Source organism: Sphingomonas sanguinis NBRC 13937 (genome assembly GCF_001591005.1).
In the GTDB taxonomy this organism is placed as follows: domain Bacteria; phylum Pseudomonadota; class Alphaproteobacteria; order Sphingomonadales; family Sphingomonadaceae; genus Sphingomonas; species Sphingomonas sanguinis.
In genome coordinates this window covers 1-45,596 of record NZ_BCTY01000030.1, presented here as the reverse complement: position 1 = coordinate 45,596, position 45,596 = coordinate 1, and the positions used below count along the sequence as shown (strand labels likewise).

General features: G+C 66.9%; 33 protein-coding genes. 14 read left to right on the top strand and 19 right to left on the bottom strand.

Annotated elements, in window-relative coordinates; genetic code table 11:
- Nucleotides 1-121 precede the first annotated feature (121 nt).
- The 3 genes from SSA01S_RS12690 (at nucleotide 122) to SSA01S_RS12680 (ending at nucleotide 2,543) form a co-directional block, all read left to right on the top strand.
- Nucleotides 122-577 (top strand): hypothetical protein, encoded by a 456-nt coding sequence (locus SSA01S_RS12690; RefSeq protein WP_061780622.1) that lies wholly within the window; start codon nucleotides 122-124, stop codon nucleotides 575-577.
- A gap of 73 nt (nucleotides 578-650) precedes the next feature.
- Complete coding sequence (locus SSA01S_RS12685) at nucleotides 651-1,715, top strand: LacI family DNA-binding transcriptional regulator (protein ID WP_061780616.1); 1,065 nt, start codon at nucleotides 651-653, stop codon at nucleotides 1,713-1,715.
- A gap of 129 nt (nucleotides 1,716-1,844) precedes the next feature.
- Nucleotides 1,845-2,543: an OmpW/AlkL family protein gene (locus SSA01S_RS12680; RefSeq protein WP_272867558.1), complete on the top strand. Its 699-nt coding sequence runs from the start codon at nucleotides 1,845-1,847 to the stop codon at nucleotides 2,541-2,543.
- An 85-nt stretch (nucleotides 2,544-2,628) separates the two neighbouring features.
- On the opposite strand, the gene SSA01S_RS12675 is transcribed toward SSA01S_RS12680, so the two are convergent.
- The 3 genes from SSA01S_RS12675 to SSA01S_RS12665 all read right to left on the bottom strand — a co-directional run bounded on the left by SSA01S_RS12675 (nucleotide 2,629) and on the right by SSA01S_RS12665 (nucleotide 5,607).
- Nucleotides 2,629-3,744 carry a glycoside hydrolase family 68 protein gene (locus SSA01S_RS12675; RefSeq protein WP_061780614.1) on the bottom strand — a complete coding sequence of 372 codons (1,116 nt, stop codon included), beginning with the start codon at nucleotides 3,742-3,744 and terminating at the stop codon, nucleotides 2,629-2,631.
- A 32-nt stretch (nucleotides 3,745-3,776) separates the two neighbouring features.
- Nucleotides 3,777-5,144 carry an MFS transporter gene (locus SSA01S_RS12670; protein ID WP_061780613.1) on the bottom strand — a complete coding sequence of 456 codons (1,368 nt, stop codon included), beginning with the start codon at nucleotides 5,142-5,144 and terminating at the stop codon, nucleotides 3,777-3,779.
- 145 nt (nucleotides 5,145-5,289) lie between these two features.
- On the bottom strand, nucleotides 5,290-5,607 hold the full coding sequence (locus SSA01S_RS12665; protein ID WP_061780612.1) for a metalloregulator ArsR/SmtB family transcription factor: 318 nt from the start codon (nucleotides 5,605-5,607) through the stop codon (nucleotides 5,290-5,292).
- An 84-nt stretch (nucleotides 5,608-5,691) separates the two neighbouring features.
- Here SSA01S_RS12665 and SSA01S_RS12660 point away from each other — a divergent pair, with 84 nt between their 5' ends.
- Nucleotides 5,692-6,612 carry an acyl-CoA desaturase gene (locus SSA01S_RS12660; RefSeq protein WP_061780611.1) on the top strand — a complete coding sequence of 307 codons (921 nt, stop codon included), beginning with the start codon at nucleotides 5,692-5,694 and terminating at the stop codon, nucleotides 6,610-6,612.
- Between the two features lie 55 nt (nucleotides 6,613-6,667).
- A complete protein-coding gene (locus SSA01S_RS12655) occupies nucleotides 6,668-7,108 on the top strand; it encodes a hypothetical protein (protein ID WP_061780610.1) in 441 nt (146 codons plus the stop codon).
- A 7-nt stretch (nucleotides 7,109-7,115) separates the two neighbouring features.
- Here SSA01S_RS12655 and SSA01S_RS12650 read toward each other — a convergent pair whose 3' ends face one another.
- Nucleotides 7,116-9,392, bottom strand: coding sequence for a S9 family peptidase (locus SSA01S_RS12650; protein WP_244885682.1), 2,277 nt, complete (start codon nucleotides 9,390-9,392; stop codon nucleotides 7,116-7,118).
- A 166-nt stretch (nucleotides 9,393-9,558) separates the two neighbouring features.
- Here SSA01S_RS12650 and SSA01S_RS12645 point away from each other — a divergent pair, with 166 nt between their 5' ends.
- The gene (locus tag SSA01S_RS12645) at nucleotides 9,559-10,920 is read left to right on the top strand and encodes an FAD/NAD(P)-binding protein (RefSeq protein ID WP_061780621.1); all 1,362 of its coding nucleotides are present in this window, start codon (nucleotides 9,559-9,561) and stop codon (nucleotides 10,918-10,920) included.
- 126 nt (nucleotides 10,921-11,046) lie between these two features.
- On the opposite strand, the gene SSA01S_RS12640 is transcribed toward SSA01S_RS12645, so the two are convergent.
- Nucleotides 11,047-12,561, bottom strand: a complete 1,515-nt coding sequence (locus SSA01S_RS12640; RefSeq protein ID WP_061780608.1) for a tryptophan halogenase family protein — start codon at nucleotides 12,559-12,561, stop codon at nucleotides 11,047-11,049.
- A gap of 194 nt (nucleotides 12,562-12,755) precedes the next feature.
- On the opposite strand from SSA01S_RS12640, the gene SSA01S_RS12635 reads away from it, so the two are divergent.
- On the top strand, nucleotides 12,756-15,281 hold the full coding sequence (locus SSA01S_RS12635) for a TonB-dependent receptor domain-containing protein (protein ID WP_061780620.1): 2,526 nt from the start codon (nucleotides 12,756-12,758) through the stop codon (nucleotides 15,279-15,281).
- 64 nt (nucleotides 15,282-15,345) lie between these two features.
- Complete coding sequence (locus SSA01S_RS12630) at nucleotides 15,346-16,368, top strand: LacI family DNA-binding transcriptional regulator (RefSeq protein ID WP_061780607.1); 1,023 nt, start codon at nucleotides 15,346-15,348, stop codon at nucleotides 16,366-16,368.
- Between the two features lie 68 nt (nucleotides 16,369-16,436).
- Here the strand turns inward: SSA01S_RS12630 and SSA01S_RS12625 are convergent, their stop codons facing one another.
- Complete coding sequence (locus tag SSA01S_RS12625) at nucleotides 16,437-16,862, bottom strand: organic hydroperoxide resistance protein (protein WP_061780619.1); 426 nt, start codon at nucleotides 16,860-16,862, stop codon at nucleotides 16,437-16,439.
- 109 nt (nucleotides 16,863-16,971) lie between these two features.
- Here SSA01S_RS12625 and SSA01S_RS12620 point away from each other — a divergent pair, with 109 nt between their 5' ends.
- Complete coding sequence (locus tag SSA01S_RS12620) at nucleotides 16,972-17,445, top strand: MarR family winged helix-turn-helix transcriptional regulator (protein WP_061780606.1); 474 nt, start codon at nucleotides 16,972-16,974, stop codon at nucleotides 17,443-17,445.
- A 30-nt stretch (nucleotides 17,446-17,475) separates the two neighbouring features.
- On the opposite strand, the gene SSA01S_RS12615 is transcribed toward SSA01S_RS12620, so the two are convergent.
- The 3 genes from SSA01S_RS12615 to SSA01S_RS12605 form a co-directional block, all read right to left on the bottom strand.
- Nucleotides 17,476-19,869 (bottom strand): hypothetical protein, encoded by a 2,394-nt coding sequence (locus tag SSA01S_RS12615; RefSeq protein ID WP_061780605.1) that lies wholly within the window; start codon nucleotides 19,867-19,869, stop codon nucleotides 17,476-17,478.
- Between the two features lie 101 nt (nucleotides 19,870-19,970).
- Nucleotides 19,971-20,831: a glutathione-dependent disulfide-bond oxidoreductase gene (gene yghU, locus SSA01S_RS12610; RefSeq protein ID WP_061780604.1), complete on the bottom strand. Its 861-nt coding sequence runs from the start codon at nucleotides 20,829-20,831 to the stop codon at nucleotides 19,971-19,973.
- 73 nt (nucleotides 20,832-20,904) lie between these two features.
- The gene (locus SSA01S_RS12605; RefSeq protein ID WP_061780603.1) at nucleotides 20,905-22,347 is read right to left on the bottom strand and encodes a glycosyltransferase family protein; all 1,443 of its coding nucleotides are present in this window, start codon (nucleotides 22,345-22,347) and stop codon (nucleotides 20,905-20,907) included.
- A 280-nt stretch (nucleotides 22,348-22,627) separates the two neighbouring features.
- Between SSA01S_RS12605 and SSA01S_RS12600 the strand changes: the two genes are divergently transcribed.
- The 5 genes from SSA01S_RS12600 to SSA01S_RS12580 are packed head-to-tail and all read left to right on the top strand — an operon-like array spanning nucleotide 22,628 to nucleotide 28,154.
- Complete coding sequence (locus SSA01S_RS12600; RefSeq protein WP_082795070.1) at nucleotides 22,628-23,527, top strand: glycosyltransferase family 2 protein; 900 nt, start codon at nucleotides 22,628-22,630, stop codon at nucleotides 23,525-23,527.
- Nucleotides 23,502-24,302 carry a ChbG/HpnK family deacetylase gene (locus SSA01S_RS12595; protein WP_061780602.1) on the top strand — a complete coding sequence of 267 codons (801 nt, stop codon included), beginning with the start codon at nucleotides 23,502-23,504 and terminating at the stop codon, nucleotides 24,300-24,302. The genes SSA01S_RS12600 and SSA01S_RS12595 overlap by 26 nt, the downstream gene beginning before the upstream one ends.
- 15 nt (nucleotides 24,303-24,317) lie before the next feature.
- Nucleotides 24,318-24,869 carry an RNA polymerase sigma factor gene (locus tag SSA01S_RS12590; RefSeq protein WP_240954546.1) on the top strand — a complete coding sequence of 184 codons (552 nt, stop codon included), beginning with the start codon at nucleotides 24,318-24,320 and terminating at the stop codon, nucleotides 24,867-24,869.
- A complete protein-coding gene (locus SSA01S_RS12585) occupies nucleotides 24,866-25,795 on the top strand; it encodes a FecR family protein (protein WP_061780600.1) in 930 nt (309 codons plus the stop codon). The genes SSA01S_RS12590 and SSA01S_RS12585 overlap by 4 nt, the downstream gene beginning before the upstream one ends.
- A 10-nt stretch (nucleotides 25,796-25,805) precedes the next feature.
- Nucleotides 25,806-28,154 carry a TonB-dependent receptor gene (locus tag SSA01S_RS12580; RefSeq protein WP_061780599.1) on the top strand — a complete coding sequence of 783 codons (2,349 nt, stop codon included), beginning with the start codon at nucleotides 25,806-25,808 and terminating at the stop codon, nucleotides 28,152-28,154.
- Here the strand turns inward: SSA01S_RS12580 and SSA01S_RS12575 are convergent.
- The 10 genes from SSA01S_RS12575 to SSA01S_RS12530 all read right to left on the bottom strand — a co-directional run bounded on the left by SSA01S_RS12575 (nucleotide 28,138) and on the right by SSA01S_RS12530 (nucleotide 45,494).
- A complete protein-coding gene (locus tag SSA01S_RS12575; RefSeq protein WP_061780598.1) occupies nucleotides 28,138-29,214 on the bottom strand; it encodes a patatin-like phospholipase family protein in 1,077 nt (358 codons plus the stop codon). The two genes, SSA01S_RS12580 and SSA01S_RS12575, sit on opposite strands and share 17 nt — an antisense overlap.
- Nucleotides 29,215-29,459: 245 nt before the next feature.
- Nucleotides 29,460-31,370 carry an alpha-L-fucosidase gene (locus tag SSA01S_RS12570; RefSeq protein WP_061780597.1) on the bottom strand — a complete coding sequence of 637 codons (1,911 nt, stop codon included), beginning with the start codon at nucleotides 31,368-31,370 and terminating at the stop codon, nucleotides 29,460-29,462.
- A gap of 23 nt (nucleotides 31,371-31,393) precedes the next feature.
- On the bottom strand, nucleotides 31,394-33,706 hold the full coding sequence (locus tag SSA01S_RS12565; protein ID WP_061780596.1) for a GH92 family glycosyl hydrolase: 2,313 nt from the start codon (nucleotides 33,704-33,706) through the stop codon (nucleotides 31,394-31,396).
- Nucleotides 33,703-35,127, bottom strand: coding sequence for a glycoside hydrolase family 125 protein (locus SSA01S_RS12560; protein WP_061780595.1), 1,425 nt, complete (start codon nucleotides 35,125-35,127; stop codon nucleotides 33,703-33,705). Before SSA01S_RS12560 ends, SSA01S_RS12565 begins: the two co-directional genes overlap by 4 nt.
- On the bottom strand, nucleotides 35,124-37,640 hold the full coding sequence (locus SSA01S_RS12555; RefSeq protein WP_061780594.1) for a glycoside hydrolase family 3 N-terminal domain-containing protein: 2,517 nt from the start codon (nucleotides 37,638-37,640) through the stop codon (nucleotides 35,124-35,126). The genes SSA01S_RS12560 and SSA01S_RS12555 overlap by 4 nt, the downstream gene beginning before the upstream one ends.
- Nucleotides 37,637-40,222: a beta-mannosidase gene (locus SSA01S_RS12550; protein ID WP_061780593.1), complete on the bottom strand. Its 2,586-nt coding sequence runs from the start codon at nucleotides 40,220-40,222 to the stop codon at nucleotides 37,637-37,639. Before SSA01S_RS12550 ends, SSA01S_RS12555 begins: the two co-directional genes overlap by 4 nt.
- Nucleotides 40,223-40,516: 294 nt before the next feature.
- Nucleotides 40,517-41,512 (bottom strand): DUF3667 domain-containing protein, encoded by a 996-nt coding sequence (locus tag SSA01S_RS12545; protein WP_061780592.1) that lies wholly within the window; start codon nucleotides 41,510-41,512, stop codon nucleotides 40,517-40,519.
- An 83-nt stretch (nucleotides 41,513-41,595) separates the two neighbouring features.
- Nucleotides 41,596-43,227 carry a Na+/H+ antiporter gene (locus SSA01S_RS12540; protein WP_061780591.1) on the bottom strand — a complete coding sequence of 544 codons (1,632 nt, stop codon included), beginning with the start codon at nucleotides 43,225-43,227 and terminating at the stop codon, nucleotides 41,596-41,598.
- 316 nt (nucleotides 43,228-43,543) lie between these two features.
- Nucleotides 43,544-44,572 carry a glycosyltransferase family 4 protein gene (locus SSA01S_RS12535; RefSeq protein ID WP_061780590.1) on the bottom strand — a complete coding sequence of 343 codons (1,029 nt, stop codon included), beginning with the start codon at nucleotides 44,570-44,572 and terminating at the stop codon, nucleotides 43,544-43,546.
- A gap of 22 nt (nucleotides 44,573-44,594) precedes the next feature.
- Nucleotides 44,595-45,494, bottom strand: a complete 900-nt coding sequence (locus tag SSA01S_RS12530; protein WP_156477775.1) for a UDP-2,3-diacylglucosamine diphosphatase — start codon at nucleotides 45,492-45,494, stop codon at nucleotides 44,595-44,597.
- Nucleotides 45,495-45,596 lie beyond the last annotated feature (102 nt).

The window sequence follows — 45,596 nt, the reverse complement described above, 5'->3', positions numbered from 1 at the left end:
GGAGAAAGTCTGATCGGCGTCGCCCCCGGCGGAGACCCGGGGGCGGCACTCAATTCACGAATTGATTTAAATCAGGATTAACTTCTGCGAGCCTATGACGACAGGCTTCGAGGAGTGTCCGATGAAACCCGCCGAACCGCTCGCGCTGAATCATAGCTGGCCCCTATTCGAAAGTGGTCAGCGTTTCGATCTAGGCCGCCTCGATGCGCCGGATGTGAACTATGCCGAGGCGGATGACGAATGGCTGGCCGCGCGGGGTATCGGACGCTGGCATTGCGATTTGTCGACGCAGCGACTGAGCTGGTCGACCGGCGTGTTTAATCTCTTCGACTGGCACCGGGATCAAATGCCCGAGCGTTTGGCTGTTCTGCCTCTCTACCAGAGCGAGTCGCTTTCGGCCGTCGAGCGGCTGAGATTCTATGCGATCCGCCACCGGCGCGGGTTTACGATCGACGCTGGTCTGCGCATGGCGGGTGACCAGCGCTGGATGCGCGTGATCGGCGTACCCGTCTGCGAAAACAAGCGGGTGGTCGCGTTGCAGGGTTGGAAGATCGACGTCACCGCCGAATATCGTTGATCCATGTAAGGAAAGGGCCGGATTTTCCGTTGGCTGCTTGTCCGGCGGCAAAAGGTCCGGTTAGCACTCGCTCATGACAGACAATATCACGGGCGGCGGTGATCGTCGCGTGCGAACGATCGCGGATCTGGCGCAGATGGCGGGCGTGTCGCCCGGCACGGTGTCGCGCGCGCTGGCGGGCAAGGCGCTGGTCAATCCCGAAACGCGGGCGCGGATTCAGGCGCTGGCGGATGAACATGGCTTTCGCCCGAACCAGATGGCCAGCCGATTGCGGACCCGTCGTACCGGGGTGATCGGCATCGTCGTGCCGCTGGGCCATGACCGGCGTCAGCATTTGTCCGACCCATTCTTCATGACCATGCTCGGCCACCTCGCCGACGCGCTGACCGAGAATGGGTACGACGTGATGCTGTCGCGCGTGATTCCCGAGGCCGCCGATTGGCTGGACCGGGTGGTCGATAGCGGCATGGTTGACGGCGTGCTGCTGATCGGCCAGTCCGACCAATATGACGCAATCGAGCGCGTCGCGCGCCGCTATCGCCCGCTGGTCGCCTGGGGCGTGACGCTGCCCGATCAGGTTCATGCGGCGGTCGGCACCGACAATGCGCTGGGCGGCTATCTGGCGGGTCGGCGGCTGATGGAGCGGGGGTGCCGCCGGATCGCCTTTCTAGGCGATATCGGCGCGCCCGAAATCCGCCAGCGGCATGACGGCGTGGCGCGGGCCATGGCGGAGGCCGGGCTGGAGGGCAGCCCCGTCCAGCTTCCGACCCATCTCGCCTCCGATGTGATGGAGCAGGAGATCGGCGCGCATATCGACGCCTTGCTCGAAGAGGGGGGGCTGGAGGACGGAAGCGGCCGCCTGTCGATCGACGGCATGGTCGCGGCGTCCGACATGATCGCGATGACGGCGGTGCGGGTGCTGGCGGACCGGTCTATCGCGGTGCCCGACATGCTGCCTGTCATCGGCTATGACGACCTGCCGCTCGCCGCGCAGGCGGTGCCGCGCATCACCACCATCCGCCAGGATATCGCCGCGGGTGCCCAGGCTATGGTCGAGGCGCTGTTCGCGCGCATCGCCGGGCGCGAGGCGGGGTCCGTGGTGCTCGACCCGGAACTGATCCCGCGCGAAACCGCCTGAGCAGTACTGGCAGGGGCCGTATCCGAACGGTTTTGACCACGGTCAAATCGGCGCTTGTCCTTCGTCAAAGGCCGCTCCCCGCCATCGACCTAGCCTGTCTCCATCCCATTCGGACAAGGAGACTGAGCGATGAACACCCCCATGAAGGCCGCGATGGTGCTGGCCGTGCTGGCGGGGCTTGCGATGGCCACGCCCGCCTTGGCGCAGAGCGCCGATGCGGCACGGGTCGGCATTCGGGCTGGCGACGTGTTGCTGCGCGTCCGAGCCATCACCGTCGTGCCCAATGAGGATTCGGGGGGCATCACGCCCGCCTTTCCGAACGAGCGTCTGGCGGTCGGCAACGCCGTGATGCCGGAAGTCGATGCCACTTATATGGCCACGGACCATCTCGGCTTCGAGCTGATCGCCTCCACGACCAGGCATAGCGCCAAGGGCACCAGCGGGACCACCGGCGGTATCGGTACGCTGGCGACGACCTGGGTGCTGCCGCCGACGCTGACCGCCCAATATCATTTCACCCCGACCGCCCATGTCCGCCCCTATCTCGGCGCGGGGATCAACTACACGGTCTTCTGGAACGAAAAGGCCTCGGACGGGCTGCAGGCGGCCGTCGGGCGGACCCATGTCGGGATGAAGGACAGCATCGGATGGGCGGCGCAGGCCGGGGTGGATGTCGACATCACGCCCAAGCTGTTCCTGAACCTGGACGTCAAATATATCGATATGGGCACCATTGTCCGCCTGGATACGGCGGCAGCGGGCACGCAGCAGGTGAAGCTGGACCTCAATCCCCTGGTCTTCGGGGTCGGTATGGGCCTGCGGCTCTGAAGCAGCGGCGGCAGGGCTGGAAGTGTCCGGTCCAGCCCCGCAGCCTGAGGCGGGGTGTCGCCATTCTAACGGCGTGGATCGGAGTTTACGCGATCGTCACACGGTCGCCGTCGAAGTTCAGGCGGAACCAAGGCGCGGCGGTGCCGCCGAAGCGTTCGCGGCGCAGCGGCACGTCGTCGCTCGCGTCGCGGCCGTTCATGCCCCAATAGTCGACGAAGCTAATCACATCGCCTTCGCCCGTCACCCACCAGCAATAGGCCTGGGTGGGCTCGGCGACCGGATTGCCCGCGACCAGGCCGGTGCCATTGACCGGTCGCCACGGCCCGGCAAAGCGGTCGGCGACCATGGCGTAAAGCCCGGTCGGCGCACCCAGGCCGGGGGCGAAGCGTTTTCCTTGCGTCGACCAGAAGCAATAATAGCGGCCGTCCTGCATGACGATATGCGGGCGCTCCAGCTCGCTGTTGACGCCCAGCGCCTCGATCAGCGGCGGCTGGACGGCCCAGCCACTCTCTTCGCGCTTGGCTACGCCGACGACGCCGTCGATATCCTGGTTGACCCAGCCGGCCGAGCCGACGAACAGCAGATACTCCGCGCCGTCCGACGGATCGCGGAAATAGCCCGGATCGCGAAAGCCCTTGATGCCGCCATTTTCCGGCTCGGCCTGGTTGGCGACGATATAATGATGGCCGTCCGCCATGACGCTTTCGACCGGTTCGCTCCAGCCTTCGGTACGCGCCTCGTCGGGCAGGAAGCGGCCGACCGTCTCGAACAGACGCTGCTCGAAAGTGCGGGGCTGTCCGCGCCGCCCCGAGGCGGTGAAATACATGGTCAGGGTCGTATCGTCCTCGCCCAACACCGCCGAGCCCGACCATTCGCGGCTGCCCGGCGTGAAGCCGTCGGCAAAGGTCTCCCCATGATCGCGCCAGCCGTCCGCGCCGTGGCTGGTCAGGCGGATGCGTGCGGCGTCGTGCCGCAACTCGGGATCGTCGAAGCGCGGCGTCGCCAGGAAGAACCACCAGCTCCGCCCGCCGAAAAAGGCGGTGCGGCCATCGGCATAGGCGATCTGCCACATGTCCCATAGATCGTGGGTCGGCAGGATCGGCACTACGTCAGCGGGGCCGAAGACGGGCAGGCGGGCGTCGTCCTGCGCGGCGATCCCGGCCAGCGCGTCGGCCGACCAATGGGCGGGAGTGATCGTCATGAAACCTCGGGAAAACAGGATGGGAAAGGGGATCAGGCTTGCGGCGCGGCGCCGAGCGGCAGCCCTTGCGCATTGCGGGCACGCACCGAATAGACGGAGACCGCGGCCAGCAGCATCAGCACGCCGCACAGCGTCAGCACGTTGCGCGGATCGCCGCCCAGCCAACTCTGGTAGAAGAGCGGCAGCGTCACGCCGAAGATCAGCATCGGGATGACGATCATCATGTTGAAGATGCCCATATAGACGCCGGTCCGCTCGGGCGGGATCGAGCCTGCCAGGATGACATAGGGGTTGCCCATCATGCTGGCCCAGCCCAGGCCGATGCCGATCGCGGGCAGGAACAGCATCGCCTTGCTGGTCATGTGCGGCATCACCATCATGCCGATACCGGTAATGACCAGGCACAACGCGTGGAGCGGCGCGGCACCGATCCGCTTGGCCAGCGGCACCATCGCAAAGGCTGCGACAAAGGCGACGCCGTTATAAAAGGCCGCGACCTCGCCATTGGTCAGCACCGCGGCATGGAAGCCCGAGGAGGTCGCGTCGGCGGTACCATAGACCGACCGTCCGATCGCGTAGATGACGTAGTTCCAATAGGCCATCATCGCATACCACTGGAACAGGCTCATGAGCGCCAGCTTGCGCATGGGCAGCGGCATGTCGCGGATCGCGCCGCCGATCTCCTTCAGCGTCGCGCCGATGCCCTTGGGCGCAGCGGCGATGCGCGCGCGCTCCTCGGGCGGCAGCGGCAGTTCAGGCACCCGCTTGATCGACCAGACGATGGTGACGAAGGACAGGACCGCGCCGATCATGAAGACCACGCGCGCCGTATAGGGGATGTTGTGCCCGTCCACCCAGTCCGGGTTCATCCCCACCCAGACTAGGATCGAGGGCGTGAGGAAGGCGAGCATCTGCGCCAACCCGGTAAAGGCGCTCTGCGTCAGGAAGCCGACATTATGCTGCGCCCCGTCCAGCCGGTCGGAGACATAGGCGCGGTACGGCTCCATGGTGATGTTGTTGCCCGCGTCGAGAATCCAGAGCAGCGACACCGCCATCAGCAGCGACGAACTGAGCGGCATAAAGAACAGGCCCAGCGCACACAGCACCGCGCCGATCAGGAAATAGGGTGTGCGGCGTCCCCAGCGGCTGTCCGTCCGGTCGCTCATCGCGCCGATCAGCGGCTGGATCAGCAGCCCCGTCATCGGCCCGGCCAGCTGAAGCAGCGGAATCTGCGACTCCGACGCACCCAGGTAGCTGTAGATCGGGGCCATGTTGCCCTGTTGCAGCCCGAAGCTGAACTGCAGGCCGAGAAAGCCCAGATTCATTTCCAGGATGCGGACCAGCGACAGGCGCGGCTTGAACGGAGCGGCGTGTCCGGCGGCGGGGGTGGACGGGGTCATGCGGGTCCTCTCGCACGCGGGGGTGGGCCATGGTCTGTCGCTGGCTTGCCGCGTCGAGGGGTATCATGCCGTGATGGATCGAGGATTGCAACAAACGATTGCAATAGTGCAGATGAACCTGAGTATGGAGCGTCATGCATAGGGTTCAGGGCTGTTTGCCGTCCTTCTGCGCCAAGGCGGCGCTCTCGCGCTTGAGCGGACGCGCGACCGGGCAGACCTCTTGCACGAAACCATGCAGTGTATTGGTCAGGCTTTCCGGAACCAGCCGGTAGAAGACGTACTGGCCACGTTTTTCACTGGTGACGAGCCCGGCCGACTCCAGGATCGACAGATGCTGGGAGATGGATGGTTTGGCCATGTCAAAGCGCGAGGCGATCTCGCCCGCGCTCAACTCGGCATGGGACAGATAGGCCAGGATGCGGCGGCGGGCCGGATTGGCGAGAGCCTCGAACACACGTTGCATGGATAGACATTTAGGCATTTCGCTAACCGTTGACAAATGAGGTTCGGCATTTAGGAATATACCTAACTATATAAGGAGCGCTGCATGACCTGCCGTTCGACGACCCGGATGATCGCCTTGCCCGACAGCGATGCGCGAAAGGGAAGGGTGCGATGGGCACCGACGCGGTCGCTCTGGATGATCGGCATGACCGGATCGGCGCTGCTGCTGGCCCCATTGTTCGTTACGCCTGGCGCGGTGCTGCTATGGCTTTTGACCTCGGCTGTGACGCTGTGCCTGGGCCATTCGATCGGCCTGCACCGGCTGCTGATCCATCGCAGCTTTGCGGCACCGCTCTGGTTCGAGCGGGTGCTGGTCTATCTGGGCACATTGGTCGGGATGGCGGGGCCGCTGGGCATGGTGCGGCTGCACGACATGCGCGACTGGGCGCAGCGGCAGGTGGAATGTCACGATCTGCACGCCCATCGGGCACCTTTGCTGCATGATGCTTGGTGGCAGATGCACTGTCGGCTCGATCTCGCCCATCCACCGCGTTTCGAGCCTGAGGCGCGGTTGCGCGACGACCGTTTCCTGATCTGGCTGGAGCGGAGCTGGATGGCGCAGCAACTGCCCTGGGCCGTGTTATTTCTGTGGATGGGGGGCTTGCCCTGGCTGGTCTGGGGCTTGCCGGTACGGGTGGCGGTCGGCGTCACAGGGCATTGGCTGGTCGGTCACATCACCCACAGGCGCGGCCCGCAGGGCTGGAGCGTCGATGATGTCGCGGTACAGGGCCATGATCTTCCCGCCGCCGCGCTCATCACCTTTGGCGAGGCATGGCATGGAAACCACCATGCCTGGCCGGATTCCGCGCGGCTTGGGATAGAACCTGGCCAGCCTGATCCGGGCTGGTGGGTGCTGCTGGGGTTACGCCGCATCGGGCTGGTCCGCGATCTGAAGGAGCCTTCGATGCTGGCCCCGCGTGAGGGGCTGCGTCGGGTGGCAAGGAGTAAAGCGGCGACGGCTTAGCGTCGTTGTGCCGGGCGGCGGTTCGAGCCAAGATCGGGGAAGGGGGGGATTGCCGATGTTGATGGTCATGATGGGCGCGCTGATGATGCGGATCGACGCGCCACTGGCACCGCCGAGCGACGCCTGCGAGATCGGTCGCTTGGCTGTCGCGGACCTACGCCCCGCCGCCTCCGGTGAGACTTATCTGGAGGTCGACCCCGCGCACAGCGAACTGATGAAATTATGTCCGGCGCTCGGCCAGCAACTCCCCGAGGGTATCGCGGCCGCAAATGCCCGTGCGCGTTCCAACGCGACGGGCAAAGGACCATGGCGGGGTGCGCGCGCCACGGTCTACACGATCGAAATACCTCGGCTGGTCGCGGATCGCGATCATGCGGCTGCGGAGGTGTGGCTTCGATGCGGCGGACTGTGCGGACGCGGCCATGTCAGCTTCTATGTCTGCACGACCAAGGGGTGGCGTCGGAATGGAAAGCCGACGCCGCCTTGGGTGTCTTAAGTTCCGCTCACCGCCCGCCGGGCGGCAGGTTGGTCTCTAGATACCGCGTCATTAGGGAATAGAGGTGGATGCTGGTATTTTCGCCCTCATAGATGCCGTGGCTGCGGTCGGGGTACGCCATCATCGTGAACGGCTTGTTGAAGTGGATCAGGCGATCCACCAACTGGTCTTGGTTCTGGTAATGGACATTGTCGTCCAGCGTGCCGTGGATCAGCAGGAGGTTGCCCTTCAGCCGGTCGGCGAAGGTGATCGGCGAGCCGTTCTTATACCCTTCCACATTGTCCTGCGGCAGGCCCATGTAGCGCTCCTGATAGATGGTATCATAGAGCTTCATGTCAGTCGGCCCCGCCACCGCGATGCCGGTCTTGTAGAGGTCCGGGTAGCGGAACAGCGCGTTCTGGGTCATCGCGCCGCCGCCGCTCCAGCCCCAGATGCCGATCCGGGCAGGGTCGATATAGGGCCGTGTCGCCAGCATCTTCTGCACGCCCGCCGCATAATCGGCGGAAGCCAGGATGCCGACCTGGCGATAGATGCTCTTGCGCCAGTCATGCCCTCGCGGCGTGGCGGTGCCGCGCGGATCGAGGCTGGCGACCAGATAGCCCTTTTGCGCCAGCATCCGGTGCCACAGCCCCTGCGACCCGGCCCAGCGGTCTGCGACCGTCTGGCCCCAGGGTTCGCCATAGACGAAATAGAGGATCGGATAGCGCTTGGCCGGATCGAAGCCCGGCGGCTTGATCAGCCAGCCGTCGAGCTGCGTGCCGCCGCCGATATCGACACGGAAGAACTCGGTCGCGGGCAGGCCGGTGGCTTTCACCACCTGCGTCAAGGGCGCGTTCGCGGCCAGCGTGCGCAGCGGCTGCTGGCGGGTCATGTCGAGCATGTCCGTCACCGGCGGCGCGTCGAAACGCGACACGGTGTGCAGCGCCCAATGCTCGCCCGGCGCGATGTCGTAGCTGTGCGTGCCCGGCTGGTTCGCAGGCGTCAGCCGCTCGACCTTCGGCGTGCCCGACAGGGTGGTGCGGTAGAGGTAACGCTGGGTCGGATTGTCGGGCGAGGCGATGAACCAGGCATAGCCCGCCTTTTCGTCGACGTTCAGCAACTCGACCACATCGAACTTGCCCGGCGTACGGAGCGTCGCGTGGCCGCTCGCGCGGTCGATGGTATAGAGGTGACGCCAGCCGTCGCGCTCGGACAGCCAGGTGAAGCTGCGCCCGCCGTTCAGCCATTCGGGGGCGACATTGGCCTCGACCCAGGCGGCGTCCTTTTCGACCATGATCGGCTTGACCGCGCCGGTCGCGGGATCGCCGAGCAGGACGTTGTAGGCGTTTTGCAGCCGGTTGGACTGTTGGATGAACAGCGCGTCCGACCCGCCCGCCCAGCTTATCTGCGGCACGTAATTCTGGCGGGGGTCGCCCGTCAGCTTGAACCAGCGGGTCGCGCCGTCGGCCACATCGATCACGCCGGTCGTGACGGCCGAGTTGGTCGTCCCCGCCTTGGGATATTGCAGCGGGATCACCTGCGAATATTGCCCGCCGGTGTTCTTGATCATGTCGAAGGTGCCGACACCCTTCGTGTCGAAGCGCAAGAAGGCGATGCGCTGGGAATCCGGGCTCCACTCGAACGCGCGGTGGACCGAGAACTCCTCCTCATACACCCAGTCGGCCAGGCCGTTGACGACATAATCGTCACCGTCCCTGGTCAGCGCAACGGGGGCACCGCCCGCGATCGGCTCGACATAAATGTTGTTGGCCCGAACATAGGCGATGCGGCTGCTGTCGGGCGAGACGGTGGCGTAGAGCAGGGTTGAAGGCGCGGCGTCCGGCCCGACCTTGTGCAAGCGGCGGCTGGCGACGTCGTACAGCCAGTAATCGGACAGCGCGTTGGTGCGGCGGAAGCGCTGGCCATTGGTCTGGATCAGCAGCCACTTGTCGTCGGGCGACCATTCATAGCTGTCGATAGTGATCGGCGCGCTGGCCCCCGGTGGGACCAGATCGGCGGCGGCGATCACCACCTGGCGCTGGCCGTCGGCGATGCGATAGCGGACGATATCCTGCCCGCCCTTGGGCCCGTTTTCGAGGGCGAGATAGCTTTCGCCGTCCTTGGTCCAACGGCTGGAGCGCACCGATTCCGTGCGCACGGCGCCCCGGCCGAAAATCCCCTCGACCGACAAAGCGCCGGAGGGCTGGACGGAGGAACCGGCCGATGCGGGGTCGGACGGCGGTGTCGGCACGGGGGTCTGCGCCATCAGCGGCGTCGCCAGCGCGATCGAGGAAAGGGAAACCAAAAACCCGGAAATTCGCCAGCACGACCGCATCGACCCACCCACGCGTGAATTGCAAAGCAGCAGCGTAACGACGCACTCCAAAATCGTATACTGAAATCTTCGTGGCGATCGTTTCCGATGCGACTAAAGGATGGCGGACCGGCGATCAGGAAAGGACGACTGGCAGATGACGGCAGGGATCGAGCATGTCGCGATCATCGGCGGCGGCTTTGCGGGCACGTTGCTGGCCATTAATCTGGTTCGCCATGGCGGCCCGCGCGCGACGCTGATCGAACGGCGGGCCAACCAGCTGGCGCGCGGCGTCGCCTATAGCGCGGCGCATGCCGAGCATCTGCTGAACGTGCGCGCGGGCAATATGAGCGCGCTGCGCGACGATCCCGATCATTTCGTTCGCTGGCTGGTGGCGCGTGGGGCGGGGGATGCCAAGACCTTCGTGCCGCGCCGGGTCTATGGCGACTATCTGCGCGACCTGTTGATGGAGACGATCGCGGCGGACCCGGCACGGCTGACCCTGGCGAGCGGCGAGGTCGTGGCGCTGGAGCGGGAGGGTGCCGGATATCGCCTTCAGATGGCGGAAGGTGAGGGGTTGGCCGCCGATGCGGTGGTGCTGGCGCTGGGCAACCTGCCGCCGCACACGCCGCCGGGGATCGATCCGACGCTTCTGGCGGACGGGTGCTATCGCGAGGACCCGTGGGCGGGCGATATCGCTGAGGGACTGGGCGAGGATGACCGGGTGTTGCTGGTCGGCAGCGGGCTGACCGCGATCGATGCGGCGTTGTTGTTGGACACAAGCGGCTTTGGCGGGCGGACCATCGCCATGTCGCGCCGGGGGCTTGCACCCCGCCGTCATGCCGAGACGCCGCCGGTCACGCCGCTGCGTGAACGCCCCGCCGCCAGCCTGTCGGCGCTGGTCCGGCATTTCCGCTGTGCAGCCCAGGAGCAGGGTTGGCGCGGCGCGGTCGATGCGCTTCGCCCGGTGACGCAGATGATGTGGGGTGCGGCGGATGGTGCGACGCGGGCACGGTTCCTGCGGCATGTGCGGCCCTATTGGGATGTGCATCGCCACCGCCTCGCACCCTCGGTCGCGGACCGGGTGGACGGGCTGGTCGAGGCCGGGCGGCTGTCGATCGCGGGCGGCAAGCTGGTCCGGGTCGAGCCGGACGGGCACGGGGCGCTCGTCCACTGGCGACCGCGCGGGGGCGATGGCGTCGAGACGTTGCGGGTCGCGCGGATCGTCAACTGCAGCGGGCCGCAGGGCGACCTGCTCCGCTCGCAAGAGCCGCTGATCCGGCAGTTGATCGGTGAGAGGATGATCCGCCCGGATGCGCTCCGCATCGGGCTGGAGGTCGATGCGCAGAGCCATGTCGTGGCGGCGGATGGCGGGGTGAACGACCGGCTTTATTGCATCGGCCCGATGACGCGCGGCGGCTTGTGGGAGGTCGTAGCGGTGCCGGACTTGCGGCAGCAGAATTGGGAATTGGCCAGGCGGCTGGCGCATGCGCAATGGGTCGGGGGCGAGGGGTTGTAAAATCCTCCCCGGAACGGGGAGGGGGACCAGCGAAGCTGGTGGAGGGGGCGTGCCTCAACGGATGTCCTTCGGGGAAGCCCCCCTCCGTCAGAGCTCCGCGCTGCCACCTCCCCGTACCGGGGAGGATCAGGCGGTCGCCCCAATCTTCTTGAGCCAATCGGCATGGCTCGGCATGGACTCCGCCATCTGCCCGATCGCGCTGGCCAGTTTCGCCACGAACACTCGGCTCTGGGCCGGATCACCATAAGCCAGCAGCGGGTCCAGCCCCTCGGGCATGTTGAACTGCCCAATATGCACCGCGGCCCAGCTCGCGGGGCCGAACAGGTCCATGTCGCGCGCGACCAGCCGTCCGGCGGAGCGGAAATGGTCGATCTTCATCGCCAGCGTGTCGGGAACGTCCATCGCCGCACACTCTTGCCACAAAGCCGAATCCGTCCGCTCGGTCAGCTTATAGTGCAGGATCAGGAAATCGCGGATGCGCTCATATTCGGTGATCGCGACGCGGTTATATTCCGCGATCCCGGCAGGCTCGAACGCTTGCGTGGGGAAATAGGCGAGCAGCTTGGCGATGCCCGCCTGGATCAGGTGGATGCTGGTCGACTCGAGCGGCTCCATGAACCCGCTCGACAGGCCGATGGCGACGACGTTGCGGTTCCACATCAGCTTACGCCGCCCGGTCGTGAAGCGCAGGAAGCGCGGATCGCCCAGCGCTTGGCCGTCGAGGTTCGCGATCAGCGTCGCGGCGGCCTGATCGTCCGAGATATGGCGGCTGCAATAGACATAGCCATTGCCGGTGCGATGCTGGAGCGGGATGCGCCATTGCCATCCGGCCTCACGCGCGGTCGAGCGGGTATAGGGCGTCAGCCCGTCGCCGCCGGTTTCGCACGGCACCGCCACCGCGCGGTCGCAGGGCAGCCAGTGCGCCCAGTCCTCATAGCCGGTGCCCAGCGCCTCTTCGATCAGCAGGCCCCGGAACCCCGAACAGTCGACGAACAGATCGCCCGCCAGCACCCGACCATCGTCCAGCGTGACCGAGGCGACATGGCCGCGCGTATCGTCCAGCGCATGTCCGGCGATCTTCCCCTCGACCCGCATCACGCCGCGCGCCTCGGCATAGCGGCGCAGGAACCGCGCATAGAGCCCGGCGTCGAAGTGATAGGCATAGTCGAAGGTCGAGGCGACGCTGCGCGGATCGGCCATGGGTTGGGCGAACCGTCCGCGCTTTCCTGCGCCCCAGGCCATGGACAGATCGTCGAACGCGATGCCGCTGTCGGGGCCGCCCGCCGCCAGCCAATGCTGATGCACCGCCACCAGATCGAAGGATTTGCCGTGCGTGCCGAAGGGGTGGAAATAGCGATGGCCCGCGCGTCCCCAGCCGACGAATTCGATGCCCAGCTTGAAGCTGCCCCTGGTCTCTCGCAGGAACTCGGCTTCGTCGATGCCCAGCGTCTGGTTGAACAGGCGGATCGGCGGAATGGTCGCCTCGCCGACGCCGACCGTGCCGATGGCGTCCGACTCGACCAGCGTGATCGACAGGCCGCGGGGCATTGCATGGGCCAGAGCTGCGGCCGTCATCCAGCCCGCCGTGCCGCCGCCGACGATCACCACCGACCGGATCGCATCGGGGGAAGGGGTCGTCATCGCCATCTCTCCTTCGGGCACTTGCGGCCCCTCGCACTCTTAGCCGGTGGGGGGCACGCGCGCCGCTGTGCTTTCTCGATCACAGATAGGTAAATTTCTTTGCAATGGTTTGCAATGATCCGTTGCAAACGATTGCGCGTGTGATATCCAGGATGCACGACATCCCGGACACCGGGGCGAATCAGGAGAGGGTTATGACGACGAACGTTCTGCGTTCCTGCGGATCGATGGCGGCCTTGGCGATGGCGCTGGTGAGTGCACCGGCCCTTGCGCAGACGGCCCAGGCTCCGACCCCGGCGACCCAGGAAGGGGCCACCCCCGATGCCGGCGCATCCAGCGAAGACATCGTCGTCACCGCGACCAGCGGCGAGCGGTCGCGTTTCCGCAGCTCGATCTCGGTGTCGCAGGTCAGCCAGGAGGCGATCCAGAACTTCACCCCTCGCTCGACCGCCGAAATTCTGCGCAACATCCCCGGTCTCCAGCCCAGCGATACGGCGGGTCCGGGCGGCAATGCCAATATCGGCGTGCGCGGCATTCCGGTGTCGACCGGCGGTTCGGAATATGTCTCGCTGCAGGAAGACGGCCTGCCCGACGTCCTGTTCGGCGACATCAACTTCGGCAACAACGACTATTGGCTGCGCTTCGACCAGAACATCAAGACGGTCGAGGCGGTGCGCGGCGGTTCGGCCTCGACCTTCGCCAGCCAGGCGCCGGGCGCGGTCATCAACTTCATCAGCAAGACCGGTGACGTAAAGGGCGGCCAAATCGCCTATTCCAACGGCCTGGGCTTCCGCGAGCACCGTGTCGATTTCGACTATGGCGGGCCGATCGACGACACCACGCGCTTCCACATCGGCGGCTATGCGCGCGACGGCGGCGGCTATACCAACGAGAATTTCAACATCCTGCGCGGCTATCAGGTCAAGGCCAACATCACCAAGGATCTACCCGACAATCGCGGCTTCATCCGCCTGTACTTCAAGCGGCTGGACGAGCAGGCGCCCACCAACACCACCACGCCGACGCTGGCCACGCTGGACGGCAACAAGGTGACCGGCTTCACGCCCTTGCCCAATTTCGACGGGCGGTCGGGTTCGGCCTATACGATCTACAACCGCAACTTCCAGTATCTGGACTATGACAATGGCGGCGTGAAGACGGCCGAGGTGCAGGGCATCCACCCGCGCGTCACCGGCATCAGCGGCCAGATCCATTATGATTTCAACGACAACATCTCGCTCGACGATACGATGCGCTATCAGTGGATCAGCGGGAATTTCACCACCCAGTTCATCAACGTCCAGACGCTGACCGGGACGGGCGGGTTGATCGGCTCGACCGTCAACGGCCAGACAGTGGGTTCGGTCCGCTATGCGGCGGGGCCGAAGCTGGGGCAGCTGTTCACCGGTCCCTATGTGAACAACAACCCGAACATCAACGTGTTCATGAAGAACATGGACAATTTCGCGAACAACCTGACGCTGAACGGCAAGTTCGATGTCGGGCCGGGCAAGGCGCGACTGACCGCCGGTCTGTTCGTGATGCGGCAGAACATCGTGCAGGACTGGCACGTGAACCGCCAGTATAGCGAGCTGAACGGCAATAATGCCGCGCCGCTCGACCTGTTCTCGACCACCGGCACGCAGCTGACCGCGGCGGGCCAGGCCGGGTTCAACGACAATTGGGGCAGCTGCTGCGCGCGTCGTGTCGACCTGACCTATACCGATGTCGCGCCCTTCCTGCAGGCCGGTTATGAGGTCGGCGGGCTGAACCTCGACGCCTCGATCCGCTATGACAGCGTGCATGGCGAGGGCACCGCGCAGGGCGGCGTCGCAGGTCCGACGACCCGCGTGGCGGACGCACTGGGCTCGGCGCTGATCCCGTCGCTGGTGCTCAGCCCGAACGTGGAGAAGATCAACTACACCGATGGCTATGTCAGCTGGTCGGTGGGCGCGCTCTATGCCTTTGACAGCAAGACCAGCGTCTTTGCCCGCGCCAGCCGTGGCGGCCGCTTCAATGCCGACCGTCGTGTCCTGTCGGGCAATTTCAACGCGGACGGCTCGCTGAACGCACAGGGGCAGGCGACCTCGGTCAACTATCTCAACCAGCAGGAAATCGGCGTGAAGCAGCGGGGCGGCCTGGGCGGCGCGTCCTACTCGGTCGAAATCACCGGTTTCCACTCGACCCTGACCGAGAACAATTACGACTTCACCCGGATCAACAATCCGGCGCCGAACAACAATCCGAACATCTCGAACGGCTACCGCTCCTATGGTATCGAGTTCACCAGCCGCGTGACCTATGGCGACTTCCACTTGGCGGTCGACGCGACCTATGCGAACTCGAAGATCACCAGCAGCGCGACGCCCGGTCTGGTCGGCAAGAAGCCTGGTGGCCTGCCCGACCTCCTGTTCGTGGTGTCGCCGTCCTATGACGCCGGTCCGGTCGCGTTCGGCGTCAGCATGAACGGCCAGACGAGCACCAAGTCGGACGACTTCAACCTCTACACAATCAAGGGGTCGACCTTCTTCAACGGCTTCATCACCTTGCGGCCGATGGACAAGCTGGAGCTGGGCCTGAACGCCAACAACATCTTCGACAAGCTCGGCTTCCGTGGCGGCGGTGGCATCTTCCCGGTGCTGTCCTCGACGCAAGGCGTGTTCAACAATACCGCGCTGTACGGGCGCACGGTGACGGCCTCAATCCGCTACCGCTTCTGATCGACTCCCCCTTGGGGCGGGTGCCACTTGGCATCCGCCTCATTTTCGTTTCAGGAGGCTGGCCATGACCGACGCGTCCCAACCCGCCCGCACCCTGAAGGACATTGCCCGGCTGGCGGGTGTATCGCCCGGCACCGTCAGCCGCGCGCTGGCGGGCAAGAGCGTCGTCAATGCCGAGACGCGGGCGCGGATCGAGGCGCTGGCCGCCGAGCATAATTTCCAGATCAACCAGATGGCCCGCCGCCTGCGCGCGCAGCGGACCGGCGTGATCGGCGTCGCAATCCCACTCGGCCATGAGCGGCGGCAGCGTCTGTCCGATCCCTTCTTCATGGCGCTGCTCGGCCATCTCGCCGACGAGCTGGCGGCGCGCGACCATGACGTGATGCTGTCGCGCATCATCCCCGACGACGACGACTGGCTGTCGCGGATCACCCGGTCGGGCATGGTCGACGGCGTGTTGCTGATCGGTCAGTCGGACCAGCTGGCGGTGATCGACGCGGTGGCCGAGACTTATCTGCCGCTGGTCGTCTGGGGCAGCACGTTGCCCGGCCAGCATCACTGCGCGGTGGGCGTCGACAACCGGCTGGGCGGGCGTATGGCGGGCGAGCATCTGATCGCGACCGGGCGGCGGCGCATCGCCTTCATGGGCGAAATCCGCACGCTGGAACTGGCGCAGCGCCATGCGGGGCTGTGCGACGCGATGGCCGATGCCGGACTGAAGCCGCCGCAGCAACTCGACGTGGCGCTCGCGCCCGAACTGATGCCCGATCAGATCGCTGCCAATCTGGCGCGCTTGCAGGGGGAGGGGCAGGCAATCGACGGCATCGTCGCGGCCTCTGACATGATCGCGCTGGCCACGATGGCGGAGCTGTCCGCCAGCGGCCGGTCGGTGCCGGGCGATGTCGCGGTGACGGGCTTCGACGACCTGCCATTGGCCGAGCGGGCCATCCCCCGGCTGACGACCATCCGCCAGGATCTGGAGGCGGGGGCCAAGGCGATGGTCGCCGCGCTGTTCGAGCGGATCGAAGGGCGAGCCGCACCCGGGCTGGAGATGCCGCCGGGCCTGATCCTGCGCGATTCCGCCTGATACAAAAACGGCGCGGTCTTCAGGGAGATCAGACCGCGCCGGGAAGGCTCAGGGAGTACGTAGGGAGGTCAGGCCAGCGTCAGGCCGACATCCACATTGCCGCGCGTCGCGTTCGAGTAGGGGCAGATCTGATGCGCCGCCTCGACCAGCTTTTCGGCCTCGGCGCGGTCGATGCCCGGCAGTTCGACGGTCAGGTCGGTGGTGATGCCGAAGCCGCCCGCCGCGCGCGGACCGATGCCGACCTTGGCCGACACGGCGACGTCATCGGGAATCTTCACCTTCAGCTGCTGGCCCGCGACCTTCAGCGCGCCGATGAAGCAGGCCGAGTAACCCGCCGCGAAGAGCTGTTCCGGGTTGGTGCCGTCACCGCCTGCGCCGCCGAGCTCTTTCGGGGTCGACAAGGTGACGTTCAGCGTCCCGTCCGCCGTGCGCGCATGGCCGTCGCGACCACCGGTGGCGCGCGCCTGGGTCTCGTATTTCACATCGATCGTCACATCGCTTCTCCGATAACGTTTATCGCGATACATATATGCGAAGGCCGATCGCTCTTGTCCAGCGCTTCTTTTATCGCGATATGTTTTTCTCTGTAACGGGAGATAGCGGATGTCGGCCCCTTGGCCGCTCGATGAGCAGCTGTGCTTTGCGCTTTATGCGGCGAACATGGCGATGCAGCGCACCTACAAGCCCATGCTGGACGAGCTGGGCCTGACCTATCCGCAATATCTGGCGATGCTGGTGCTGTGGGAGGAGGATGGCCGGACGATCGGTGCCATCGCCCAGCGTCTGGGGCTGGAGTCCAGCACGGTGACACCGCTGGTCAAGCGGCTGGAGGCCAGCGGCATGGTCGCGCGCGAGCGCGATCCGCAGGACGAGCGCCAGGTCCGGGTCAGGCTGACACCGGGGGGATTGGCGCTGCGCGACCAGTGCGGCTGCCTGGGTGAGGAGATCACCGCGCGGTCGGGCATGAGTGTCGAGCGGTTGATCGGTTTCCGCGAGGATATGCGGGCCCTGCGCCGCGAACTGGAGCGGAGCGAGGAGCATGGCGGGCGCGCCACGATCGCGGGTTCGGCCGATTGAGGTGCTTTTCCTGTCCGTGATGAGGAAGGCCTACCGCTTCTCCGCCATGGTGAACACCACCCCCGGCGCATCGCGCAGCGCCAGATAGAGCATCCCGTCCTTCAGCTCCGGCACAGTCAGCCGTGCGGCGGTGAAGCCCGCCGGGACGCTGACCGCGCCCGCCATATCGGCCGTCGCGGCCACGCGGTCGATCAGGAACAGGTCGCGTCCCTCGATCCAGCATCCGCCCGCCTCGCATCCGCTGCCGTCGATCCGGGGCAGGCGGACCAGCGTCGCAAGCGGGCTCCAGTCGCCCTTGATGCTCCCGCGCACGATCCGGTAGCGCAATCCGCCCGCCGCCGCCGGGCCAAGCCTGGCGGGATCGAGCGTCGCCACCGCGATTTCGGGCGAGGACAACCGGACATCGCGCCCGCCCTCCAGCGTGACGGTGGCGCTGCCGTCGGCGGTCGCGACCTCGATCGCGTCGGTCGGGGCCAGCCGCGTGCCATCGGCCGCGCGGACCGAGAAGGTCAGGCGGGCATTGTCGGGCAGCACCGTCTCGTCCCGCGTCGCCAACGCCACGGCGGCGGCACCGCTTTTGGGCGACAGGCTGCGCGCGATCAGCGTGGCGGACGGGCGCGGCGGGGCGGTGGTGATCGGCACCGACAGGCTGCGTCCATCGGTCAGCCTGATCCGGGCGCTCGTCCCGTCCGGCACACGATTGTCGGCGGCGGTCGCAACCAGCCGGTCGGTATCGCCATCGCGGGTCAGGTCACCGGGGGAGAGGCGGACATCGCCGATCTCGACACCGGCAATCTCGTCCAGCCGCTGCCCGGTCAGCGTGACGAAGCGGTCGCCCTTGGCCAGCGTCACCGTGTCGATCCGGCTGGCGGGTGAATAGGCGCGCAGGGTCGTGGTGCGGGGGGCGGTATCGCCGACCTGTTGGATTTCCAGCGTAATCTCGCCCGCCCGCGCACCCTTCAGCGGCAGGGTGGCGGTGATGCCGTCCGCGCCTCGCAGGATGAAGGGAACCGGCTGCGGCGCACCGCCGCCCATCCGCATCGTGACGCCGGTGACACAGGCCGCCGCCGGGCCGTTCAGCGCGACGCTGTTGTCGCGCCCGACCACCATGCTCTGCCCCGCATCGACCGCGCGCCAGTCGCCGCCGCCGGGGAATTGCAGCGTGAAGCTCGGCCCCACGAAGCTGTCGAAGCCCCATTGGCCATGCAGCTTGGCCGAGACCTTGCCCGACAGCACGCCTGCGGGCAGCGGCTCGGTCAGGACATAGCCGCCGCGATCGGCGCGCGCGCGGACGGGCAGGTCGATGGTCTTGCCGTCCGCTCCAGTAATCGACACCATCATGTTGCGCGCGAACCCGGTCGAATAGATCAGCGGCGCGCCCTCGACGGGCAGGACCAGCCCCGGCCGGGCCCCGCACAGCGGCGCATCGGCGGTCACGCGCAGGCGCGGCGGGCTGGGCGCGTCGATCGCGGGCATGGCGGCGACCAGCACCGATTTGGGCTTGGCGAAGGACGGCGCGGCGTTGAGCAGCAACGACAGCTTTTCGCCATCGCGCGTGGCCAGCGTCGGCAGATAGCCGAATTGCGGATTGCCAAACGCGCCGAACACGCGGGCGATGTCGCGGATGACACCGATATAGGGGCTGTAATAGCCCAGCCCCGCTTCTCGCGTATAGCTGAGCTGGAGCGCCAGGTCGGTCGGTGCGCCGACCAGCGTATCGGTCATCGAACTGCTGTGAATATCCGCCAGCACCAGCGAGTCGCGATTTTCGAGCAGACAGGCCGCCTGCAACTCGATCACCCGCGCCAGGCAATCGGGGTTCAACTTGATCGCCAGGCTGTTCGACAAAGCGGGGGCCAGGGTGCGCAGGAATTCGGGATGGCTGTTCTCCTGCGCGCGGATCGCCGCGACGAAGGCGTTCAGTCGCGAGCGGTCGAGCGAGGCCTGGTTCAGGTCCTGCACCGCACGGACGAACTCGCCCGGCCGGTCGCGCACCGCATCGACGATGGTACCCGACGCGCCGCCGGTTTCGGGCACCAGGAACAGTGCCATCTGCCGTGCGCCCTTCGGCACGGTCAGGGTCAGGCGCCGATCCTTGTCCTTGGGCTTCCAGGTCTCGGCCGACTGCACCCAGTTCTTGGGCGGCGGATTGGTCGCGCCGCTGAGGAAGGCCGAGAACAGGATGTAGCGCGCGCGCTGGTCGTTGGGCAGGTCCGCCTCGATGACCAGCTTGTCGCCGGTCGCGAGATTGGGAACCTCGGCGATAGGTAGCGTCCGGTCGCCGCGCGTCACCGCAATGCGCAGCGAAGGCCCCGGCAGGTCGAACGGGGCGGGGTCGGCGGCGCAAAGCGGGCTTTCGACCAGGGCGGCGGCGGCCAGCGCGAGCGCCAGGACCGGGCGGGACAGGAGGAAGCGGGGGAGCATGGTGGCAACTAAGGCCCAGACCGCGGCGGGGATCAACCCTCTCGCGGCAGATGACATCCGGGCGTCATCAAATCCTCCCCGGTCCGGGGAGGATCGATGGATCAGAGCTTGTCGGCCGTACGCAGCGCGAAGTCGCTGGCATCGTGCCGTTCGGGCAACTGTTCGGCAGGCTCGCCGAAGGTCCGGTTGACCATCCGTCCGCGCTTCACCGCCGGACGCTCTTCCAGTTCGCGCGCCCAGCGCAGGACATGGGTGTAGTCCTGCACCTGCAGGAACTCGGCGGCATTATACAGGCGGCCCAGCACCAGCTGCCCATACCAGGGCCAGATCGCCATGTCGGCGATGCTGTATTCCTCGCCCGCGACATAGGCCTTCTCGGCCAGCTGGCGATCGAGCACGTCGAGCTGGCGCTTGGCCTCCATGGCATAGCGGTTGATGGCGTATTCGATCTTCACCGGAGCATAATTGTAGAAGTGGCCGAAGCCGCCGCCCAGGAAGGGCGCGCTGCCCATCTGCCAGAACAACCACGCCATCACCCGTGCGCGGGCGGCGGTCTCGGTCGGCAGGAACGCGCCGAAGCTCTCGGCGAGATGGGTCATGATCGCACCGGACTCGAAGATGGCGAGCGGTTCGCTGCCCCGGTAGTCGACCAGCGCCGGGATCTTCGAGTTGGGATTGATCGCAACGAAGCCGCTGCCGAACTGATCGCCTTCCGAAATGCGGATCAGCCAGGCGTCATATTCGGCGTCCTTGTGCCCTGCCGCCAGCAGCTCTTCGAGCAGGATGGTGACCTTCACGCCATTGGGCGTGCCCATCGAATAGAGCTGGAGCGGATGCTCGCCGACCGGCAGGTCCTTGTCATGGGTCGGCCCCGCGATCGGCCGGTTGATGGAGGCGAACTGGCCGCCATTGTCCTTGTCCCAAGTCCAGATGGCGGGGGGAGTATAGGCGTCGTCACTCATGGCTTGTCGCTCCATCACGGTTCGGCGGCGCAGATGGGGCGCAGAGGACGCTAAAACAACCGCGACCGTGCTTTTATTTCACAGGCGGAACGGCCAGATCGCGCCGGACATAGAGCAGCTCATGCCGCCCCTCGCGCGGGACCGACAGGACCAAGCGATAGTCGCTGGCCAGCGCCCGACGCATCTGTCCCTGCGTCGCCTCGTTCCAGGGCGAGAAGGGATCGTCCAGCGTGACGATCGCGGGCGGTCGGCGCGCGAGGATGCGGGCGACCTCGGCATTTTCATCGATGCCGATCGCCCCGCGCTCCGCCTCATAGGCGAGCGAGGAGGGGAAGGCGTACGGGGTCGGCACGCACCCGCCCGACAAATGATAGAGGCTGGAATCGCCCGCAAAGACATAGGGGCATTCGCGCCCGTCGACGGCCGCCATCACCTTCGCCATGCGGCGGATGCCGTCGCCCTCGCTCGGGTCGTTGGTGGCTGCGTGAAAGACGAACAGCCCCGCGCCGATCGCGAAGACCGCGACCACCGCCCGGCGGCGCATCGCAAAGGCGGGGGCGGCGGCGAGCGCCAGTGGGGCGACCAGCGGCAAAGCGTAATGGTCGAAAAAGGCCCCGATCATGGCAAAGGCGACCAGGGCGAAGGCCAGCCAGATGCGGGTCAGCGTCAACCCCTCGCGCTTCGGTCCCTTGGCCCAGGCGTAGACCGCGCAGGCGATCAGCGGCAGCAACTGCCCGCCGATCCCCGCCAGCCGTCCGATGATCTTGGCCGCCGGATAACCGCGCCGCAGCGTGATCGAGGTGAAATTGGCGAACCAGAAGGCATCGAACGCCGCCGGTGCGCTCATCCAGAAATAGCCGATGACGAGCAGCGTCGGCAGCAGCCCCATCGCCATCCAGGCGAGCGCCGCCAGCAGGATCGCAACGATCCGCGCGCGCGCGCGCCAGAGATACCAGAGATGCGCCAGGCCGAAGAAAGCGCCCTCGACCAGCGGCGTATATTTGATCTGGATGGCGATGCCCGCCAGCAGGCATGCCGCTGTGCCGCTCAGGATGATCGCCCCCACCGCGCGCCGCTCGGCCCAGCGGGGCAGCTCCAGCGTCAGGACGGCGGCGGCCATCATCGCCAGATTGTAGAAGACGGGCGACTGGCCGCTTCCCCCGCTGAGTAGCGGCAGCCAGAGGATATAGGCCGCGCCCGCCGCCAGCCCGGCGGGTGGGGCGAGCGTCATGCGCTTTGCCGCGAACCAGATCAGCCAGCCTGTGGCGGCGGTGCAGGCGGTGCCGACCAGCTGATAGGCGAGGAAGCCATCACCCGGCAGCAGGCGGAAGCCGGCGAACAGCAGGAACAGCCCCGGCGGCTTGCGATCCCATAAGTCGATATAGAGGCGCGCGCCGTGCAGCAGGCGGTCGCCGACCAGCAGATAATATTGCTCGTCGACATGCGCGACCGGATTGCCGAAGTCGCGCATCCGGGTCAGCACCGCAAAGGCGAGCAGCATCAGGGCGACGGCCATCGGCCGGTCCGGGATCGGCCATGACCATCGACGAAACGGCGGGGCGGGGCGGGCGGGTGTAATGTCCGTCACGCGGGCCCCGTGCCATCGACCGATCCCCTTCCGCAAAGGAAATCGGCACGGTTCCAGGCCTCGTTAAAAAATTTTTACCGTGATGTCCGGTTGGGTGCGGGCGGCGGCGTCCTAGCCATGGAACCTTCGGGATCGGGCGATTTGGCACCGCCATCCCGGGGGCTTCGGCAACGGGGGTTGTGGAGAGTCCAGTGGGCGGGAAACGGTAATGCTGCTCGATGCGGAAGGTGCGGCCTGGCGCAATGCCAAAGCCTGTGCCGAGGCGGGGAAGACCGATCCGGCGAGCGCCTATGTCGCGCCGTGCTGGACCGTGATCGTGCCCTTCTTCAACGAAGAAACGCATCTGGCCGCGACGCTGGCGGGGCTGGCGGCACAGACGGTGCGGTTCCGGTTGGTGCTGGTCGACAACGGCTCGCTGGACGCCAGCGTGCGCATCGCGACCGAGGCCTGCGAGCGGCTGGGCCTCGACCATATCCTGTTGCATCAGGGCTTGCCGGGCAAGATCAACGCACTGCGCCTGGGGCTCGATCACGTCCACACCCGGTTCGTCGCGACCTGCGACGCCGACACCTATTATCCGGCCGAGTATCTGGCGCAGGCGCAAGCCCTGCTGGAAAAGCCCGGCTGCGTCGTGGCGGGGGCCTATTTCATCGCTCCGGGGGACGGCGAGGACGCGCGTCGCCGGGAGTCCGCCGCCATCCGACTGGCCTCACGGTTCCTGCCGCGCCAGTGCCATGCGGGCGGCGCGGGCCAGGCATTCCGGACCGAAGCGCTGAAGGCGGCGGGCGGCTTCGACCCGCGTCACTGGAATTATGTGCTGGAGGATCATGAGGTCATCCACCGCGTGATGCGCCATGGCAGCATGGCTTATGCCGATGGTTTCTGGTGCGTGCCCTCGGACCGCGAGCGCGACCGCGAGTCGATCCGCTGGACGCTGACCGAGCGGCTGGTCTACAGCGTGGCGGCGCCGTTCGCGGGGGACTGGTTCTTCTACGATTTTCTGGCGCGGCGGCTGAAGGCCCGGCGTCTGACGACCGAGCGGATGCGCGAGACGGCCTATCAGCATCTGGCGGGAGTCGTGGGTGAACCAGCTTATTCTCTGCGCTGACGATTTCGCCTTTTCCACCGAAGACAGTCTGGTCATCGCCGAGCTGCTCCGCTCGGGAAAACTGAACGCGACAAGCTGCATGACCCTGCGTCCGAACTGGATGGAGGACAGTGTGATGCTGCGCGACGTGCCCGATACGGCGCAGATCGGCCTGCATCTGACGCTGACCGAGGAAGCGCCGATCCATGCCAATGGCTTTACGCAAGACGGCGTGATGCCCGGCATCGACCCGCTGACCCGCATGGCGGCGCGCGGGCAACTCGACGCGGGCGAAATCCGGCGCGAGGTGGAGGCGCAGTTCGAACGGTTCGAGGATGCGATGGGCCGCCCGCCCGCGTTCGTCGACGGACATCAGCATTCCCATGCGCTACCCGGTATCCGCCCCATCGTGCTGGAGATCACCCGCCGCCGCGCGCCGGGGGCGTGGCTGCGCACCTGCGAGGATCGGGTGAGCGCGCTGCTCGGCCGACCGTGGCGCGGCAAGGCGATCGGCAGCGCTTATCATTCGCGCGGCCTGACCCGCGCGGCGGAGGCGGCGGGCCTGCGCTGCAACCAGGGTTTTGCCGGGCATTACGGCTTTGACGGCCGCTTTGCCGAGGCTCTGCCGCGCTTCTTCGACAAGGCCGGGCCCCATCATCTGGTGATGTGCCATCCGGGAGCGGGACGGCGTGCGGGCGATGCGATCGCGGCGGCGCGGCGGGACGAGGCGGATGTCTTGCGCGCGGTTTCGGTGTCTGACATGGCGGCGCAAAACGGGCTGGCCTTCGCCGCCTGACGCGAGGGCGAGTGATTGGGTAGCGAGGGTCTGGAGGGCCGGTTCATGGAGGCGCGGCCGCTGCTGCGTCGCCTGCTGGCCGCCCGGCTCGGCTCGGTCGAGGATGCCGAGGATGCGCTGCAGGACCTGTGGTTGCGCGTGGGTGATCTGGACGCGAGCCAGATCGATCAGCCCATTCCCTTTCTCTGCCGCATGGCGACCAATCTGGCGACCGATCGCCGCATCGCCGCCGCCCGGCGGGGCGCGCGTGATGGCGCCTGGGAAGAGGTGCAGCCGCAATCGGGCGAATATGCCGATCCCGAGCGGGTGGCGCTGGGCCGCAGCGAACTGGCCCGCGCGCACCGCCTGATCGCTGAGATGCCCGACCGGATGCGCGAGGCCTTCACCCTGTTCCGCTTCGAGGAGCAGCCGCAACGCGTCATCGCCGAGCGGATGGGGATCACGGTGAGCGCGGTCGAGAAGCTGCTGCGCCGTGCCTATCAATTTTTGCACGAAAATCGTGAAGCCGGGGGTGCGGATCGGCTGTGTCGGCGTCGTCATGACGATGAAGGGAGCGTTGACGCGTGACGCTGGAGGAACAGGCGATCGATTGGCACATCCGGCAACGCGACATGAGCGCGGCCGAATGGGATGCCTTTGCGACGTGGCTGGAGGGCAGCCCAGCCCATGCGCGCGCCTATGATGCGGTCGCCATGGCCGATGCGCAGCTGACCCCGCCGGAGACCATGGCCGAGGTCGCGCCCGAACCGGTGGCCGCGAATGACAATGCGGGCTGGGGCCGCTGGTGGCTGATGGGCGGCGTGGCGGCGGCGGTCGCGCTGGTCGCCGGGCCGGTCGCGTTGCGCTCGCGGCCCGACATCCGCATCGAACAGACCCGGCCGGGCGAGATGCGCCAGATCGCGCTGAACGACGGCACCCGGATCGAACTGTCGGGCGGTTCGCGCCTGCGTTACGACCGCCATGACACGCGGACCGCGACGCTGGAGCAGGGGCAGGCGCTGTTCCATGTCCGCCACGATCCGTCCGCGCCGTTCGAGCTGCAGGCAGGCGATGTCGCCATTCGCGATATGGGCACCGTGTTCGACGTCCGGCGACAGGGGGGGCGGCTGGACGTGTCGGTGGCCGAGGGAGCCGTCTCGCTGGCGCCGCTGGGCGAGCGTATCGCGCTGACCGCCGGGCAGGGCATTCGGCTGGACGAAGGCCGTCATCGGCTCAGCCGCGTCACGGTTGATCCGGCGACGGTCGGTGGCTGGCGTGAGGGGCTGCTCGATCTGGACGGCGAGACGGTGGGGACGATTGCCGCTCGATTGCAATCCGCCTATGGCATGCGCATCGCGGTGGAGGGGCCACTGGTCGATCGCCCTGTCACCGGCGTCGTTCGGATGACGGGCGATGCCGACAAGGACGTTCCGCGTCTCGCGAAACTGATCGGAGCGGGGTGGCGCCAGAGCGGTGGGGACTGGATTTTGCGGGCGTCGAACGAGGATCGTTAAACGTGGCCGGTTGGTCGCGCCCGTTCTGCTGGCCCTTTTCCTCATCGCGCCTGCCGCTGGACTGGCCCAAGGTCGGGCGGCCGTATCGCCGCGCCGCATCGCCCTTGCTCCCACCACGCTCGACACAGCGCTGCGCGAGTTGGCGCGGCAGGGTGGGATCACCGTCGTGGCGACCGATGGCGGATTGGGCCGAGTCCGCACCCGCGCGCTGTCCACCACGGCGCCGCCCGCCCGCGCACTGACGCAGTTGCTGCGCGGAACCGGATACCGCGCCCTTGCGATCGATGCGACGAGCTTCCGCATCATACCGGTGCCCCGCCCCGTAAAGATACCACGCGCCGCGCCGCGCCCGGCGGCCCCGCCTCCGTCCTCGGGCAATGCGCAGGACATCATCGTCACCGCCAGCAAACAGGGCACCGAGCTGGCGCGCTATCCGGGCAGCGTGTCGGTGGTCGGGCGCGGTGTGACCGTTCCCGGCGGCTCGGTCGACCTCAGCGACGTGGCGGCGCATACGCCCATTCTCCAGACGACGGCGCTCGGGCCGGGGCGCAACAAGCTGTTCATTCGCGGCATCGCCGACAGCAGCTTCAACGGGGCGACCGAGTCGACCGCCAGCCTCTATCTCGACGATGTGCAGATCGCCTTTGCCGGTCCCGATCCGGGGCTGAAGCTCTATGACATCGGCGAGGTCGAGATTGCCGAGGGACCGCAGGGCGCGCTCCACGGGTCGGGCGCGATCGGCGGGATCATTCGGTTGACCTCCAATCCGGTGTCGCTCGACCGCGATGGCGGGCGCCTGGAATGGGGCGGTGGCCTGACCCAGGGCGGGGCACCCAGCACGGATGTGGCCGCGGTGGCGAACAAGGTGCTGATCCCCGGGACACTGGGCGTGCGGCTGGTCGGCTATCACGGGGTCGATGGCGGTTATATCGACAATGTCCGCACCCATGCGCGTGACATCAATCGGGTGCTGACCGGCGGCTTGCGCGGCACCCTGCGCTGGAACGTGGGCGATGGCTGGCGCGCCGAGGCCGGTGGCGGCAGCCAGTCGATCGTTGCGCGCGACGCGCAATATGTGATGAGCGAGGACGTGCTCGCCAGCCGCGCCGCCATCGCTCAGCCGTCGTGGAGCGACATGGCCTTTGGTCGGTTGCTGCTGTCCAAGGATTGGGTGAGCGGCCTGCAATTCGTCTCCGCCACCGGCTATGTCCATGGCACGTCGTTCGAGCAGTTCGACGCCAGCATCCTGGGCGCGCACCAAAGCTATCAGCTGGATGGAAGCAAGACTTTGTTCTCGCACGAGAGCCGCCTGTCGCGGCGACTGCCGGGCGGCGGCTCCTGGGTGATCGGGCTCAACGTGGTTTCGGACCAGTCGGTCATGGGCCGGTCGCTGACCGTCCGCCAGGGCGTGCGGCCGGTGATCGGCGTGACCAACGTCACCCGCAGCGGCGCGATCTTTGCCGAGGCGACGCACCCCTTGACTCACCGGCTCTGGCTGACGCTGGGTGGACGGGTGACGGCGGCGCGGGTCGATGGCGAGCCCTCGATCCGGCCGCGTTCGAGCAACTTCGTGCGGGGGCGCTCGACCGTGCGCATCGATCCAACTTTGGGCGTGTCCTGGCTGCTCGGCGGCAACTGGACGCTCTTCGGTCGCTACCAGTCGGGCTTCCGCACCGGTGGTCTGGCGGTCGCGGCGGGCGTCGGGCGTGTCGCCAATTTCGAGTCCGATTCGATCCAGATGACCGAAGTCGGGCTGCGCCATCTGCGCCGGACGGACACGGGCCTGTCCGCCTCGCTCAGCCTGTCGCGCGCGAAGTGGACGGCGATCCAGGCCGACCTGATCAATCGCGGCGGGCAGCCGGTGACCAGCAATATCGGCGATGCGCGCATCTCGGCGCTGGAGGGCTGGGCGGACTGGGTGCCGCAGCGCAACTGGCACCTGACCGGCGCGCTGTTCATGACCGATAACGAAGTCCTAGGAAGGACCGCGGCGCTCAGCCGGGCGAACAACCGCCGCCTGCCGGAAACACCCAGCGTCTCGGCGCGGCTGGGCGTGGTGCGCGACATCCCTATCGGCGCCCAATGGCTGCTGTCGGCGAAGGTGGAGGCGGCCTTTGTCGGCCCCTCGGTGCTGGGTGTGGGGGACATGCTCGACGTGCGACAGGGCGGCTATGGCTTGGCCGATCTGGGGCTGACCGCACGGCATGGCCGCTACACGCTGGCGGCGACGCTCGACAATCTGCTCGACGAGCGTGGCAACCGCTTCGCCTATGGCAACCCCTTCCTGCTGGGGCGGCGTAACGTCTCGACCCCGGTGCGGCCGAGGACCTTTGGTTTACGGTTCAGCGCGGACTTTTGAGCGCGTGGCCGTCGCGCCACTCCTCCTCGGGCAGGCCGGCGAACGAGGAGGCGCGGCCGAGCATGTCACGATGCGCGGCCAGCCAATGCTCCGCCTGCGCATGGCCCTTTTCGCGCAGGTCCTGAAGCACCGACCAGCGGGTATCGACCTTGCTGGTCCCCGACCGCCCGGCGAGTTCGGGCGGCGGTGAGAGCAGGTGCAGATTGACCCGCGCGATCGCCCGCATCCGCGCATCACGCGAGGTCTCGGCGCGCGCGATATCCTGAATTTCCGACAGCGCGCGCAGGTCACGGCGCAGGCAGGCGTTGAAGCTGATGTCGCTGACCCGGCGCATTACCTCGCCCACCGAGCCGCCGACATCCTCGACGGTGAAGGGGGTCAGCTGGACGATCAGCATGTCGGTCGCGCCGATCGCATCGGCCAAGAGCGGCTCCAGCGCGGGATTGGCGGCGAAACCGCCGTCCCAATATTCCTCGCCATCGATCTCCACCGCGGCGAACAGCTCGGGCAGGCAGGCCGAGGCCATCAGCGCGTCCAGCGTCACCGCCGGACCGGTGAACAGCCGCGCCGAGCCGCTCATGACATGGGTGGCCGAGACGTGCAGCGGCACTTGCGTCTGGCGGGCGAGCAGGTCCAGCTCGATGCTGCTCTCCACCGCCTGGCGCAGCGCGCTCATGTCGCGCACGTTCGGCAGGAAGGGCGCGACATAGCGGCTGGAGAGCTTGGCGATATCCAGCGATCGGCGCAGCAACGGCTCCAAGAATGGGCCGCCCAGCGATCCGACGTCCAGCGGCGCGAGCGGTGAGGCGTCGGCTACCTGCCGCCACAGCCGCTCCAGCGTGGCGCGGGCACCCGTAGGCCCGTCGGCGGCATAGCCAGCGACCAGGGCGGCACCGTTGATCGCCCCGGCGCTCGCGCCGCTGACGCCGACCAGATCGATATCCTCGTCCAGCAGGCGCTCGATCACGCCCCAGCCATAGGCGCCATGTGCGCCGCCGCCCTGCAGCGCCAGCGCGACGCGGGGGCGGGACGGTGACTGGGGTTCGAGACGGTCGGCCATGGCATAGCTCCTTCTGCGGCGCATTATGTTGCAACGCACAAAGATCGAATGCCACCCCCGTCACTGCGATTTTTTGTGGGAGTGAGTGGTCGATAAACCAATTCCTCCCCTGCAAGGGGAGGGGGACCAGCGAAGCTGGTGGAGGGGCGTCGCCGGTTGCGAGGGCAGCCTCACTTTCCCTATCGCGACACCCCTCCGTCAGGCCTTGGGCCTGCCACCTCCCCTTTCAGGGGAGGAATGGAGTCCTACCGCTTGGTGAAGCCGCCGATCCCCGCGATGGCCAGCTTGGCGGCGGGCTTGGACATCTCTGCGAAGGTCAGTCGCAGATAGCGGACCGGCCGGACGCTGGTGAAGGGCAGGCGCTGGGTGGAGAGCGCATAGGCGATGTTCGAGAACTCGCCCGAACCCGCCGGGGTCCAGCTCTTGCCGTCGACGCTCGTCTCCGCGACGTAACCACGCGGCGGGGCGGCGTCGATCATGACCTGGCGCGAGGGGGTCAGGCTGAAGCCCGCGACATCGCGCACCTGGCCCATATCGACCGTCACGCTGGCAGGCTTGCCGGGCGTCGGGGCGGGCTGCACCCAGATGGTCTTAGCATCGTTGTCGAGCAGCTTTTCGGCCCCCGGCGCGGTGGCGGAGACGATTGTCCAGTCGGTCGTCGCCAGCACGGTCGGGTCGCTCGACACGATGGCGGGGACGGGGACCGGCGCGACGCTCTGGAACAGCGAAACCTCGCTGATCGCGGGGCAGACCGGCGCGTCGACGATGCGCAGGCGGACGCGGCGCGCGGTGATCGGCTGGGGCAGGCGGATGATCCGTTGCGCGCTGATGCACTCATGTTCGGCCAACTGCTGCCACTGGCCGTTCACTTCCGCATCGACCGCGAAGCGCGTGACGCGCACGCCGAGCGGCAGATATTCGCGGATGCGGATCAGGTCGAAACGGCGGCCCGGTGGCAGGTCGAGCGTCAGGCTGGGCGTGGTCACGCCGTCCGGCGCGGACCAATAGGTGTCGCGTTGGCCGTCCAGCACCTTGGCCGCTTCATAGCCCTTGCCACGCACATGGCTGGCGCTGGCCACGGCGCCCTGCGCCAGGTCGGTCGCGAAGCTGGCGCGGATCGCGTCGCCGAAGCTCTTCAGGATCTTCACGTCCTGATCGGGGATGCGCCCGCGCCGATCGGGCGGCAGGTTCAGGTTCATGTTGGTGCCGCGCGCCACCGACGTGTCGAAATAGCCGACCAGGTTTTCCGGCGAGCGGACCTTCGAGTCCTCGTCCGCATGATAGAACCAGCCGGGCCGGATCGAGGTGTTGGTCTCGGCAGGCCACCACAGCGCGCCGCCGCGCACGCCCGAATTGCCCTCCGACTGGACATAAGGGTGGTTCGGCATGGTCGGCCAGCAGGGATCGCCCGCAATCCCGTCCTCATTGCCGACCCAGCGGATATCCGCGCCCAGCGGATCGAAGGTGCAGGCCATGGGCTGGTGCTGGTGGACCAGCGCGATGATCGAGGGCCAGTTATAATATTTGGGCGCATCGATCTGCCGCGTCTCGCGCGCGCCGCCATAATAGCCGTCGCCGCCATTGGCCCCGTCGAACCAGAACTCGAACAGCTCGCCATAGCCGGTGCAGAGTTCGACGACCTGCTTGCGGAAATATTCGACATAGGAGGGGCGGCCATAATCGGCGCGATTGCGGTCCCAGGGCGAGAGATAGATTCCGAAGGCTAGCCCGGCGCGCTTGCAGGCGTCCGACATCTCGCGGACGATATCGCCCTGGCCGTTCTTGTACGGCGAGTTGCGGATGCAATGCTCGGTCAGCTTGGTCGGCCACAGGCAGAAGCCGTCATGATGCTTGGCGGTGAGGATGATGCCCTTCAGATTGCCCGCCTTGGCCGCCCCGACGATCTGGTCCGCGCTGAAGTCGCTGGGGTTGAACATCTTGGGGTCTTCGTCGCCATAGCCCCATTCCTTGTCAGTAAAGGTGTTCATCGCGAAGTGGATGAAGGCATATTGCTCGCGCTGGTGCCAGCGCCACTGCCGGGCCGAGGGGACCGCACCGTAAGGAGCGGGCGCACCCGCCCCCTTTTGCGCGAAAGCGGGCGCGGCGGAGGCGACCAGCCCGGAGGCGAGGACGGCGCGGCGGGAGAAATCGGTCATCTTCTATTCGGCTCCGGGAGGGATCAGGCAGGCAGGTGGTCGAAGGACGGCGGGCGGTCCTTCGGATCGCGGCCAAAGGCGGGGTTGGGCTTGGCACCCATGGTGAAGGACAGGGTGCCGCCCTTGGACAGGGTGGCATGGTCGATCCAGCTCTTCGTCCAGGGGCGGCCGTTCCAGGTCACCGACTGGATATAGGGTTTGTCCGGGCCATTGCCCTTCGCCTCGACGACCAGCGTCTTGTTGCCGCCGACGGTCAGCTGCGTCCGGTCGAATAGCGGTCCGCCGAAAACGTACGCGCCGCTGACCGGATCGACCGGATAGAAGCCGAGCGCGGAGAACAGGAACCAGGCGCTCATCTGGCCGCAATCGTCATTGCCGATGATGCCGTCGGGCGCGTTCTTGTACATCTCGGTCAGCAGGCGGCGGACCATCCGCTGCGTCTTCCACGGCGCACCGACATAAGCATAGAGATAGGCCGCATGCTGGTCCGGCTCGTTGCCATGCGCATATTGGCCGACCAGCCCGGAGATGTCCGGCGGCGCGTTCTTGGGGAGCGTCGAGGGTGCGCTGAACAATTCGTCCAGCTTGGCCTCGAACTTGGCGTCACCGCCCATGTGGCGGATCAGGCCATAGACGTCGTGCTGGTTGAGGAAGGTCGCCTGCCAGCCATTCGCCTCGGTATAATCGCGCCACCAGGGCTTGGGCATATGGCCGAGTTGGACGGGGTCGTAATCCTTCCACCAGCTGCCATCGCTGAAGCGGGGGCGGGCAAAGCCGATCGAGCCGTCGATGACGTTGCGCCAATTACCCGAGCGCTTGAGCAGCCGGTCGGCCTGCGCCGTCTGGCCGACCCGGCGCGCGATGTGCGATGCGGCCCAGTCGTCATAGGCATATTCCTGCGTCCGGCTGACGCTTTCCCACCAGATATCGGCGGGGACATAGCCCTTGGCGTCGTACAGGTCGCGGCCCTTGGAGTTGTCCATGTCGGGCGCGGCGAAGTCGAAGCTGCGCTTGGCGATGCCGGGCCAGGCGGCGGCATAGTCGGCGGGAATGCCCTTCACCATCGCCTCGGCCATGATCGGCGTGCCGTGCCAGCCGATCATGATGCCCGTCTCCTTGCCCTGCAGCGTCCAGACCGGCGGGCCATAGGCGCTTTGCTGCGTCTGGCGGATGATGTCGTCGATCAGCTTCTTGGCCTGGGCGGGCTGGGTCAGGATCAGCCAGGGGTGCAGCGCCCGGTACGTGTCCCAGGTGGAGAAGGTACTGTACGCGAACTGCCCGGCGGGGGCGGTGTGCACCTGTCCGTCCAGCCCGGCATAGCGGCCGTCGACGTCCGAGAAGAGCGTCGGCGCGATCAGCGTGTGGTAATTGGCGGAGGCCATGATCGTGCGCTGGTCTTCGGTCCCGCCCTCGACCCGGATGCCGCCCAACGTATTGATCCAGCGCCCTTGCGCCATCTCGCGCACGCGTTCGAAATTCCAGTCCTTTGCCTCGGCCGCCAGATTGGCTTTGGCGCCCGCGACATCGACCGCCGAGATGCCGCAGCGGATCAGCAGCGGCGCATCGCCCAGTTCGTCGAAGAACAGGGCGGCCTTGAGACGGTTGCCCTTGACGGCGGTGCCGTTCGCAGGCGTGTCGCCGTCGCCGTAAAGCTGGAGGCGGGTCGGCTTTTTCGACAGCTGCATCGCAAAGAAGATGCGCCGCCCCTTGGCCCAGCGGAAGACGCGACGGGTGCCGGTGATCGTGCCGTCGGGCTCGATGGTGATTTCCGCATCGGTGATGAGCGGCTTCTCGTCGCTCTTGTCGAGGACCAGGTGCGACAGGTCGACCAGCACATGGCCCGGCCCCTTGGGATAGGTGTAGCGATGCCAACCGGTCCGCTCGGTGACGGTCAGTTCGGCGAGCACGCCGGATTCGAGCTTCACCCGATAATAGCCGGGCTGCGCCTGTTCGTCCGAATAACGTTGGCGATAACCGGCATCCGGGTCCGACAGTGGCCCCGGCGTCAGCTTGAGTTCTCCGCGCGTCGGCACAACCAGCACGTCGAGCATGTCGCCGATGCCCGTGCCTGACAGATGCGTATGGCTGAAACCCATGATCGAGCCGTCACCATGGTGATAGCCCGAGCACGTGTCCCAGCGCTCGACATCGGTATCGGGGCTCAGCTGTACCATGCCGAAGGGCATCACCGCACCCGGATAGGTGTGGCCGTCGCCGCCGGTGCCGACGAACAGGTTGGGCGGGGTCGGCAGCGGCGGCAGGGTGGCCATCACCCCGCGTATCGGCAGGGCGGCAAGCGCGGTCCCGGCGAGGAGCGAGCGGCGGCTGAGGATCATGCGAACGTCTCCCGCAATACTTCCGGCCGGGTGGCCGCGACATGGACGATCAACTCGCCGAACAGGCCATTGGCCCAGGCGAACCAGTCGCGTGTGAACTTGGCGGGATCGTCGATATCGACCCCTTCGTGAATGAAACCCGTACCGCCATGCGACCCACGGATCATTGCGAGGCTCGACCGCAGCAACGCAGGGTCGGTCGAGGTCAGCGCGCGGGTGATGATCGACATCGGCCAGACCTGACCCGGCCCGGTATGCGGACCGCCGATACCGGTCAGCGCCTTGCCCTCGAAATACCAGGGATTGGCCTTGCTCCAGCACGCTGCGACGGTGCGCTGCCACAGCGGATCGGCTGCATCGACGCAGCGGAGATAGGCCATGCCCGACAGCGAGGGCACATTGGCGTCGTCCATGAAGACGGCATTGCCATAGCCATCGACCTCATAGGCCCAGACGCGTTCGCCGCTCGGCAGCGTCATTGTGCCGAACTGCCTGAGCGCGGCCTCGACCTCGGCGGCCAGCGTGGTGGCGTCCTGTGCCAGCGCGGGCTCCCCGACCGCATTCGAGAGCGCCGCCAGTTCGCGCAGCGTCGTCATCGCAAACAGGTTGGCGGGGACGAACTGGCCATAGAGACAGGCATCGTCCGAGGGGCGGAAGCCCGAATGGATCATGCCATTGGGACGCGTCGGCAGGCCATAGCCGCGATACAGCGTTTCGGTCGGCTCGGGCGCGGAGCGGCGGAAGCGATAGGGGCCGGGGCCTTCTTTCCGCTGCTGTTCGCGGAAGGTCTTCACGATCAGGCGGGCCGAGGCTTTCCACTCGGCGTCGAACGGCGTCATGTCGCCCGTCTCGCGCCAATAGCCGTACGCCAGTCGGATTGCGTAGCAGAGCGAATCGATCTCCCATTTCCGCTCGGCGACGCCGGGCTTCATGTCGGTATCGTCCTTCAACGCCCAGCTGAGGTTCGTCCTGGCGGTCGGGTCCTGCATAAAGGCATTGGCGTAAGGGTCGATCAGGATCGACCGCGCCTGCCGCCCGATCAGCCCGCGGAACAGCCGTCCCAGCGCCGGATCGCGCTTCACCAGATGCAGATAGGGTCGCAGCTGCGCCGCCGAGTCCCGCAGCCACAGGCAGGGGATGTCGCCGGTGATGACGAAGGCATCCGCCTTGCCGCCAACCTCGCCGAGCGACAGCACGGTGGTGTCGAGCGTGTTGGGATAGCAGTTGCCGAACATCCAGCGGAGTTCGGGATCGGCGATCAGCTTCGAAATGCGGGTGATCTCCGCCTCGGCCGCCTTCGATACGAAGCGGCGGTCGGCGACGGCCGGGCGCTTGCTGGGGAAGGCGGGCGCAGCGGCGAAGGCCGGAACGGCGGCGAGGGCCGCGCCTCCGGCGATCAGTTCACGACGGTTCGGGGTCACTTGGGCAGGTCCTGCGCGGTGCCGGTCACGGTGAACTGCGTCCACTGGCCAGCGCCGTCACCCGGCTGGCCGCCGCCGATATAGAGCTTGTAGGTGCCCGGCAGGATGCGGCGGGTGCCGTCGCGCCAGACCTGGCTCATCAGGCGCGGATCGATGGTGAAGCGCGCCGTACCCGCCTGACCTGGCTTCAGCGCGACGCGGGTGAAGCCGACGAGCTGGCGTTGCAGCACGGGGTCGGTCAGCACCAGCTTCTCGTCGGTGGCAGGCGGGACCAGATAGGCCTGCGTCACCTCTTCGCCCGCACGCTGGCCGATATTGCGCAGCTGTACCGCGACATCGACCGGCTGGCCCACCGCGACGCTGGCGGTGACGGTCGGCTGGCCATAGTCGAATTTGGTATAGCTCAGACCATGGCCGAAGCCCCAGGCGGGCTTGCCGGTGAAGTAGCGATAGGTGCGCTCCTTCATGCCGTAATCGGCAAAGGCGGGCAGGTCGGCGGTCGAGTGATAGATGGTGACGGGCAGGCGGCCCGACGGGTTCACGTCACCGGCCAGGATTTCGGCCAGCGCGGTGCCGCCCTCGGTGCCGGTATAAAAGGCCGCCAGTGTCGCGGCGGGCTTGAAGTCGCCCAGCGACACCGCCGAGCCCGACATGACGACCGCGACCACCGGCTTGCCGGTCGCCTGGAGCGCAGCGAGCAGCTTGCGCTGCGGCTCGGGCAGCACGACCTCGGTCCGGTCGCCGCCCGCGAAGCCGGGGACCGATACGCCCAGCGCCTCGCCCTCCAGATCGGGCGAAAGGCCGACGACCGCGATCAGCACGTCGGCGGTCCCGGCGACCTTCAGTGCCTCGGCGGTGAGCGCTTCGGCGGGCGGCAGCCATTGCAGGCGCAGGCCTTCGTCGCCGCCCTTGTGATCGATCTCGACCCGGATGCGGCGCGGGGCCGAACCGTCGATCGTGGTTTCCAGCGCCTTGCCGCCGATCACATCGTCCACGACCAGCCGGTCGTCGACATAAAGCTTCACGGCGTCATGCGCGGGACAGGCGTGCCAGCAGGCGGGGCCGTCGAGCCGCAAGCGGTACTGGCCCGGCCCCGGCGGCGTCAGCGTGCCGGTCCAGCGGCGCTGGAAGGGAGCGGTCTTGGTATAGTTGAAGTCGATGCGGCGATCCTGGCCCGCGACCGACCACTGGCCGTTCGCGCCCATGGTCTCGACCGTCAGACCGGGCTTGCCGTTCGCCGACAGCGCGGTTTCGGGCACGCCGACGAACGCGCCTTCGGCCAGCACCGAGCCTTGCGCATAGCGGACATTGCGGCCGAACCTGGCGCGGATGCCGTCGAGGGGGGTGACGGGGTTGATCGCGGTGCCGTGATAATTGCCCTCCAGCACGCCCAGATCGTCGGCATCCGCGCCGAACACCGCGAGCGTCTTGCCCTTGAGCGGAAGCATGTCGTTCGGGTTATCGAGCAGGATGATGCCCTTACGCGCCGTCTCCAGCGCCAGCGCGCGGTGGGCGGGGGTGCCGACTTCGCTCGCCTTGATCCGGTTCCAGGGCGAATCCACCGTCAGCATCCGCCGTACCGCCAGCGCACGGGCAAGCGCGGTGTCGATCTCACCCTCGGTAATCAGGCCGCGCTCCACCGCCTGCGGCAGCGAGAGATAGGCCTTGCCGCAATTCAGGTCGGTGCCCGCACGCAGCGCCGCCGCCGCCGCTGCCGGTGCATCGGGCTGGGCATGGTGGAACATCCAGATATTGCCGACTGCATCGCAGTCCGACACGACGAGGCCGTTAAAGCCCCAGTCGGTGCGCAGCCGCTGGGTCAGCAGCATCGGGTTGGCGCAAACCGGCGTGCCGTGGATGGCGTTATAGGCGCACATCAGCGACAGCGCCTTGCCCTCCGTCACGGTCGCGCGGAAGGCGGGGAGATAGGTCGCCTCCAGATCGCGCGGCGATACCATCACGTCGAAACTGTCGCGCCCGCCCTCGGGGCCGGAATGGACCGCCATATGCTTGACGGTCGCGATGACCTTGGGATGCTTCAGGTCGGGCCCTTGCAGGCCGCGCACGAAGGCGATGCCGATCCGGCTGGTAAGGAAGGGGTCCTCACCATAGGTTTCCTGGCCCCGGCCCCAGCGCGGATCGCGGAAGATGTTGATGTTGGGCGACCAGATGGTCAGCCCCTGGTACAGCCCGCGATCGGCGTTCAGCGGCTGCGAATTGAACTTCGCGCGCGCTTCGGTGGCGACGACATCGCCGACCTTCTGGATCAGCGCCGTGTCCCAGGTCGCGGCCATGCCCATCGCCTGCGGAAATACGGTCGACGGTCCGTTGCGGGCGATGCCGTGCAGCCCCTCGCTCCACCAGTCATAGGCGGGCAGGTTCAGCGCGGGTTCGGCGGGCGCCTCGTTGACCAGCTGCGCTGCCTTTTGCGCGACGGTCAGCTTCTGCGCCTCGGGGGGAAGGGCGGGGGTGGTGGCCTGACCGGCGGCGGCGAGGAGGAGGAACGGGATCACTGGGCGTCCTTCGGACCGAGGGTGTAGATCTTGAGCTCGCGCGCCAAGGTGGCGGCGTCCGCGTCACTCTGGATGGTGAGCGTGATGCTCTCGCCAGGCAACAGGTCGAAGCCGTCATCGGACGGTTCGGCGGCGGTGGTGCCGAAATTGACCTGCACCTGCCGCGCGAGGTTGCGCGCGGTCAGCGTCAGCTGCTTGCCCGCCCAGCGCGCCGTGATGCCCGGCGCGGGGTAGGCCATGTCGCGCGGCACCTTCCGCTCGATGATCTGGCGGGCGATCACCTTGTCGCCATCGAACAGTTCGGCAACGGCATAGCTGCTCTCCGGCGCGGCGCCTGCGAAGAGCGTCGCGTCGGGGATCATCGCGACATCGCTGGCCGAGGCGGCGGCCATGGTCACACTGCCGGATTGCGAACCCAGCTTGCGGCCGTCCATGCCATAGCCAGTGACGCGCCAGCCGAGCGGCTTGGGCGTCGTGGCGTCGGACACCAAGGCGATCCGCGTCGCGCCGGGCTTGGTCTCCGCGACGATGGTCTGCGGTGCGAAGAAGCGGCGGACCTCGTGCTGGAGCATCTTGTCATGCCCGGTCCAGTCGATGCTCGACCAACTGATCGCGGGCCAGCTGTCGTTGAGCTGCCAGTAAAGCGACCCCAGCGTCACCGGGCGGCACGCACGGTGATGACGCGCCGCCAGGCCGATGGCGCGGGCCTGCATGGCCTGCGACAGATAGACCAGATCGGCAAAGTCGCGCGGGTCGCGCAGATTCTGCTTCAGGTAGAAGGTGATCCGGTCATTGCCTTCGCCCGCCAGGAACTTCTGGTGCGCCTTCATTACCGGGCTGTCGATGCGGAAATCCGCCGGGTCGGCAAAGGTCGCGATGGTCGACAGGTCGGGAAAGGCCTGGAAGCCATATTCCGACATGAAGCGCGGGCAGCTGTCGGTGTAACGTTCGACCGGCTTGGAGCCCGACCAGACGTCCCAGAAATGGCGGTCGCCATCCTTGTCGGTATCGGTCGGCCCCTCATAATCGGTCGAGGGCGAGCCCGGCCAATAGGGGATGCCGGGCGAATTCTTGATGACCGCATCGCGCAGCACGCGGTCGAACAGCACGGCCATGCCGGTGCCGATCCGTTCCTGCTCGTCGGGGCCGACCGCCTTCTTGAACGCCTTGCGATCCGACCAGTTTTCCCAGCCAGACAGCACTTCGTTGTTGCCCGCCCAGATGACCAGCGAGGGATGCGATTGCAGGCGTGCGACCTGTTCCTCGGCCTCGATCCGGACGTTCTCGCGGAACTTGGCGTCGGGGGGCGTGACCGCGCCGCCGAACATGAAGTCCTGCCACACCATCAGGCCCAGCTCGTCGGCGGCGTCGTAGAAACGGTCCTCGGGATAATAGCCACCGCCCCAGATGCGGACGATGTTCATGTTCGCCGCGACCGCCTTTTCCAGCATCTGGCGCTCGGTCGCGGCGGCGACGCGCGCGGGGAAGGCGTCGAAGGGGATGACGTTGGTGCCCTTGGCGAAGATGACGTTGCCGTTGATCTTCAACCCGAAGCTGCCGTCCTTGCGGACCAGCTCGACCGTGCGCAGGCCGGTGCGCTTCTCGACCGTATCCGCGCCCGCGAGCGCGGTACTGACGGTGTAGAGCGGATGCGCGCCGAAGCCGATCGGCTGCCAGCGTTGCGGTTTGGTGATCGAGACGGGCACGACCACGTCATTCTCGCCGGGTTGGAGCGCGACATCGCGGCGGACTCGGATGCGCTTGCCATCGGGGCCGGTGACGGTCACGTCCATCCGCCCGGTCTGCGCGCGGTCCGCGACCACCGAGGCACGGGCGAGGATACGTGCTTCCGCGTCGGTCAGCGCCTCCTGCTCGATGCGCAGATTGTCGATGCGCGCGGCGTCCCAAGCTTCCAGACGGGCGGGGCGCCAGATGCCGATATCGACGATGCGCGGTGCCCAGTCCCAGCCATATTGGTATTTCGGCTTGCGGACATAGGGCGAGGTCTGAACACCCTTGGGCTCGTCGCCATAGGGCGAGTCATATTCGCCGGGTAGCGGATGCTTCTCGGCCAGCACCATCGGCTGGAGCGTCTTGATCGGCGAGGCGAAGGTGACGACGATCTCGTTTGCGCCCGCCTTCAGCAGCGGCTTGGCATCAGCTCGCCAGCGACGATGCGCATTGTCCGCCGACAACAGGCGCTGCCCGTTGACCGTGACGGTCGCGAAGGTGTCGAGCCCGTCGAACACCAAGTCCAGGTGATCGCGGGCCAGCATGGCGGGCGTGACGTCCAAATTGGTGCGATACTGCCACCCGGTCAGGCCCGCCCACTGGATCGGGGCCTCGTTCGCACCCTTATAGGGATCGGGGACGATGTTGGCGGCGATCAGATCCTGCTGCACGCTGCCCGGCACGGTCGCGGCCAGCCAGTCGGCGGCTTGCGGATGCGCGCGTGCGGCGGCGGCATCCTTCGGGTCGATCCGCACCTGCCACCGGTCGAGCGTCGCCACCGTCTTGGGCGCCGCCAAAGCGGGGAAGGGCAGGGCGAGCGCGGCCAGGATCAGGCCGAGGCGATGTTTCACAGCGATTTCCCCGAAAGCGGCATCATGAACGGGCCCCGGAGGCGCGTGGTGCAGGATGCGATGACATGGTGTCGGACGAAGCGGGCCACGCGGCGGGGACGCGCGTGCGCCAGGGGACGCATCCCCCCTTGCATCAGGCCTTTCCTCGCCATCCGTCACCCCCGTCATCCACCGGCTTGTCGTGTGCCGGTATTCTCATGATATGTTTTGGTATCATGGCGGCGCGGGGCGGAGGCGTCCACCCATTTTCTGAGGGTCGGGGCTATCGGCGACCCGCTGCCATCGATTGAAGCGTCAGTGCGCCATCCCAAGTGCCAGCAACCCGATGATCCAGATCAGCAGCACTGCCCCGGCCATCACCGTCACGACCAGCGTCACCAACAGCCCAAGCAGCGGACCCAGGCCGTAAGCCCCGCGCAATTGCAGGAAGAGATGGGCGGGAAAGGCGAGCAGCCACAGCGCCTCGCCCGGCAGATGGGCCAGCTTCACCCATAGGATCATCACCACCATCAGCAGGCTGACGAAGCTGAGCGAATAGGTGACGAACACCGCATGGTCGAACATCGCGACCCCGCGTTTCCAAAGGAAGAGCAACCCCATGAACGGCATGGACAGCAGGATCAGCGCCCAGGAGAATTTATAGCCATTGGCTTCCATCTTGAAGATCAGGAAGTCGGGATCGCGAATGGCATGGTCGATCTTTTCGTCCAGCGCCTTCCAGCCGGTGATGACCTGTGTCTCATGCTCGTCGCCATGCCCATTGGCCGAGGTCGCTCCGCCACCAAGCGCCATACTGGCCATCTCCAGCTCCTGCCGGCGGTCGACGAGTTGCGCGCGTTCGCGGTCGAGCGCGGCGACGTCGTGGCGTGCGGCCAGTTCCTCGACGCGCTTGCGGTCGATGGCGGCGATGCGCTGTTCGGCCTTCTCGGCCTTGGCGTGGATTTGCGCGACGGCCTGCTTGGTGTCGGGCGCGTGGAAGGTCGCAAAGCCGCCCAATACCGAATAGGCGACATAGAGCAGGAAGACGCTGAACAGATACAGCGCCAGCGGTGACAGGAAACGCCGCCGCTCGCCCGCGATATAGCGGCGGGTCAGCTCGCCGGGGCGGGTGACCAGCATCGCCATGGTCCGCCAGACCTGCCCCTCGATATGCAGCACGCCATGGCTGAAATCGTGCCACCACGCGCCCAGCGTGCGGTGGATATGGGTCGATTGACCACAGGCATGGCAGTAATCGCCGACCAGTGCCGTCCCGCAATTCAGGCAATGATTTCCAGCCTGTGCGTGCATTCCACCCCCCCGTTCGATGCGAACCCCGGCCTGTGAGACACGATAATTTACAGGCCTGCGCAAGCGCAAAGATGGCGCGAGGATCAGTTCTGCGCGGACAGGCGGGTGTCGACCAGATCCAGCTCGCGGCCCAGCTTCTGCGCGGTTTCGGAGCCGATCGCCCGCGCGTTCAGCAGCTCGAACACCACCCGCCGTTCGGCGCGGATGGCGGCCAGGCGCATCTTGCGCTCCACCTCCTCGAACCGGCGGGCGTCGGGGTCGGCGTCGCCCTCCAGCGTGTCGATCCGGGTGCGGTAGGTGTCCATCAGGCGCGCGGCGATATCGACATATTGGTCGGCATCGTCGCGCCCCTCGGCCATTTCATGCTGAAGCCGCTCCAGCTCGGCGATGGCGGCCTTGGCGGCGGCCAGGCGGGTGCGGTCCAGTTCGCTCGCCGCATCCTCGCTGGGCAGGGCGAGGCCGCGCAGCAGCAGCGGCAGGGTCAGGCTGGCGATGACCAGCGAGGACAGGATGACGCCGCAGGCCAGGAAGATGACCAGATCGCGCGCGGGAAAGGGCGTGCCGTTGGTCAGCGTCAGCGGCAGGGTCAGCGCACCGGCCAGCGTGATCGCGCCGCGCGCGCCCGCCACCGACATGGCGGTGATGATCCGGCGCGGCGGACTGGTCGGATTGGGCAGGTGCCGCTGGCGGAACAGCGTGAAGCGCAGCGCGACCCAGGTCCAGGCGAAGCGCAACGCGGCCAGCCCGGCGACAATCGCGAGGACATAGAGGCCCAGCCACCAGAGGCTGTCATGCCCGGTCAGCATCACCGTGGCGCGCGCGCCCGCGAACACCTGCGGCAACTGCTCGCCCAGCAGCACGAAGATGATGCCATTCAGCGTGAATTGCAGCATGTCCCACACCGCTTGCCGCCGGATGCGGATGGCGGCACGCACCCCCGACGAGACATTGGTGAAGGACATGGCGATCCCCGCCGCCGCCGCGGCGAGCACGCCCGAACTCTCGACATGCTCGGCGACCAGATAGGCGGCGAAGGGGATCAGCAGGCTGACCAGGATGTTCGATCCGCTGTCGTCGCCGAAATGGCGCGAGAAACGATTCTTGGCGGTCACCGTGCCCCAGGCGATGCCGACGCCCAGCCCGACGCCGGAGATCGCCATCCATAGGAAGGTCAGCCCGGCATCGGCCAGCGAGAAGGTGCCGGTCAGCGCGGCGGCGACCGCGAAGCGCAGGCACACCAGGCCGGAGGCGTCGTTGAGCAGCGACTCCCCCTCCAGGATGTGCATCATCCGCTTCGGTATGGGGGCTTTCTGCGCGATGGCGGATACCGCGATCGGGTCGGTCGGTGAGACGACGGCGGCCAGCGCAAAGGCCACCGCATAGGGGATGGCCGGGATCATCCAGTGGATGAAGAGCCCCATGCCGAGCACCGTCAGGAAGACGAGGCCCAGCGCCAGTCCCAGCACCGCGCCCGCGTCGCGGAACAACTCGTCCTTGGGAATGCGCCAACCGTCCAAGAACAACAGCGGCGGCACGAACAGCAGGAAGAATATCTCGGGGTTCAGCTCGACCCGCACCTGCGCGATCCCGCCGATCACCGCGCCCAGTGCGATCTGGACCAGCGGCCGGGGCAGGGCGGAGGGCAGCAGGCGGGACAGGACCCCGCTCAACACGACGGCGAACATGAGGAACAGGCTGAGCGTGACGACGTCCAATCGGGGACCTTTCGGGTGCAGCGGTTGGAGCGACCATGGCGGCAGGCGGCACGGCCGAAGGATCAGCGAACCGCCAAGGCGATTCGCGCGAAGCCCATGAATGCCATGCGGGGTAAGGGTGGTTCAACCCGTTAAACGGGTTTTACGGATTGATGTGCTTTTGGGAAGGGGGAACGACGCTCAAGCGTTTCCTCCGCTGCAAGGGGAGGGGGACCATGCGAAGCATGGTGGAGGGGTGTCGCCCTATCGAGAACAGGACACCCCTCCGTCAGGGCTGGCGCCCTGCCACCTCCCCTTGCAGGGGAGGAAAGACAGTTTACGCCGCGGCGCGCATCCCTTGGTCGATCGGCGCGAGTGCCGACAGGAACTGTTCCGCACTCGCGCGCCAGGTAAAGCCCTGCCCGAAATGCTCACATGTCTCGCGATCGAGCGTCAGCGCGCCCGCGATCGCGCGGTCCAGCGCTTCGTCCATGACCCCGACCTGCGGGGTCAGCACGTCGAGCGGACCCTGCACCGGCAGCGCGGCGACCGGGGTGCCGCAGGCCAGCGCCTCGATCATCACGAGCCCGAAAGTATCGGTACGGCTGGGGAAGACGAAGACATCCGCCGCGCGGTAGATGGCGGACAAGTCCTCGCCGAACTTCGCGCCCAAGAAATGGACATGTGGGTACTTCGCCGCCAGCGCCGCGCGGGCCGGGCCGTCGCCGACCACCACCTTCGATCCGGGGACGTCGGTGGCGAGGAACGCGGCGATGTTCTTCTCCACCGCCACGCGACCCGCATAGAGCTGCACGGGGCCTGGCAGGCTGCGGACGGACGCATCGCGTGGACCGTGGGCGCGGAACAGCGCGGTATCGACGCCGCGCCCCCAGTGGCGGCTCTGCGGCAGTCCATGCGCGGCGAGTGCCTGTGCCACGCTGGGCGTCGAAGCCAGGATCGCGGCGGAGGGGGCGTGGAACCAGCGGACATAGCGCCAGACGAATTCCGGGTTCACCGCCCTGATCCGCGCCGCGACATATTCCGGGAACTGGGTGTGATAGGCGGTGGTGAAGGGCAGCCCCTGTGACAGGCACCAGCGCCGCGCGAGCAGGCCCAGCGGCCCCTCGGTCGCGATATGCACCGCCTCTGCCCGGAACTCTGCCAGCGTGCGCCCGACCAAGCCCGGACGCGGCAGCGCCAGGCGAATCTCGGGATAGGTGGGGCAGGGGACCGAGGCGTAGAGATCGGGCGAGATGATGGTCAGTTCATGCCCCATCGCGCGCAGCTCGGCCGAGACCGATTGCAGGGTGCGGACCACGCCATTGACCTGGGGTGACCAGGCGTCGGTAACGATCGCGATCCGCATCCGTATTGACCCCCTTCGTGCCTCAGGCGGCGATGGTCGCCGGGGCGGATACGGCCGGAACCGGACGCTGACGCCGCGCCTCCATCTCGTCGCCCCAGTGCAGGATTTCCATCGTGCCGTCGAAATGCTCGACCAGCGCGGTGCAGCCCTCCACCCAGTCGCCGTCATTATAATAGGTAACGCCGCCGATCTCGCGAATTTCCGCCGTGTGGATATGGCCGCACACCACGCCGTCGACGCCGCGCGCACCCGCCGCATGGGCGACGACTTCCTCGAAATGCGAGATGAAGGCGACCGCGTTCTTCACCTTCGCCTTGGCGTGTTTGGACAGCGACCAGTATGGGCGCTTCATCCACCGGCGAACGATGTTCACCCAGCGGTTCACTTCCATCAGCGCGGTATAGGCAAAGTCGCCGACATGGGCGAGCCAGCGATGCGCCAGCGTGATCGCGTCGAACTCGTCGCCGTGCAGGATCAGCAGGCGGCGGCCGTCTGCCGTCTCGTGGATCGCCTTGCGGCAGATGGCGATGCCGCCGAAGTCCATGCCGGTGAACTGACGGAAGATCTCGTCGTGATTGCCGGGGATATAGACGACACGGGTGCCGCGCTTGGCGCGCTTCAGCAGGCGCCACACCACGTCGTTATGCGCGGCGGGCCAGTAGAATTTCTTCTTCAGCCGCCAGCCGTCGATCATGTCGCCGACCAGATACATGGTCTCGCTGTCGACATGGTCCAGAAAGTCGATCAGCATCTCGGCATTGCAGCCGCGCGTGCCGAGATGGACGTCCGAGATCCAAATGGTGCGATAGCGACGCCGTTCGTTGCCCTCCGGCTCGGGCGTTACGGGCGCGCGGGGGATGAAGTCGAGGATGGCGGCGTCTTCGTGCAACGAACCATCGATCGGAATGCTGGTGATCGGCATCGGCATAACCCCACGCTTGGCGTTATGCGTGTCATGCCTGTCATCTGTTACGCGCGCGTCGCAAATCGGTGACAGAGACAAAGCAGTTTAATGACTCGTTAA

Coding starts and splice junctions, on each gene's coding strand:
- SSA01S_RS12690 (WP_061780622.1), top strand. CDS start 122: ATGAAACCCGCCGAACCGCTCGCGCTGAATCATAGCTGGCCCCTATTC.
- SSA01S_RS12685 (WP_061780616.1), top strand. CDS start 651: ATGACAGACAATATCACGGGCGGCGGTGATCGTCGCGTGCGAACGATC.
- SSA01S_RS12680 (WP_272867558.1), top strand. CDS start 1,845: ATGAACACCCCCATGAAGGCCGCGATGGTGCTGGCCGTGCTGGCGGGG.
- SSA01S_RS12675 (WP_061780614.1), bottom strand. CDS start 3,744: ATGACGATCACTCCCGCCCATTGGTCGGCCGACGCGCTGGCCGGGATC.
- SSA01S_RS12670 (WP_061780613.1), bottom strand. CDS start 5,144: ATGACCCCGTCCACCCCCGCCGCCGGACACGCCGCTCCGTTCAAGCCG.
- SSA01S_RS12665 (WP_061780612.1), bottom strand. CDS start 5,607: ATGCAACGTGTGTTCGAGGCTCTCGCCAATCCGGCCCGCCGCCGCATC.
- SSA01S_RS12660 (WP_061780611.1), top strand. CDS start 5,692: ATGACCTGCCGTTCGACGACCCGGATGATCGCCTTGCCCGACAGCGAT.
- SSA01S_RS12655 (WP_061780610.1), top strand. CDS start 6,668: ATGTTGATGGTCATGATGGGCGCGCTGATGATGCGGATCGACGCGCCA.
- SSA01S_RS12645 (WP_061780621.1), top strand. CDS start 9,559: ATGACGGCAGGGATCGAGCATGTCGCGATCATCGGCGGCGGCTTTGCG.
- SSA01S_RS12640 (WP_061780608.1), bottom strand. CDS start 12,561: ATGACGACCCCTTCCCCCGATGCGATCCGGTCGGTGGTGATCGTCGGC.
- SSA01S_RS12635 (WP_061780620.1), top strand. CDS start 12,756: ATGACGACGAACGTTCTGCGTTCCTGCGGATCGATGGCGGCCTTGGCG.
- SSA01S_RS12630 (WP_061780607.1), top strand. CDS start 15,346: ATGACCGACGCGTCCCAACCCGCCCGCACCCTGAAGGACATTGCCCGG.
- SSA01S_RS12620 (WP_061780606.1), top strand. CDS start 16,972: ATGTCGGCCCCTTGGCCGCTCGATGAGCAGCTGTGCTTTGCGCTTTAT.
- SSA01S_RS12615 (WP_061780605.1), bottom strand. CDS start 19,869: ATGCTCCCCCGCTTCCTCCTGTCCCGCCCGGTCCTGGCGCTCGCGCTG.
- yghU (WP_061780604.1), bottom strand. CDS start 20,831: ATGAGTGACGACGCCTATACTCCCCCCGCCATCTGGACTTGGGACAAG.
- SSA01S_RS12605 (WP_061780603.1), bottom strand. CDS start 22,347: ATGGCCGTCGCCCTGATGCTGCTCGCCTTTGCGGTGCTGACCCGGATG.
- SSA01S_RS12600 (WP_082795070.1), top strand. CDS start 22,628: ATGCTGCTCGATGCGGAAGGTGCGGCCTGGCGCAATGCCAAAGCCTGT.
- SSA01S_RS12575 (WP_061780598.1), bottom strand. CDS start 29,214: ATGGCCGACCGTCTCGAACCCCAGTCACCGTCCCGCCCCCGCGTCGCG.
- SSA01S_RS12570 (WP_061780597.1), bottom strand. CDS start 31,370: ATGACCGATTTCTCCCGCCGCGCCGTCCTCGCCTCCGGGCTGGTCGCC.
- SSA01S_RS12565 (WP_061780596.1), bottom strand. CDS start 33,706: ATGATCCTCAGCCGCCGCTCGCTCCTCGCCGGGACCGCGCTTGCCGCC.
- SSA01S_RS12545 (WP_061780592.1), bottom strand. CDS start 41,512: ATGCACGCACAGGCTGGAAATCATTGCCTGAATTGCGGGACGGCACTG.
- SSA01S_RS12535 (WP_061780590.1), bottom strand. CDS start 44,572: ATGCGGATCGCGATCGTTACCGACGCCTGGTCACCCCAGGTCAATGGC.
- SSA01S_RS12530 (WP_156477775.1), bottom strand. CDS start 45,494: ATGCCGATCACCAGCATTCCGATCGATGGTTCGTTGCACGAAGACGCC.